71 protein-coding genes and 1 other annotated feature are annotated in these 42,243 nt (G+C 53.3%); of the genes, 63 read left to right on the top strand and 8 right to left on the bottom strand.

Features of this window, described 5'->3' with window-relative positions; genetic code table 11:
• The first annotated feature begins 186 nt into the window (after positions 1-186).
• From ISG32_RS26805 to ISG32_RS26785, 5 genes are all read left to right on the top strand, one after another.
• The gene (locus ISG32_RS26805) at positions 187-480 is read left to right on the top strand and encodes a hypothetical protein (protein ID WP_194774076.1); all 294 of its coding nucleotides are present in this window, start codon (positions 187-189) and stop codon (positions 478-480) included.
• Positions 443-1,674 (top strand): IS3 family transposase gene (locus tag ISG32_RS26800; RefSeq protein WP_404826422.1). Its coding sequence is split into 2 segments (ribosomal slippage): positions 443-734 and positions 734-1,674, totalling 1,233 coding nucleotides; the frame shifts between segments, so codons are not numbered across the junction. Before ISG32_RS26805 ends, ISG32_RS26800 begins: the two co-directional genes overlap by 38 nt.
• Positions 721-837: a sequence feature (AL1L pseudoknot), on the top strand. Its footprint overlaps the gene before it by 117 nt.
• 90 nt (positions 1,675-1,764) lie before the next feature.
• A complete protein-coding gene (locus ISG32_RS26795; RefSeq protein WP_194774075.1) occupies positions 1,765-2,178 on the top strand; it encodes a hypothetical protein in 414 nt (137 codons plus the stop codon).
• Positions 2,179-2,199: 21 nt separating this feature from the next.
• Positions 2,200-3,342, top strand: a complete 1,143-nt coding sequence (locus tag ISG32_RS26790; RefSeq protein ID WP_194774074.1) for a tyrosine-type recombinase/integrase — start codon at positions 2,200-2,202, stop codon at positions 3,340-3,342.
• Between the two features lie 13 nt (positions 3,343-3,355).
• On the top strand, positions 3,356-4,126 hold the full coding sequence (locus tag ISG32_RS26785; RefSeq protein WP_194774073.1) for a hypothetical protein: 771 nt from the start codon (positions 3,356-3,358) through the stop codon (positions 4,124-4,126).
• Positions 4,127-4,138: 12 nt separating this feature from the next.
• On the opposite strand, the gene ISG32_RS26780 is transcribed toward ISG32_RS26785, so the two are convergent.
• From ISG32_RS26780 to ISG32_RS26755, 6 genes are all read right to left on the bottom strand, one after another.
• On the bottom strand, positions 4,139-4,450 hold the full coding sequence (locus tag ISG32_RS26780) for a hypothetical protein (protein WP_194774072.1): 312 nt from the start codon (positions 4,448-4,450) through the stop codon (positions 4,139-4,141).
• A gap of 2 nt (positions 4,451-4,452) precedes the next feature.
• Positions 4,453-4,932: a hypothetical protein gene (locus ISG32_RS26775; protein ID WP_194774071.1), complete on the bottom strand. Its 480-nt coding sequence runs from the start codon at positions 4,930-4,932 to the stop codon at positions 4,453-4,455.
• Positions 4,925-5,611 carry a ParA family protein gene (locus ISG32_RS26770; protein ID WP_194774070.1) on the bottom strand — a complete coding sequence of 229 codons (687 nt, stop codon included), beginning with the start codon at positions 5,609-5,611 and terminating at the stop codon, positions 4,925-4,927. Before ISG32_RS26770 ends, ISG32_RS26775 begins: the two co-directional genes overlap by 8 nt.
• A gap of 297 nt (positions 5,612-5,908) precedes the next feature.
• On the bottom strand, positions 5,909-6,898 hold the full coding sequence (locus ISG32_RS26765) for a ParB/RepB/Spo0J family partition protein (protein WP_194774069.1): 990 nt from the start codon (positions 6,896-6,898) through the stop codon (positions 5,909-5,911).
• A gap of 41 nt (positions 6,899-6,939) precedes the next feature.
• Positions 6,940-7,416, bottom strand: a complete 477-nt coding sequence (locus ISG32_RS26760) for a hypothetical protein (RefSeq protein WP_194774068.1) — start codon at positions 7,414-7,416, stop codon at positions 6,940-6,942.
• 1 nt (position 7,417) lies between these two features.
• Positions 7,418-8,413 (bottom strand): ParM/StbA family protein, encoded by a 996-nt coding sequence (locus ISG32_RS26755; protein WP_194774067.1) that lies wholly within the window; start codon positions 8,411-8,413, stop codon positions 7,418-7,420.
• Positions 8,414-8,756: 343 nt separating this feature from the next.
• Here ISG32_RS26755 and ISG32_RS26750 point away from each other — a divergent pair, with 343 nt between their 5' ends.
• The 10 genes from ISG32_RS26750 to ISG32_RS26705 all read left to right on the top strand — a co-directional run bounded on the left by ISG32_RS26750 (position 8,757) and on the right by ISG32_RS26705 (position 16,394).
• Positions 8,757-9,455, top strand: a complete 699-nt coding sequence (locus ISG32_RS26750) for a hypothetical protein (protein WP_194774066.1) — start codon at positions 8,757-8,759, stop codon at positions 9,453-9,455.
• Positions 9,456-9,944: 489 nt separating this feature from the next.
• Entirely contained in the window at positions 9,945-10,349 is a 405-nt protein-coding gene (locus ISG32_RS26745) for a hypothetical protein (RefSeq protein WP_194774065.1), read from the top strand.
• Between the two features lie 2 nt (positions 10,350-10,351).
• Positions 10,352-10,705 carry a helix-turn-helix domain-containing protein gene (locus tag ISG32_RS26740; RefSeq protein ID WP_194774064.1) on the top strand — a complete coding sequence of 118 codons (354 nt, stop codon included), beginning with the start codon at positions 10,352-10,354 and terminating at the stop codon, positions 10,703-10,705.
• Positions 10,706-10,765: 60 nt separating this feature from the next.
• Positions 10,766-11,140, top strand: a complete 375-nt coding sequence (locus ISG32_RS26735; protein WP_194774063.1) for a hypothetical protein — start codon at positions 10,766-10,768, stop codon at positions 11,138-11,140.
• Positions 11,141-11,179: 39 nt separating this feature from the next.
• Positions 11,180-11,893: a hypothetical protein gene (locus ISG32_RS26730; protein WP_194774062.1), complete on the top strand. Its 714-nt coding sequence runs from the start codon at positions 11,180-11,182 to the stop codon at positions 11,891-11,893.
• A gap of 735 nt (positions 11,894-12,628) precedes the next feature.
• Positions 12,629-13,537 carry a DUF3150 domain-containing protein gene (locus ISG32_RS26725; protein ID WP_194774061.1) on the top strand — a complete coding sequence of 303 codons (909 nt, stop codon included), beginning with the start codon at positions 12,629-12,631 and terminating at the stop codon, positions 13,535-13,537.
• 226 nt (positions 13,538-13,763) lie between these two features.
• Positions 13,764-14,387 carry a hypothetical protein gene (locus ISG32_RS26720; protein ID WP_194774060.1) on the top strand — a complete coding sequence of 208 codons (624 nt, stop codon included), beginning with the start codon at positions 13,764-13,766 and terminating at the stop codon, positions 14,385-14,387.
• A 284-nt stretch (positions 14,388-14,671) separates the two neighbouring features.
• The gene (locus ISG32_RS26715; RefSeq protein WP_194774059.1) at positions 14,672-15,004 is read left to right on the top strand and encodes a hypothetical protein; all 333 of its coding nucleotides are present in this window, start codon (positions 14,672-14,674) and stop codon (positions 15,002-15,004) included.
• A gap of 3 nt (positions 15,005-15,007) precedes the next feature.
• Positions 15,008-15,271: a hypothetical protein gene (locus tag ISG32_RS26710; RefSeq protein WP_194774058.1), complete on the top strand. Its 264-nt coding sequence runs from the start codon at positions 15,008-15,010 to the stop codon at positions 15,269-15,271.
• A 181-nt stretch (positions 15,272-15,452) separates the two neighbouring features.
• Entirely contained in the window at positions 15,453-16,394 is a 942-nt protein-coding gene (locus tag ISG32_RS26705) for a hypothetical protein (protein ID WP_194774057.1), read from the top strand.
• An 85-nt stretch (positions 16,395-16,479) separates the two neighbouring features.
• Here the strand turns inward: ISG32_RS26705 and ISG32_RS26700 are convergent, their stop codons facing one another.
• Positions 16,480-16,749 (bottom strand): hypothetical protein, encoded by a 270-nt coding sequence (locus tag ISG32_RS26700; protein ID WP_194774056.1) that lies wholly within the window; start codon positions 16,747-16,749, stop codon positions 16,480-16,482.
• An 87-nt stretch (positions 16,750-16,836) separates the two neighbouring features.
• Between ISG32_RS26700 and ISG32_RS26695 the strand changes: the two genes are divergently transcribed.
• From ISG32_RS26695 to ISG32_RS26460, 48 genes are all read left to right on the top strand, one after another.
• Positions 16,837-17,496 (top strand): tyrosine-type recombinase/integrase, encoded by a 660-nt coding sequence (locus ISG32_RS26695; protein ID WP_194774055.1) that lies wholly within the window; start codon positions 16,837-16,839, stop codon positions 17,494-17,496.
• Entirely contained in the window at positions 17,496-18,263 is a 768-nt protein-coding gene (locus ISG32_RS26690; RefSeq protein WP_194774054.1) for a hypothetical protein, read from the top strand. The genes ISG32_RS26695 and ISG32_RS26690 overlap by 1 nt, the downstream gene beginning before the upstream one ends.
• A 46-nt stretch (positions 18,264-18,309) precedes the next feature.
• Entirely contained in the window at positions 18,310-18,546 is a 237-nt protein-coding gene (locus ISG32_RS26685) for a hypothetical protein (RefSeq protein WP_194774053.1), read from the top strand.
• Positions 18,547-18,604: 58 nt separating this feature from the next.
• A complete protein-coding gene (locus tag ISG32_RS26680; RefSeq protein WP_194774052.1) occupies positions 18,605-18,964 on the top strand; it encodes a hypothetical protein in 360 nt (119 codons plus the stop codon).
• Between the two features lie 12 nt (positions 18,965-18,976).
• Positions 18,977-19,336, top strand: coding sequence for a hypothetical protein (locus tag ISG32_RS26675; protein WP_194774051.1), 360 nt, complete (start codon positions 18,977-18,979; stop codon positions 19,334-19,336).
• 3 nt (positions 19,337-19,339) lie between these two features.
• Complete coding sequence (locus ISG32_RS26670) at positions 19,340-19,696, top strand: hypothetical protein (RefSeq protein ID WP_194774050.1); 357 nt, start codon at positions 19,340-19,342, stop codon at positions 19,694-19,696.
• 12 nt (positions 19,697-19,708) lie between these two features.
• Positions 19,709-19,885 (top strand): hypothetical protein, encoded by a 177-nt coding sequence (locus ISG32_RS26665; protein WP_194774049.1) that lies wholly within the window; start codon positions 19,709-19,711, stop codon positions 19,883-19,885.
• A gap of 226 nt (positions 19,886-20,111) precedes the next feature.
• Positions 20,112-20,486, top strand: a complete 375-nt coding sequence (locus ISG32_RS26660; protein WP_194774048.1) for a hypothetical protein — start codon at positions 20,112-20,114, stop codon at positions 20,484-20,486.
• A gap of 522 nt (positions 20,487-21,008) precedes the next feature.
• On the top strand, positions 21,009-21,287 hold the full coding sequence (locus tag ISG32_RS26655) for a hypothetical protein (protein ID WP_194774047.1): 279 nt from the start codon (positions 21,009-21,011) through the stop codon (positions 21,285-21,287).
• A gap of 12 nt (positions 21,288-21,299) precedes the next feature.
• Positions 21,300-21,575 (top strand): hypothetical protein, encoded by a 276-nt coding sequence (locus tag ISG32_RS26650; protein ID WP_194774046.1) that lies wholly within the window; start codon positions 21,300-21,302, stop codon positions 21,573-21,575.
• A 23-nt stretch (positions 21,576-21,598) separates the two neighbouring features.
• Positions 21,599-22,015 carry a hypothetical protein gene (locus ISG32_RS26645; protein WP_194774045.1) on the top strand — a complete coding sequence of 139 codons (417 nt, stop codon included), beginning with the start codon at positions 21,599-21,601 and terminating at the stop codon, positions 22,013-22,015.
• An 18-nt stretch (positions 22,016-22,033) separates the two neighbouring features.
• Positions 22,034-22,318: a hypothetical protein gene (locus ISG32_RS26640; protein WP_194774044.1), complete on the top strand. Its 285-nt coding sequence runs from the start codon at positions 22,034-22,036 to the stop codon at positions 22,316-22,318.
• A gap of 191 nt (positions 22,319-22,509) precedes the next feature.
• Positions 22,510-22,812 (top strand): hypothetical protein, encoded by a 303-nt coding sequence (locus ISG32_RS26635; RefSeq protein ID WP_194774043.1) that lies wholly within the window; start codon positions 22,510-22,512, stop codon positions 22,810-22,812.
• Between the two features lie 14 nt (positions 22,813-22,826).
• Entirely contained in the window at positions 22,827-23,033 is a 207-nt protein-coding gene (locus ISG32_RS26630; protein WP_194774042.1) for a hypothetical protein, read from the top strand.
• Entirely contained in the window at positions 23,026-23,328 is a 303-nt protein-coding gene (locus tag ISG32_RS26625; protein WP_194774041.1) for a hypothetical protein, read from the top strand. The genes ISG32_RS26630 and ISG32_RS26625 overlap by 8 nt, the downstream gene beginning before the upstream one ends.
• A gap of 202 nt (positions 23,329-23,530) precedes the next feature.
• Complete coding sequence (locus ISG32_RS26620; RefSeq protein ID WP_194774040.1) at positions 23,531-23,797, top strand: hypothetical protein; 267 nt, start codon at positions 23,531-23,533, stop codon at positions 23,795-23,797.
• Between the two features lie 46 nt (positions 23,798-23,843).
• Complete coding sequence (locus tag ISG32_RS26615) at positions 23,844-24,026, top strand: hypothetical protein (RefSeq protein WP_194774039.1); 183 nt, start codon at positions 23,844-23,846, stop codon at positions 24,024-24,026.
• Between the two features lie 75 nt (positions 24,027-24,101).
• Entirely contained in the window at positions 24,102-24,464 is a 363-nt protein-coding gene (locus ISG32_RS26610; RefSeq protein WP_228530145.1) for a hypothetical protein, read from the top strand.
• Between the two features lie 10 nt (positions 24,465-24,474).
• Complete coding sequence (locus ISG32_RS26605) at positions 24,475-24,771, top strand: hypothetical protein (protein WP_194774038.1); 297 nt, start codon at positions 24,475-24,477, stop codon at positions 24,769-24,771.
• A gap of 13 nt (positions 24,772-24,784) precedes the next feature.
• Complete coding sequence (locus tag ISG32_RS26600) at positions 24,785-24,979, top strand: hypothetical protein (protein ID WP_194774037.1); 195 nt, start codon at positions 24,785-24,787, stop codon at positions 24,977-24,979.
• Between the two features lie 144 nt (positions 24,980-25,123).
• Positions 25,124-25,342: a hypothetical protein gene (locus ISG32_RS26595; protein WP_194774036.1), complete on the top strand. Its 219-nt coding sequence runs from the start codon at positions 25,124-25,126 to the stop codon at positions 25,340-25,342.
• Between the two features lie 16 nt (positions 25,343-25,358).
• The gene (locus tag ISG32_RS26590; protein ID WP_194774035.1) at positions 25,359-25,613 is read left to right on the top strand and encodes a hypothetical protein; all 255 of its coding nucleotides are present in this window, start codon (positions 25,359-25,361) and stop codon (positions 25,611-25,613) included.
• A gap of 22 nt (positions 25,614-25,635) precedes the next feature.
• Positions 25,636-25,950, top strand: a complete 315-nt coding sequence (locus ISG32_RS26585) for a hypothetical protein (protein WP_228530144.1) — start codon at positions 25,636-25,638, stop codon at positions 25,948-25,950.
• Positions 25,951-25,965: 15 nt separating this feature from the next.
• Positions 25,966-26,145: a hypothetical protein gene (locus tag ISG32_RS26580; RefSeq protein WP_194774034.1), complete on the top strand. Its 180-nt coding sequence runs from the start codon at positions 25,966-25,968 to the stop codon at positions 26,143-26,145.
• Positions 26,146-26,372: 227 nt separating this feature from the next.
• Entirely contained in the window at positions 26,373-27,296 is a 924-nt protein-coding gene (locus ISG32_RS26575) for a hypothetical protein (RefSeq protein ID WP_194774033.1), read from the top strand.
• Positions 27,297-27,672: 376 nt separating this feature from the next.
• Positions 27,673-28,122, top strand: coding sequence for a virulence factor (locus ISG32_RS26570; RefSeq protein ID WP_194774032.1), 450 nt, complete (start codon positions 27,673-27,675; stop codon positions 28,120-28,122).
• A 9-nt stretch (positions 28,123-28,131) separates the two neighbouring features.
• A complete protein-coding gene (locus ISG32_RS26565; protein WP_194774031.1) occupies positions 28,132-28,320 on the top strand; it encodes a hypothetical protein in 189 nt (62 codons plus the stop codon).
• Positions 28,321-28,950: 630 nt separating this feature from the next.
• Positions 28,951-29,154 (top strand): hypothetical protein, encoded by a 204-nt coding sequence (locus tag ISG32_RS26560; RefSeq protein ID WP_194774030.1) that lies wholly within the window; start codon positions 28,951-28,953, stop codon positions 29,152-29,154.
• A 114-nt stretch (positions 29,155-29,268) separates the two neighbouring features.
• A complete protein-coding gene (locus ISG32_RS26555) occupies positions 29,269-29,514 on the top strand; it encodes a hypothetical protein (protein WP_194774029.1) in 246 nt (81 codons plus the stop codon).
• Positions 29,515-29,746: 232 nt separating this feature from the next.
• Positions 29,747-29,920, top strand: a complete 174-nt coding sequence (locus ISG32_RS26550; protein ID WP_194774028.1) for a hypothetical protein — start codon at positions 29,747-29,749, stop codon at positions 29,918-29,920.
• Positions 29,921-29,935: 15 nt separating this feature from the next.
• The gene (locus ISG32_RS26545; protein WP_194774027.1) at positions 29,936-30,148 is read left to right on the top strand and encodes a hypothetical protein; all 213 of its coding nucleotides are present in this window, start codon (positions 29,936-29,938) and stop codon (positions 30,146-30,148) included.
• Positions 30,149-30,367: 219 nt separating this feature from the next.
• Positions 30,368-30,679, top strand: a complete 312-nt coding sequence (locus ISG32_RS26540; protein ID WP_194774026.1) for a hypothetical protein — start codon at positions 30,368-30,370, stop codon at positions 30,677-30,679.
• Positions 30,680-30,748: 69 nt separating this feature from the next.
• The gene (locus ISG32_RS26535) at positions 30,749-31,003 is read left to right on the top strand and encodes a hypothetical protein (RefSeq protein WP_194774025.1); all 255 of its coding nucleotides are present in this window, start codon (positions 30,749-30,751) and stop codon (positions 31,001-31,003) included.
• Positions 31,004-31,175: 172 nt separating this feature from the next.
• Positions 31,176-31,577, top strand: coding sequence for a hypothetical protein (locus ISG32_RS26530; RefSeq protein WP_194774024.1), 402 nt, complete (start codon positions 31,176-31,178; stop codon positions 31,575-31,577).
• Between the two features lie 9 nt (positions 31,578-31,586).
• Positions 31,587-32,144, top strand: a complete 558-nt coding sequence (locus tag ISG32_RS26525; RefSeq protein ID WP_194774023.1) for a DUF1643 domain-containing protein — start codon at positions 31,587-31,589, stop codon at positions 32,142-32,144.
• Positions 32,145-32,488: 344 nt separating this feature from the next.
• Positions 32,489-34,153, top strand: a complete 1,665-nt coding sequence (locus ISG32_RS26520; RefSeq protein ID WP_194774022.1) for a hypothetical protein — start codon at positions 32,489-32,491, stop codon at positions 34,151-34,153.
• Between the two features lie 160 nt (positions 34,154-34,313).
• Positions 34,314-34,613, top strand: coding sequence for a hypothetical protein (locus ISG32_RS26515; RefSeq protein ID WP_194774021.1), 300 nt, complete (start codon positions 34,314-34,316; stop codon positions 34,611-34,613).
• A gap of 113 nt (positions 34,614-34,726) precedes the next feature.
• The gene (locus ISG32_RS26510; protein WP_194774020.1) at positions 34,727-35,101 is read left to right on the top strand and encodes a hypothetical protein; all 375 of its coding nucleotides are present in this window, start codon (positions 34,727-34,729) and stop codon (positions 35,099-35,101) included.
• 8 nt (positions 35,102-35,109) lie between these two features.
• On the top strand, positions 35,110-35,298 hold the full coding sequence (locus ISG32_RS26505; RefSeq protein ID WP_194774019.1) for a hypothetical protein: 189 nt from the start codon (positions 35,110-35,112) through the stop codon (positions 35,296-35,298).
• A 36-nt stretch (positions 35,299-35,334) separates the two neighbouring features.
• Entirely contained in the window at positions 35,335-35,571 is a 237-nt protein-coding gene (locus ISG32_RS26500) for a hypothetical protein (protein ID WP_228530143.1), read from the top strand.
• An 8-nt stretch (positions 35,572-35,579) separates the two neighbouring features.
• Positions 35,580-36,008 carry a hypothetical protein gene (locus ISG32_RS26495; RefSeq protein ID WP_194774018.1) on the top strand — a complete coding sequence of 143 codons (429 nt, stop codon included), beginning with the start codon at positions 35,580-35,582 and terminating at the stop codon, positions 36,006-36,008.
• Between the two features lie 79 nt (positions 36,009-36,087).
• Entirely contained in the window at positions 36,088-36,459 is a 372-nt protein-coding gene (locus ISG32_RS26490) for a hypothetical protein (RefSeq protein ID WP_194774017.1), read from the top strand.
• Between the two features lie 17 nt (positions 36,460-36,476).
• The gene (locus ISG32_RS26485; protein ID WP_194774016.1) at positions 36,477-36,980 is read left to right on the top strand and encodes a hypothetical protein; all 504 of its coding nucleotides are present in this window, start codon (positions 36,477-36,479) and stop codon (positions 36,978-36,980) included.
• Positions 36,981-37,073: 93 nt separating this feature from the next.
• Positions 37,074-38,096, top strand: coding sequence for a hypothetical protein (locus ISG32_RS26480; RefSeq protein ID WP_194774015.1), 1,023 nt, complete (start codon positions 37,074-37,076; stop codon positions 38,094-38,096).
• A 103-nt stretch (positions 38,097-38,199) separates the two neighbouring features.
• Positions 38,200-38,745, top strand: coding sequence for a hypothetical protein (locus tag ISG32_RS26475; protein WP_194774014.1), 546 nt, complete (start codon positions 38,200-38,202; stop codon positions 38,743-38,745).
• Positions 38,746-38,928: 183 nt separating this feature from the next.
• Positions 38,929-39,915 carry a hypothetical protein gene (locus tag ISG32_RS26470; RefSeq protein WP_194774013.1) on the top strand — a complete coding sequence of 329 codons (987 nt, stop codon included), beginning with the start codon at positions 38,929-38,931 and terminating at the stop codon, positions 39,913-39,915.
• A 221-nt stretch (positions 39,916-40,136) separates the two neighbouring features.
• Positions 40,137-40,472: a hypothetical protein gene (locus ISG32_RS26465; RefSeq protein WP_194774012.1), complete on the top strand. Its 336-nt coding sequence runs from the start codon at positions 40,137-40,139 to the stop codon at positions 40,470-40,472.
• A gap of 16 nt (positions 40,473-40,488) precedes the next feature.
• The gene (locus ISG32_RS26460) at positions 40,489-40,785 is read left to right on the top strand and encodes a hypothetical protein (RefSeq protein ID WP_194774011.1); all 297 of its coding nucleotides are present in this window, start codon (positions 40,489-40,491) and stop codon (positions 40,783-40,785) included.
• Here ISG32_RS26460 and ISG32_RS26455 read toward each other — a convergent pair whose 3' ends face one another.
• The gene (locus tag ISG32_RS26455; protein ID WP_194774010.1) at positions 40,786-42,078 is read right to left on the bottom strand and encodes a Y-family DNA polymerase; all 1,293 of its coding nucleotides are present in this window, start codon (positions 42,076-42,078) and stop codon (positions 40,786-40,788) included. It abuts the gene before it with no gap.
• Between the last annotated feature and the right edge of the window lie 165 nt (positions 42,079-42,243).

Genomic DNA, 42,243 nt, shown 5'->3' with positions numbered 1-42,243 from the left:
GAGGCCACCATACCCGTTTACAAAGCGAACAGGAAAGTCAATGAAATCAACGGTCTACCCAGACCACCCCCGCGCCAGTGCTAGCTTTGCGTACCGTCACTTATTGCACTGAAAACGAGGAGACCCCCTTTATCGTCAAAAAGCAGAAACTGGCGAATCTATCAGTGGCTGCTTGGCTGTACTTCTATGTCGGTCGGTCTTGTCCACCTGGCAGTGGTCGCTTTGACTCGATCGCTCGGTCCCCTTGAAGGAGCTCGGGCGCTGGGTATCGTCTACTTTCTGATGGCATTGCTGGTGTTGGCAGTGACCTTCCATCACGCCAAAAATGGCTTCGTCAGCACGAGGATGGGCCGCGTCTATGTGGGCCTCATCGCTGCATCTTTCACCTATGGTGAACCGCCCCGGCTTTTGAGGAGGCTCTTTTCTCTGAGAGGATTGAGCTATGAAGAAGTCGAACAAGTTCTCGCCCGAAGTCCGTGAGCGGGCTGTGAGGATGGTGCAGGAGCACCGGGGGGAGTACCCATCGCTGTGGGCAGCCATTGAATCTATCGCCCCCAAGATTGGCTGCGTGCCGCAGACGCTGCATGAATGGGTAAAGCGTGTCGAAGTCGATAAGGGTGTGCGCGAAGGCGTCACTACCAGCGAGGCACAGCGTGTGAAGGACCTGGAGCGCGAGGTCAAGGAACTGCGCCGGGCCAACGAGATTCTGAAGCTGGCCAGCGCGTTTTTCGCCCAGGCGGAGCTCGACCGCCGACTCAAGTCCTGAGGGACTTCATCGACAAGCACCGCAACACTTTCGGGGTCGAGCCGGTCTGCAAGGTATTGCAGATCGCCCCGTCGGGGTATCGAAGACACGCGGCGCTGCTGCGCGAGCCGCACAAACGCTGCGCCAGAGCGCGCCGCGATGATGTCCTCGTGCCGGAGATACAGCGCGTCTGGCAGGCCAACATGCAGGTCTACGGCGCCGACAAGGTCTGGCGGCAGTTGGCACGCGAGGGCACGGTCGTGGCGAGATGTACGGTCGAGCGCCTGATGCGCCGCATGGGACTGCGTGGCGTAATGCGCGGCAAGGTCGTGCGCACCACTATCAGTGACGCCAAGGCTGCTTGCCCGCTGGACCTCGTCAACCGGCAGTTTCGTGCCGAGCGCCCGAATCAACTATGGGTCTCGGACTTCACATACGTGTCGACCTGGCAGGGATGGCTCTATGTGGCCTTCGTCATCGACGTGTTTGCTCGTCGCATCGTGGGCTGGCGTGTGAGCAGTTCGATGCGAACGGACTTCGTGCTCGATGCACTGGAGCAGGCCCTGTATGCCCGGCAGCCTGAACGCGATGGGAGTCTGGTATGTCACTCGGATCGCGGCTCTCAGTACGTGAGCATTCGGTACACCGAGCGGCTGGCAGAAGCGGGTATTGAGCCGTCTGTGGGCAGCAAGGGCGACTCCTATGACAACGCCCTGGCCGAGACGATCAATGGCCTGTACAAGGCTGAGCTGATTCACCGCCGGGCACCGTGGAAAACCAAGGAGTCCGTTGAATTGGCGACGCTTGAATGGGTGGCCTGGTTCAACCACCACCGTCTGCTGGAGCCCATCGGGTACATCCCGCCTGCAGAAGCTGAGGCAAACTACTGGCGGCAACTCGCCTGTCAGGCCACCACGATGGCGGCCTGACTTAAACCAAACAGCCTCCACGAATCCCGGGGCGGTTCATGGTGGTATCTGGTACTACCTTCACTGACTTTTCAACCAAAGGGAGTAAACATGCAAAGCAATTCATCCAGCCTGCCTTCCGCTCAGACAAATGAAGTGTTCAGGGGACTTGGTTCTAGTCCTGATTCAACGATCGCATGGTTCAAAGTCCAAGGGCAATTAGTCCGAAACGCAGCATCAGAAATAGCTGTGCATGCGTTTGGGTTTTATGCCGCTGAACGGTCAAAGACGGAAGCTGATCGCCATCTAAGTACTGTTGAACGATTGGCGTTAGCAGAGAAGTACACGCGTATTGCTCTGCTTGAGCATGACTTGGCGAAGCGTGTTGTAGAGGCAAGAAATCTTCAAGGCGACACCTATGTCACTCAAGAGATGCGGATCATGGAAATGGCGCTTTCAGAGGCGCTTGGCCTGTATGCGACTCTAAAGGCGGCGTGCGAAAACGCAAATAAGTTCCCCCTCTAGTTCCCTTGCCGCATGACGTCCTTGAACAACCAGTCATTCTCCGACGACGATGCTGACTTCATTCGGTCAGCTTCGCTCGTGCATGCCGCATCTTTGGCCCACACGGCGGTTTCGCCTGTTGAGGATCCATCGGATGATGCCCGTTTGCTGAGAATTTGGCTTGGATCCTACGCTCAGCGTTCGCCGCACACACGGCGGCAGGCCGTGCGCGAATCGCGTCGACTGCTCGCCTTCCTCAATCACACCAAAGGGCTCAGTCGTCGGCAGTTGGCCGACTGCAGCCTGGACGACGCCAATCGCTTCGTCGCCTACCTTCGATCGCCCTTCCCTCTCGACCAGCATGTCTTGGATCTCATGCAGCTCAAAGAGCAGCCGATCGATGGACCGCTCGCGTGGTCAAGCGTTCGGCTGGCGGTGAGGGTATTGCATCGAATGTTCGAGGCTATGCGCAACGTGCTGGTGCAGGGTAATCCGATCATCAAAATCAACCCGCTGCGCCTTGTGAATCTGCCAAGCAAGAAGTCGTCACCGAATTACGAAGGAAAGGCGCTGACTGCTGCTGAAATGGATGAAGTACTCGCTGCGATCGAGGTGATGCCGCGTGACACCAAGCGCGAGCTTGCTCGGTACCACCGAATACGGTGGGTCATCGCAGTGCTTTACCGATCGTGGATCCGGCGTAGTGCATTTGCCGCACTGAGCATGCGTGATTTCGAGCGAATGTCGGGGCACTGGCGCGTGAAAATTCGCACAAAAGGCGGTGGTGATGAGTACATCGTTGTCACTGACCATCTGATCAACGAGCTGATCACTTACCGGCGATCGCTTGGCATGACGGATCTTCCCGCTGCAGACGACCGTAGGCCGGTTTTTCAGGCGCTTGGCGGCAGTGTCAAGCCCATGACAGACCAGACCGTCTACAACGTTGTGACAGAGTTCGCAGAGCTGGTTGCTGATGGTGTTGAGGATCCTGTCATGAGCGCCAGGATCCGTGCAGCCACACCCCACACCTTTCGCCACACAGCGATCACGCACGCCCTTGAGGCCGGAATTGATCCTCGGTACGTGCAAGCTCAAGCAACGCATTCAAGCCTGACTGTGACGGCAAACTACGACCACAAGGACAAGGCGAAAATGGCGGGTATCCTGAGTAAGGTTTTCTAGCCAACAACAATCAATGCATCCATCGACACAATCCATCATTACATTGCTTCGCCGCCTGAAGGGGCGAGATATTGGAGCTATGCAGCCCGCAACAGCGGATGCTTTTCGAGCTGCTGCTGCCGATGAGTTCACAGGTGCAACAGCAGGGTTTCACGAAGTGCTCTTGGGTGACTTGCATGAAGGCGATCGCTGGATGTGGGGTGTAGATCGGCTTTGGGAACAAGGCGGTTTTCCCAACAACATTGCGGAAATGCTTCTTGCGGATACCACGGAAATCGATGCGTCAACAGGTAGGCCGCAGATCATCCAACGTGCAATTGCAAGATGGCCTTCATTCCGGATGTCGCTCGCTATTTTTGGTGAATTCCACTATCCAGGCGGCGGTGGCTTTCAAGCTGAACCTTCCCTGCAACTATCTCTGACTGTCCATGGTGGGAATGAGCTGTATTGCATCCAGCGGTACCTAGAGGTGACCAGTGCTGATTTTCCGCAGTCAGGCGATGGACTGACTGTAGAGATTTGGCCTCTTGAAAACTGCTGTAGTGAAGCCATCAATCCAGAGAACCCTTTGGATGCTTTCACTGCGATTGCTGATGCAGCGATACAAGCCTCAATTGACGAGCATGGATCGAAGGACTTGGTGGAGAGTGTCGAGATTCAATTTCATTTTGATGGATCCGTTGATCCTCTGAAGTTCGAATCCGCAAGCGAGTATTTGGGCCACATGTTCACGACTGTCTCACGGGCACTCGCGAATGCAAAATTTGGATCGCCGATAAACTGATTGGTCAGCCACTCACGCCCCCGCTGCCTTCTGCAGCGTCCAAAACATCGTGTCGTAGGCCACGTACTCAGCAGCGCTCAGAGCTTCTTCACCGGAGATGATCTCGAACCCACGACGTGAGAGTGGCACGCTCTCCAGCAACCGGCCAGCGTCATCGTAGTGATCGAGCGTGAATTCCGCCTCGGTCTTGGATACGCAAAACATCTTTGCGCTTTCCAAGACCGCCAGCGTTTCATAGTCGCTGTCCCACTTGGCACCGACGCCGGTTTTCAGAGCTCGCGAGCCCTGAAGAAAGTGCATTTCAAGATAGGACATGTCCTGCATGATCAACGCTTGCCGTACTTCTCTTCCCAGAGCTCGTTTGCTTCTTGGAGGATTGCTGCTTCAATGACGTTCTTGCAGTACCTAGCTTTGACGTAGCTTTTCTTTGCCACAAGAAAGTTGAGTGCTTCTTTTGCGGCATCAGACAAGAGCAGGTTGAACGCCTTGCCCGCGTTCTCCGCATCAAGCTCTGCCCATGGTGGCTGCTTGGGCGTATAGCCTTCAATGATCGCACCGCCTGGCAAAACAACGGCGCTTCGCTGATCCGCCTCGTTCGCTTCATTGACAAATGACTCGAAGTCTTGAACGGGTGGCTTCGCGGCCATGTTGCGCATGGCCTGATCGACCGGCGTTGATTTGATGACGGATTGCGTTGTGGCAGCGACTGGCGCTGCAGGCGCAGGAGTTGGAATTGGCGCTGCTGCAGGCGCTGTTTGTTTGGCTGCACCAGCGGGCCGGAATGGCCCAGCGTTCTTTTTAACCATACAAGTACCCGTAAATGTTCAGCATGTCAGTAACGCCGGGATCCGTGCGTTTTGTCTCATCTGCTGTTCCGCCAATTTCTTCTGAGCTCCAGCCTTTGTCAGTAGCTCGGTAGTGAATCCGGCGTTCAGGAAAATGGACGTTCGCGATTGGAATGGAGGTCTTCTCCGCGATTTCATCGTAGGCACGCTGCAGCTCTTCGCGCCGTGGATTCGTTTGCGGGCGCAGGATGATCGACACGTTAGCGTCCGGATTGAACTCCTGCATGCGCAGATAGGTTTCATGCAGGTCTGCAATGTGCTCAAGATCAAAGAGCGACAAGCTCATTGGAATCAACACATCATCAGCCATGCCCCACGAGCGGCGCAGATCTGCCGAGTCGCGACCAGCGGTGTCGATGAAGATGTCGCTGTAAGTAGCCCTGAAGCCCTTGACGGTCGTTGCAACGAGCTCGTTGAACGCTTGAATACACTGCACCGTTCCTTCAAGTTCAGGGTGCCGGTTGCGGCGCTCAGCCCACTTGCTCGCAGTTCCCTGCTTGTCGGTATCGATGATGATGACGTTGCCACCACGCGCTTGACGCATGGCGGCCATGTTCACTAGCAGCGTTGTTTTGCCAACGCCGCCCTTCGGATTTGCCACTACAAATACGCGGCAGTTTTTGCTCTTTGCCTTGCTCACTTCAGTCCCTTTCTGATGCAAGAATGCTCGACGTCATTTGACGTCAAATAGCGTGAATCGACGTTTTTGCACGTTGCGTGACGTGTGCTAGCGTCACATAACGTCAATTCACGTTTCGCGCACTGGGCGCGAATTCCGCTATGTTAACGCGCAACAAGACGGACGGTGTGTGATTTCGTGAAAAACGTCGGTCAACGTTGCGTAGCGCCAACTGACGTCTATCGACGTTCGCTGATACCTATCGGCGTCATTGGACGTGCATCAGCGTTAGTTGACGTTACTTGACGTCAATCGACGTCATTCCGTTTCCTCGTTATCGTGCAGATCGAGCTCCAAGTTTTTGGAGTTGGGTTGCTCTTCCTCGACCGGCAGATCGGCACCACTCTCGCGGAGATCCAGAAGCAGGTCTTCGATCTTGGCCTGCAGTTGAGGCGATATCGACTTGAACTCTGGATCCTTGGTGATCTCGCCAAGCGTGTCATAGAGTTTCGGCGCAGCTTTGTGCAGTACCTTGCGGCGCTGTTGAGCTGGAGCTGCTTGGACATTCTTGGCTGTGGCCTTCGATGCGCCCTTCGCTTTGGCTTCTTCAAGGGCGTTCTTCAGCACGTCCAGCGCCTTGACACCGTGCTTGCGCAGTGTGTCGATCGCGAGCGTTGCGGAGATCTGGTCTTGCTGCACCATGGCGCGGATGTCGCGGTGGGCCGCAATGAGCATCAGCAGGCCTTCCACGTACACCAAGGAGCGCCCCATCACTTTCGCGATGTCCTCGGGCGTGCGTCCGAAGGTGATCAATCGCTTGTAGGTGACGGCAGTCTCGTACATCGTCAGTGGCTGGCCGCTGTTGGAGAGCGACAGAGCGATCGTCAGATCCTCCATGCTCGTGCCTTGCTCCACGTAGATGAGCGGGATGGATTCGATTTGAGCGCCCTCAGATCGAGCGATCTTCACAGCACGCAAACGCGTGTGCCCGTTCGTCACGAATGGCGAGCTGGATCCATCCTCATTGCGCACGGCCACCACAGACAGTGGAAAGTCGCGCTTGAACCCGTGGATCTTCATCTGGTCTGCGAGCCAGCGGATATAGGCCAAGTGAGTGGGTGTGTCCGTGCGTGGATTGAAGTGCTCGAAGACCTTGATGTCATCAGGATGTGCGAACCACAGATCCTGCGATTTGGCACCCAGTTCCTTCATCGCAGTGCGCGATGAGCCAGGAACGAATGGGATATCACCATCGAAGTCAGCCGGATCGACAAAAACATTCTGATCGGGCTTTGCTTTTTTGCTCATATCGTCCTCTTTTCAAGTTGGGCCGCTGCCACGGCTGTTGGTCAATCGACCATGTTGAAGTGACTCTGGGCTGTTTCGGAGAATGAAACTTCATGCCCACTCGACGCAGTTTCATTGCCCACCGAATCAGATTTATCGTGAGCTGCTTGCGTAGCTGAATCATCAATGGCTGCGGGAACTGTTTGTGCAGGCTCAGGAGCTTGTTGCACGCCACGAGATTCTGAAACTGTAGCGGAGCCGGGTTGATTAGTGCTCACTGACACTGATCGTTTTTCATAACTGGCTTTGGCTTGCGGTGCATGCCGTTGTCGTGGCGCGGATTTGCTGGATCCTGCCAACTCAGATGCCGCGTGATCGCGCAGCACCTGCACATAGGTTTGATTGGCCGAACGGTATGGGAGGGAGTCGTGGAACTGCATCAATTGCTCGTTCTCGGGATCATTGGGATCCACGAGTAAAACGATGCGTACCTTCGTCCCCGGTTCGCGTTCGGCCTTGGCGCGTACCCACTTGGACATTTCAAGCCGCCTTCACTGTCTGGTTTTGCTTGTGAAGCTGGAAACCTGCTCCAAAGCGGCTAAAGCCTTCAGCGACTGCAAATCGACTGTCGTCACACAATTTCGCATGAGGCCAGTGACTGCGGATGTGTTCGAAAATCAATGGAGCACCGCCACCAGCGAGCAAAATGCCATCCAAAGACCGCGCATGTTCACCCATCAGAGCATTTGCTTTCACGCGAATGTCTTCAGCGAGCGCAGGAATGGATTGATCGATTTCATCGCCGATGTCTTCCACTTGCCCGAAGTGTTTGATTTGACGATTCACGAAAGCGCGAGAAGCTTCTTCAAGTCCAATTGAGATTCCCCGTTTCGCGAGAAGCTTTTGCAGGTTTTCTGCAACCACTGTCATGCCATTTGAAGAGCCAAAGCAGCGTTCAACAATTCGGCCATTCAACACGACACAGAAATCAGTCGTGTATTGACCAATTTCGATAATGCCCCACGAATTACCACGGCGTTGCAATTCATCAGATTCTAGACCATTTGATTGAAACTGCATCAATTGAAATGGTCCGAGAGGCTGCGGCAAAACAATGATCTGGCCCTCGGGATAAATCTTGCTCAGATCATCTTTCAGAGCTCCACGCTGATTGCTGTAGTGCTTACCCGGCAGACCAACGACCACAATTGCATTTTCGGTGCGCTCGACGCCGCGATTTTTCAAACGCTTGATTGCGCCGAGAAAAAGAGCTCGGTGTTCGTCGGTAAAAACCCAGTCATCACGCATGCCTGAATCCAGATCGACGCGAGATTGAATGGCTGCTGTTTCGCCAAAAAAGTAGCTTTTACCGTTGACCACTACGGTATCAAGAGCGGCTTTACTGCGTTCTGAATCCGTCGATATTTCGATTGCCGGAGCAACGATGGATGGGAACATGACCTGAATAGCCGAATTGCCGTTCTTTGAACGGGTAACGGCTTTGACAGTGCTGCGCCCGATGTCCAGGCCAATCACGGTTCGCAATGAGTATGGGCTTTAATTCATGGTTTCCCTGCTGTGGTGTGTTGACTATGTGCTTTGTACAAAGGACATATGCAAATGAACTATGTGCAATGAACAATGTGCATTGTACATATACGATCACGCAACACAAGAGGAAATCCGCAAATAGAGGATTTTGCGCGATGCATTCACGCAACAACTCTATTTACCGCTAGGGCATACATGTTGGATGGCCATCTCTGAAACTGAGAGACGGAATCTGAGGCTCCCCCAAAATTCACTTTTGCTAAAAACTTCGGTGATGAGCTCGCATGTTAAGATGCCCTTCGGGCGAAACATAATAAGGCATCAAACTATGACGAAAGCAGCACCCGAAGCTGCAAACGACGGTGATCTCACATGGCCCGATAAATCAGGCTCAATGCGGTACCGCCCTACCCGCCAACAGGTAGAACAAGACCGCCTGATTCTCTCCACGCGTGCCATCTACCAGACCCTGTACGAGCTGGATTTGCTGATTGAGAAGTACGCCTACGCACTTGAGATCCTGCAGCCGTCCATCGACGGAAAAATCGCTGTGCGCTACCTGCAGCATCGCGGAATTACCTCGGATTCGCGCCACCCGACCTTCATCCAGTGGAAGCAAACCAAAAACGGCAAGCTGCTGTACGAGCGGATTCAGTCCAACGAAGTCATCCTTCGCATCCCCAGGAGCACGGTGTTCAATCTCATCCGTGACAGCCTGAAAGATCTGCTGCAAACGCAACGTGGCCTTATCGAGAAGCGCCAAGGCACACTGGACCTGATCGCCAATTTCCGCAGGACGGTGGGAATCCAAACGGCGTTGCACAACAAGAACATCGAATCGCACAACGCTGTGATCGATGAAAAGTTGAAGTCCATACTTCGCGAGCGAAACGCGAACCTTGATGAGTACGTCCAGACCCTCCGAGAAGTCGAAGAGATCATCGACAAGAACGCGCACATTGAACCGGAGAAAAGGCCTCGCGCCGACCTGTATGGAAACATCAATGCCACATCCAAAAAGGCGTAAGCCGACGTGGATTAACGTCAATCGACGTTGGTCAGCGTTCTCTGCCCAAAACGTGAGTTGACGTCACTGAACGTCATTCGAAGTTGCCCGACGCTCCCTAACGCGAAACGGAGTCACGGCACGCTGAGCGACGTGAATCAATATGCAGTAGCGTTGCCCAACGCCAAAATGCGTCAGTGCAAGGTGTTGGGCGTCATTGCACGCCGCTCAACGTTGCCCGGTGTGAATTGACGTCATTCAACGTCATTCAACATGTCCCAGCCACAAACCACCGGCCACACTGCACCCGCCACGGTGCGTTGGCCCCGCGAGTGCGCCCCAGCTCCCCTGTCCCACGCCATGCGCTGCCACCACAGCCGCGCAATCGATGACCTAGTGCACATGACCGCCTTAACCGAGGCATTCTCAAGGAGTACAAATCATGACAAAAGGGGGTATCGAAACCTATACACAAAGAGGTTCACGATGGTAAGATATCGCGAACTAATTATGTTGGGATCTTCGCTGGCAACGTTGAGGTCTTATCCGGAGCATGTTCGCTATTCATTTGGGACGATCGCAAGATATGTCTGTGAGAGTGAACGGACACAGCTTTATGAAGCAATTCAAGAAGCGATTCCGATGCAGCAAGAGATGAAGTTTGTAAAGAATTGGCCTCCAGTGAAATTTTCTGAAAAGAATTTTCCGCTGGATACTGTTCTTGCAATACATCAGTTATCTGTGGATGACCCTGAACATTTCTATCGTTTTTTATTGGCTCCCTACGCGAGAAATCCAGAGTCGAAAGCACCTGAGTTTGTCTTGATGCACACATACATCAAGAAATCCAACAAGATGCCGACGACAGAGCTGGATACTCTCAAAAGGAACATCAAAACTTATTTGAAGAGGTGACTATGCTCCAAGACAAGTTCCAACCTGCGACACCGTGGGATGAATTCGGTCCTGAACATGATCAAGTAATTGCCGACATGAAGAAAAGCCATGCTGCAAAGCATGCGCTGGATCCCAAAGCTGCGCTGATGAGTAAAATCGTCGGTGAGCTCGGGAGTCGAAATCTGAATCAGACACAAATCGGGCAATTGCTCGGTGTGACGCGTACACGCGCCAATAATCTGATGACGGGTAAGCTATCCATGTTCTCACTGGATGCACTGGTTGTCTTCGCTCAACGCCTCAATTGGCGTGTGACATTGACAACGGAGACAAGCACGCAAGATCAGCATGAAGCCGAACTTGCCACCGCTTGAACCAAATCTCTCAGCAAACACTTCGGTGTTTCTGGGAGATTTTTTTATGGGCAAACGTGAATGAAAAAGCAGTATGAGTTGGACGGCCACAAGTATCTGGCGGCTGACTGTGTAGACGGAATATTGATTGATCCAGTGCTGCCGGTGGATTTTGATTCGACGCCAAACGATGATCGTTCGCCCGAGGATTTGATGCGCTGGGAGTTGCGCCCGTTTATCAAGACGTCCGGCGATGGTGAAGAGAGAAGGTACGTGATTCGGTGCCTTGATTTCGGTGCGTGGGATCGCTCAACCAACTGGGGATATGTTGCATCACTGGATGAGGCCGTCGAGCTGGTGAGGAACACGCAGATCCGCGACTATCGTTTGCCGCCGCCAGGAATGGAGATGATCCAGCTCGGCGGACAGCCGGTCTATGTGATGAAGAAGAACTAACGTCAATCGACGTCATTGAACGTCATTCGAGAGAAGGCCATGAATCCGAGGTTGTTGGCTGTGGTGAGTGTGGAGAAGGTTCAACGGGTCCGCTGCCAAAAGGACGGCTGTGGGCATGGTGTATACGCAGCCATCCATGTCGTTGAGCACGATGGCCGGGTGAAGGTGTTGGGATCGACGTGCTTTGCTGAGATCTACGGCGGCGAGCACGCGCTTGGCCGTCCGCAGTACATGGGGGGTGGCCGGAAGATCAGCGCAGAGGATGCGGCGCTACTGGACAGCAATACGGCTGCATTGCTCGCCAAATGGGAGTTGGCCAAGATCGAAACTGAGGCACGGAATAGGGAGAGGCTGCGCAGCATGAATGCCATGCAGGCGTCCAGACTTGAACCGGCAGCGCCCCGCCCTACCCCACAGTCGATGTATGCCTTCCCCGCCCCAGAAGTCACGCGCCGAGTGGCCTCGTCGCCCTGGCCGTGGCAACACCCAAGGAACTACTCGATCGCGTTGTTGCGTTCTCCACACGGACAGGCTTGGTTTCGAGTCCAGCATCAGGACCAGTCGCAGAAGCTCGCGCCGTGGCCGCTGTTCGACGGCTGGGAGAGCGCCCTGCCCGCCCACGTAGGCACGGCGGATCTTGCGTTGGGAGCATTCGGAGTTCCAGACATTGGCCGTGCGATCAAGGAACTGGCCGCACTGGGTTTTACTTCGCCCCAAGTGGGCGTTTGGAATGACTTTCGAAGGGCGTTTTGACGTGAACAGGAGTGCGCTGACGTTCGGAGGTGTTGATGAACGTCGTAGGGCGTCGTTTGACGTGAATTGACGTCAAAAAACGTTAAGGCCTCACTGAGGCGCAACAGATGACAAAGGGCACATGACCAATGAGCGCTTCCAGGAACTGACCGGCTGGCAACTTCCCGAGACTGTTGCCGCGTAGAAGCATCAAGCTTCCACCCCAAAACCCGCACATGCTTCGGTATGTCGCGGGTTTTTTCATGCCTGACGTGGCCTGACGCTCTGTGACGTTAAAGAACGTTGAATGACGTCAGTTAACGTCAATGGCTTCGACGAACATCCAAACATTTCCCAGCCACAAACTACCGGCCCCACGCACCGGCCACACAGCACACGCCACGGTGCGCAGGCCACGCTGCAGTTGCCCCACTCCCCTGCCCCACGCCCCTGCCCCACTCATCGGCCCCACACATCGGCCACATGTCGCAGGCTGCTGGCACCGCTGCCCTGCCGGTGCGGATCCTGCATGCACGCCGCGAGACGTGATCTGAAGTTTCCCGGCGTGTATTGACGTGCAGTCACGCTGCATGACGTGTGTCTACGTCGAAAGATACCCTATGACGCTAAGTGACGTTAATCAACGTCGAATAACGTCAATGAACGTGATGCGATGACGGATATCACCCAGCGCAACAGATGACCCCTTGCACATCAACCGCCTCGATTGAGGCATCTTTAAAAGGGAAACGCATCATGACAACCGTCAGCGCAGAACAATTGCTGCAAAACTGCAGCCTCGTGACTTTCCAGACTCGCACTTTCTCCGCCGTCCGAGACACAGGCCTCGGCAGCAGTGAAAGCGAAGGTCGTATGGAAAAGGTGCTGCAACGCTGTGTGGATGCTGCGACACTGCGACCATTCAATCGCATCAAGATTGACTGCAGCCGTGTATGCCGCAACTACGGAACCCGCATCGACTCTCTGGGCGCTTGGGCCATCTCGCCCGAGAAAGTCGCAGAAGTCAGTGCCATCTTGGAAAAGAATCGCGAAGACTGGTATGCCTACACGACCGAGCTGGCTGACAAGATCGGCAACGTCGTGAGGGAATTTGCCGACAGGAATCCAAGCAATCGTCAGGCCATCTATGACCTGGCACCCACAAGTGAAAGCATCCTTCGTTCAACGAAGTTCTTGTTCGCTGTGTATCGCTTGAATGCCGATGATCTTGAGCAGACCACCTCTATCGAAGATGAAATCACGGACATGCCTATGCAGGTACTTCGTGAAATCAAGGCAACCTTGATGGATGCCGGTATGGATGGTGCTGCTGAAAAGTACACCAAACGTGGCCTGCAGGTCTTGGCTCGTATTGCTGACAAGGCGAGCTCGTTTGCGTTTCTGTCTCCGAAGATTCAGAACGTGCACGAGGTTATCTCCGATGTTTGCAAAACACTGGACCAGTCGCCATCGATCGGTCCATCGCAAGTGCTGCTGCTGAATGCTCTCTGTGAGCAGTTGATGAATCCCTTTGCTCTCTATAGCAAAGGCTTTCAGCTCCCGAGCCCAGATCCTCAGGCACAACCTGTGGTCAAAGCTCCTGCAGCTCCGGCACCGAAGCAATCGCCTGTCGCCTCTATGGCCGATCAGTTGATTGCGTTCTAACCAAAAACCCAGCTCACATCCTCGGATGCGACTGGGTTTTTTCATGCTTGCATGAAACGTGCATCGACGTGCATTAACTCTAAAGAACGTCATTTGACGTTACATGACGTCATTCAGTGTCGAAGAACGTTCGGGTGACCTCCTGTGACGCAACAGATACCACCTTGCACATGTTGTCCCGAAGCCAATCCCGGCACGGGTTTTTAACTTTCAAGGAGTATTCGAAATGAATCAACAGTCAAAGGAGCAGGGCGCTAACACAGGGTTCAATGTGGTTCGCATTCCTGAAGCTGAGTTTCTGGAGTTGATGGCGTCACATCAACTTCAAGCTGAGCCATTTCAGGTACGAGACGGCATCCATTCGGTCCACTTCAGTCGTGATGAGCCCGATGGCTTCAGCTTCGGCTGCATCGTGACTCGCTTGCCGGATGGGTTGTACAGGGTGAACTGTGCTCACTTCAAGAGTCAGATCATTGTGTCGTCGACTCAAACAACAGACAGCGATCTGAAGAACATCGTTGATGAGGTCGTCAAAGACTTTGAGCAGTACGTTCTTGGGATGCGTCATCTCAAGTCTATTGCCGATGGCATCAACGCACAGGCTCAAGCGGTTCGCTGCAAGGCGTTAGCCGATCTTCAGCATGCACGAAGTCTTGATCACAAGAATCCGTACTCGATCACTCATCGACACAACTACGGCCAAACGACGTACATCCTTTGGTCCGTTGATGAACCCACTGAAGAAGAAGCCATCAAGCTTCTGCACTCCGAGTATGAACCCGATAAGGATGAATCACTCACGATCGAAATGCTGACGCTCGAAGAGCTGCTTGGCGTTCCCGCAAACTGAGCTTCCCAGCTCAATCAAAGCCCATGCTTCAACTTCGGTTGAGCTGGGCTTTTTTCATGAGCGATCGCATCACAACGAGCGGATGGCCTCAACGTCAATACACGTCACATGAGCTCATCTGACGTTCAATGACGTCCATTTACACGAGCCGGTATCGATTGACGTCAATCAACGTCATATAACGTCAAAGAACGTTTTCCACTCAGACGGCGCAACAGATGACATAGCGCACATGCACGCCTACCCGCCAATTTCGGCGAGGGCAAATTCAAGGAGAAACCCAAATGTCATCAGTGACCACCATCTCTATCGAAGAGTTCGAAGCCACGTTCAAGCCTGAAGCCAATCACTTGGTTGAAAGCGACAAAGCATCATTCTGCGGCTGGATGTATGAAACCTACGGTGTTGAGGATGAGTACATTCGCAAGGTTCTCAACGAAACTCCAGCACGGATTTGGACGATTGAAGAAGAGGACGGCGGATTTGTGGTCTTCCGAAATCACTACTCGGAAGACGCAATCGGGTACATCGTGACCGAAGTGAGTGTGAGATCCGGCCAAGAGTTTGTTGTGCGTGATGAAGCACACGATGAACTCGTTCGGCAAGCAAAGGAGTAATCAATGCCAATCGACTTCAACAAATTGAACGACCCTGTGTTCCGCGAGCAAGTTCGGAGAGAACGCGAAGAGGCCGAAGAGAAGCAAGCGAAGAAAGACGCGGAGTTACAAGGACACCTCAACAAGTGCCTTGATGCCTACGAAAGGCTTCCTGAGCGTGAACGTAGCTTCATTCTGTCGTGTAGAACCTGCATCTCAACGCACAGGCAGCTCTCAGAAGCTCAAGAAAAATGGTTACGTGACATCTCAGCTCGTTTAGGCGGCTGAGTCGTCATCGCGCAAGCCTGACCATCCGGCCAGACCACCCCCAAAACCCAGTTTCATCCTCGGATGCGACTGGGTTTTTTCATGGCCGGTCGCTGGTAGAGCAGGGCGCAACCGATGACTTTCTTGCACATGACCGCCTACCCGCCAATTCCGGTGAGGGCACATTCAAGGAGTGATCAAAATGGAAATTCAACAACGGAACGTACAAGGAAAGGTGGAGAACTACAAGTCAACGGAACACCGCATCGCGCAGGAGAATCCGGGCTTCACTCGTGATGATGTTCAGGCTGTTGCAGGTCTCCGAAACTCATTGCTTCAGCAAGGAAACGTGGGATCTTCATTGAGCGTCGGGACGAAGATTTTTGAGGTCACGGCATTCGGGTACGACGGTTCTTTGGACGAAACTGACGATAGAGTGTTTTGGTTGAAGGCTCAGAATCTGCAAGAGGTGCGTGCAGCACTGGCAGGAACCAAGGCTAACGTTCACGGCATGATTGAAGACGAGGTAGAGATCGATTTTGTTCTGCCTGGTCAAGCAGAACTTTTTGCCGAGAAACTGAAGGAGTTTGAAGGGCGTTTTCTGGCGCACCAAGGAAACGTGGAAAGTGCAACGATGACTCCATCGCTGCAGGGCACTGAAACCGAGCTGAAGGCATCGTTGCTGGCGTTGACGCAATACATCGAGCGTGATCTGGAAAACAACTCACCAGAGTGGAAGCCAGAGGACATTCCAGAGTATGCCAATGCCAAAGCCTTGCTTGAGCAGTTGAACGGAAACGTGGAAGCTGCAACGTTGGAAACTCCCCTCGACCTTTCCAAGCTCGATGAGCATGTGTTGATCGCTGAACTTCAGCGCCGTGGAATGTCAGTGCAGGCGTGGTCGGCTGATGACTTCGAATTCATCGTCAATGAAGACGAAGATGTGATTGAACTCGATCTGACGGATGAAGCGCTTGAGAAAGTGCAGCAGCAAGCGTTTGAGCAAGCGAGACGTGATCTTGACAACATCGTGACGGCACGCGGCACTGAACATCTTGCGGACTGGTGGGCGATGAACAAAGCACCCTTACTGGAGCAATTCCAGCAGAAGACTGCCGATGACGGTCCAAGTCCAGGCATGTAAAGCCTGACACCCCCAAAACCCAGTTTCAATCTTCGGATTGGCTGGGCTATTTTTTTATTTTGGTGGTCTTGAACCAAATATCCGATCAGTGCCCGGTGTCGATGAATGTATTCACCTCGGCGCTTGTGTCCATGCGTTTAGCGATGCTTGAGTCATCGCTCATCAGCACCATCACTGCGCCGCCGTTGTTGACAACAGCAAGGCAAATAACACGCATTGTCTCCTTCGAGATGGGCGAAGAGATCGCCGTCTTCCATTCGCTATCTGTTAAAAAAATATTCTTGCCTTGGACTTGCATTTGTTCTCCTGTGAAAAGAGAAATTCTGACAGCTTTTGGAATCCAACTTTCCTTCATCTGGCACTGTGCTGAGCAGCGCGGCCTCTTTGTCCGGGGAATTGGCGGTAGTATCTCTGTAATTCAATGTCGTGGAGGAATTGCAAGATGGCAAAACCGCAGGTGGTGGAGGACAAGCAGCTTGAACACATGCTGAAGGCGACGGCGGCATGTAGCCGCGTACCGGAGCGCGACACAGCGCTGCTGCTCACGCTGTACGGCACGGCGCTTGGGATCACCGAGCTTGCCTCAATCACCATCTCAAACTACTTGAACGCTGATGGTTCGGTGAAGCGAGAAAGTGCCGTGCGCGTGGATGTAGCTCACAACGGCGAAGAGCGCCCCCTGTACTGGTCAAACAAGCGCGTGGTGGCTGCGCTTGATGTCTACCTCGAATGGCGGTTGCAGCAGAAGCACGGAGCCACAGTCAAGAAGGGAGCGTATCGTGGCCTAGACCCCGCTGGAGCGATTTTCTTGACCGAAGCAGGGCAACCCTATGCGCTGACCAGAAGATCGCTACCATCGGGCGTGCTGAGCTATTCCTGCAACACGCTTGGTGCATACATCACAAAACTCCACTCAAACGCGGGCATCGAGGGTGGCAGTGCCCAGTCTGCGAGACGGACCTTTGCTGTCAAGCAGCATCGCCAGGGGCGTGACTTGGTGCATATCGCTGCGATCTTGGGCCACAAGAGCGTCAGCACCACCAAACGACTGGTGGAGGGTGATCCGGTTCGGCTTGCTGACATTGTTGCGAGGGCCGTGTGATGGCGGATCAATCCAGTGGGGATGCGTATCTCTACGCTGTTCTGAGCCTGCAGGAAAGCCAAAAAATAAGGTGCCAGAGGGAAGGGTGCGGGCACTCGGCCTACGCGGCGATTTTCGTCGTTCGCAGTGCTGGTCAATTCACTCTGTTAGGGCGTGAATGCTTCAAGTCGCTTTACGGCCATGAGTGGAGCTTGGGCCGACCGAAGTACATGCCCAACTATTCCCCATCAGCCGGTGGCCGACGCCTGACGGAACAGGAGCGAAAGCAGCTTTTGGAGAACACTGAAGCGTTCATTGAACTGCTTAAACACGAATTCAATGAAGAGCAGGAACGTGAGCGGTTGCGGCAGGAGAGTCTTGCCAAACAGCGCGAGGAGCACGCGAAAGTTGCTGAAAACATGAGACACCGCCTCGCGATGATGCAGGCAAAAATCGCAGCCCAAGGCGGGATGCGTAGGCCAGCAGTGCCTCAACTCTGGGCTGACGACCGCGACCCTGGCAGCACCTTCTTTTGCCACGAGCTGCAGGACGGCTCCAAGTGGGTTCTGTACCTGTCCTATCTACAGCAGTACAGGTACAGGCCCTGGCCGAATCTGTTCGAAGGTTGGGATGAAACTTGGCCGAGAAGTGTTGGATACGTTGTTGCCGGTGAGCCCTTTTACCGAGTTCCTGACCTTGCAGGGTTTCTCAGGTATCTGAAGCCTCAGATTGTCAGAAGTAGAGATGCATGGACTGAAAGCGATATCGGTCGCATTTTGGGTCTGTGAATTCAATTTCCGCGAATTCACGCTGAGCCTCATTAGAATGGTGTACATGAACACGAAAAATAACGTAAACAATGAGCGCTTGCGCGAGCTTGTGACAGGCGCTGGCCTGACGCAGCCCGCAGCGCTCGCGCTTTTCAATCGCGGTATCAAGGTCCGTCCTTTGTCTGAATCAGCATGGAAAAGCTATTTCTGCACTCCTGGAACTGCTCGTCATCGCCGGTTTACGGACGAACTTTTGATCCATGCTGAGAAAGTTTTCAGTTCCTTGCGAAAAGATGCTTGACATGGTGTACAAGTACACTAAATAATTCAGCCATCGAATCACTCTTTGAGCTGAAATCATGAATACCACCGCACAGGAATCCCAGCCAGCCATCTTCACGGTCTATGCGTGGCAGAAGCTGGAAGATGACCGCCGTGAGCTGAAGACGCATCTGGTAGCTGCGCACAGCAGCGAGAAGGCTGAGGCGTTCATGCGCAAGCACCAGCCAAGTCTGATCGAAGGTGCTGAGTGCTTCATCACCACGGATTTTGTGCTCGATCATCTTGAAGGCTTTGGTTCCTGCCACTGGTACTCCAACACCATCACGAAGGATGATCCGCTGAGTGAGTATGAGTTCAAGCGCTGGGTACGTGCCCACATCCGACTGAGCGAAGAGGATGCTGAACCGTTGGTTCCAACGATTCGCGCAATGCACTGAAGGGTGGACACCATGACAACATTCAACACTCCCCACAAAAAGTGGCAAATCTGCGATTGCTGTCGTGGAGAGGGCAGGGTGGATCACCCAGCGTTCGCAAATGGCATCACGTCTTCTGAATGGCAGGAAATGGCCCATGACTGGGACAACGAAGGCGAGATGAATGCGCAGCAGCGCTACATGCGCGGCGACTACGACGTGCCATGCGTGGAGTGCGGCGGTCGGGGCAGCGTGAAGGTGCCCGACTGGTCGGCCATGCCGCGTGCGGAGCGCCGCGCCTACGTTGCGTTCCTGCGCGAGCAGCGCGAGGAAACTGAGTTTCGGCGAATCTCTGCTGCTGAGCGCCAAGCTGAGATGCGGATGGGGTGCTGATCAATGACTACACCAACAACGATTCCACGCACCAAGACTGATCGTTTTCTTGCGAGCTTTCAAGCGGTGGCTATCCAGCCAGAGCATCGAAAACATGGCAGCGAGACGCCGTGCTTGAAGGATTGCGTGATCGCCCCTGCGATTGCAACCAAGTTGATTCGCTGGGCTGAGCACGAAGTGGGTCAAGAATCGCTCGTTTGCACGCTGCAGACGAACGCAGGCCGCGTTGTGAAGATGTGGCACTGGATGGAGCCGTTACTTCAAGCCGCTTTCAAAATGCACACCGAAATGTTCGGTGAAAAAGACCTGCCTGAGGCGGCACGCCGTATGCGCGATACGGGTTCTTGCTGGGCCAACTGAAGGAGCATTGGTATGTCTCAAACACCAAAACAACTTGCTGGTGCGCAGCGCCGTAGCCTGAAATCGCTGCAGAAGAAAATCGAAGTCATGTCTGCCGAATGGGCTGATGTGGATGAGTTCAATTTGAATGAGTTGAAGAGACTCGCGGATCAATGCAAAGAGGTTGCTGGCAACCTCGTCGCTGAATAACGATGGAAAGCTACGCAATGAAGCTCAGTGCCCCTCAGGAACTGCTTGTCGCGAAGCTGCGTGCTGGCGCGAAGCTTCGACACCACCTTGACACTGGGCTGTTCCGCTTACAGGACAACTTCACCACCCGATCTGTCCACCCTGCAACGGTGGAGTCTCTCCTGCGATTAGGCGTCATCAGCAAGTCTCTTGATGGCGAGTGTCGTTTGGGTTGAAAGGAAAGACGATGAAATTTACAGATGCGAGAATTCTGGAGACTCACGCAAGGATTGCAAGTGAGATGGCAGAGGACCCATTCTTGGCGGTTTGCAATGACATACTCGGATATACCCCGATGGGTCCCATCCTCCACGACGACTCAGAATTCAGGGCTTTCGAAGCTCGCTACCAGCAGCTGATCACTCCCGCCGTAACCGCCGCAGTGGGAATTCCGCGCGCTTTGAAGGCTGCACGTACCGCGCTGGAAAACGAAGGGATTGCGACGGAGGCGGACAAGGATCGACCACTCGACCAGTGGTTCCGGCTTCAAGACATCGTGAACGTGCTGCAGGGCTTGACGATGCTCACAGAGAAGCCTGACTGGGCTGCATTCAAAAGATAGAGGAAAGAATTCATGCAACGTGCAAAGTCCAAGCCTTTAATCAAAGCTGCGTCTTTCAGATCTGTGCTGGCATTTTTCCTTACCTTACTCATGCTAAGCCTCCTTCGTGCGGTAGGCGTTGTAGAGGCGTTATCTACATTATTTCCTAACACGGAAGGCGGGGGTGACCTATTCGTCCTTGTTTGGTGTTTCGCTTTCTTGGCATTTCGATTGGCTATGGCGTGGTGGCCTGTGTGGAAGTCTGTCAAGGATGAGGCCAAATGAGAAAGCATATATGTAAAGCACTTCGCAAAAGATCAACTCAGTGGGATGCAAAAGAGGCTCTAGCCTCGATAGTCTTTTTGCTTGTCTTTACATCCCCTGCATTGCTGATGGTGACTCTTCTCGATATCACAACTGATTACAAGCACGGATCGCTTGGTAACGCAACGGCATCGATGGCCGTGCAGGCAATTTGGTGTTGCGTTTTATTGAAGGTGATTGCTGGGACTAAATCGAAGAATTGAAGGAATGTAGCTGAGCATGACAGACCGACTGACCATTGCAGAGGGGTTAAAGCAGACCATGCTCGATGAAGGCGCAAAGCGTGCATGGGCAGGTGATCCAGATTTGTTGCTTGCAGCCTATCGAAAATCTGGAGGCCGGCTTGTGCATCCGTTGAACAAGATTGCAGCAGTTCTTGCTGCTGCGCGGGGATCGAAACTCTTTGAGCAGAAGGGCTACATCAAAGCATGCGATAGCGCTGGCAGGCGAGAAATTTTGCATCCCGTTTTTACGCTGAAAACTACGCATGAAAAGTGAAAGGAAAGCAGCATGGCAGCGAAGCAGCTCACAAAAGAAGAATTGGCGTGGCTACAGGCGCTGCAAGCGCATCTGGACAAATGCCCATCTACAAGAATTGGCGCATTCACAACCGGGGATAGATCACTGTTCGTCTATGACAAGGTTGCTCGCAACAAGTGGGCAGAGAGAAATGGTGGATCATTCAAAGTTGAAGATCGATATGCCGAAGTGGAGATTATTGAAAAGGCGGAAGCTCATCGCTTTACGTTGAGATTCCCGTTTCAAGTGGATGGACTTGTAGGCTGAAAAGATAGGAAGACAGGAATGTCATGAGTGCAACGACCTTTAAATGGATGGTGACAGCACCCAATCCGCGTCATCCAGGTACAGGTTATGACGCTGGGCAGCGTGGCTGGAAGCTGCACGCGATAGCACTCAAAAGAGGTGAGAACTACGATGGGTGGAAACGTCGCACCGCGCTCTGTGGAACGTGGCCCCGTCACGGGTGGGGCAGTGACCTCTTCATTGAAGATGAGTGCGTGCGCTGTCAGAACGCAATGACAAAACGCGAGGCTGCTGGGGAAGTGTTCATTGACTTGGCGGATCTATATCGAGCAGAGCGTGAGCAGGTAGAACTGCAGCTTGCCTTACACATTCGTGAGAGTAAGAGGAATGGCAGCGATCTGTCTGATGACGACATTGAAGAGCTGCGGCAAAAATTTAGGGCGGCTCTTGAGCCGACATGAGATCAAGGAAAGCAGACCATGCAAGCTAACGCAGCATTTTGGGAGGTGGCATACAAGGCAGATCGTCGTGGTCATCACCACCGCTGCAGATGCTGCAACCGGGTACTCAAGGATGGAGAGGCTGCGCTGATGGTGCGTGTCGGCTGGAAGAAAACTTTCGCTATCCATCAAGAGTGCGGCAATACGACTCATGGCACTGCGGCCTGGACTTGGCGCGATGCGTTTGCGCATTGGGGCGCGGAGTATCAGCAGGGTAAGTCGTTGCCGATGCAGGCCAGAAATCAGCAACAGGCCGTGGCCTGAAAGGAAAGCAGCTATGCGATGCAAGGTAGGTGATCGGGCTGTGATTGTGCGAGCCGACAACGATCCCGAATGTCTTGGCCGGATCGTGACTGTGCTGGCTTTGCGCATCACGAATTGGGGACTGGCGTGGCAGGTTGATCCGCCACATTTCTGGCGAGCTGAGACGGGGCAAGATATTGAGGTCATGTGGGATGACCATGACCTCCGACCGCTGCGCGATGGCGATGGCCAGGATGAGATGTTGCGGTTGGTCGGGTTGCCATCCGTTTGCACAACGTAATCAAGGAAAGCAGATGCCCGAAGCTCCAAAAAAACCACCAAAGCCGAAGGCGGGCGATATCGTCTATGCATACGAGTGCGCAGCCGATTTTTTGGAGAATGAAGAATGGCCGGAGCCCGATGGTGGTGCGCAAGTCGCGGCATACCGCGAGGTGGCAAAGCGCTTGCGTCGTGCAGCGGCCAAAGTCAGCAAGCAAGCATTGAAGACGAGGTAAAGGAAACCAGAAAAGTGAGCCAGATAATTACAAGGCAAGCTGCACACATCGAAATCAACGGTGAAGTGCTGGTGCTCAAACTGTCGCCGGAAGCCTGGGCGCAGGTGCTGCAGATTGCGGTGAAAGAGGGGGCGGGCCAACTGATTGTGGCACCAGCTCCGAATCAAGCAGTGCTTGATTTGCTGTCCATTCCAACGGTGCAAGGGAAACAGTATGTCTAAGAACAAACCGCGAGGCCGCATTGCGAAGCGCATAGAGTTCTACACACGCAATAGACGCAAGGCGCAGGGGCGCTCTGTACTCAAGCAGCTCCGTGCCGTTCTGCCAGCGGTCACCGAGAAAGGGGTCATTGTTGATGCGATGCCCTTTGGGCGCGATGAATGGGAGAGTCCGAATTTCCATGCTTTCCATTACGGTGACAACATCATGTTGTCGATAAATCATGCTGATATTGAATCTGCTCGCTCTCTTCCGATCAGCGAGCAGAGGCCTCCGTTGCTCAGTAACGAAGGGTGAGCAAGATGCCCGCGAAAAAGCAAGTTTTTGACCCTCCATTGGCTTCGCTGAATCCACTTCACTACAACGAAGAACGGGAGATGATCGGCCATCAGTTGATCCCCATGGATCAACCCTTAGAGGGCGTGTTTTGGTGTGGCGCTTGTGGTGGGCATCCAGACGATCCGATTCATAAACCGGGATATACCCCTTAAAGGAAAGTATGAAAGTAGATATTTACCAAGACCGCAATTTCCAGTTCGTTGTGCCAACTGGGACTAACTTGAAAGCTTTGAAGGGCGATGCTGAGAAGGTGGCTGAAAAGCTTACGCCAGAAATGCTCCGTGCAACAAATGTTGAGATTACTTCGTTCTACAAAGGTGATCTGTTAGGGAGCATTGAGAGTCAGATCGCAACTGCAGGCATGGGCCTCGCAAAGACGTCGATTTCCTTCAGCGAGTCCGTCGTATCTGATCCGACGAAGTTTTAGCGTCAAGTCGAACACTGACTACAGCTTAGAAATCATAGGAAATCAAATGGTTTTCGAGAACATTCAGCAGGAACTGAGCGAGCTGGTCGGGCTGGTGCGCCAGAGCGAGCGATATTGCGCTTCCGTCGCCACGCGCCCTGAGCTGGCTACGTCTGAATCCCATGCACTGGAAGTGCAGCGCGAGCACCGCATTGCCGAGCTGTCGGAGCGGTACGGTATCACGACCTGATCAATGAGAGAGACGCAATGACAGTTCAATCAGCGAAGCGTATTTCGGTGGCGCGGGCCATCTGCACAGCATGCCATGAGAACCCTGACCACATTGGCGACGCTGGCGGAAACGAGTACCGCTGGCAAGACTACCTGGTTGCAGCCGACGCGGCGATTGCAGCGATTGCCGATTCGGAGAGAGACCAACCCGATGACTGAAATGACCTTGGACAAGGCTAAGCGGGTTTACCGCGCCGCTATCGACTCCACGACGACTGATGCAGAGGGTGCCGACTGGTGGATTGAAGTCGCCAGCGAAGTGCGCCGAGTATGTGCAGCTACTTCTGTGAAAGCGGCGGCAGAAGTGATTGAATGGTGGCACCACGACTGGTCAGCTGTTGGCGATTCAGCAAAGGCTGCTGCACAGCGCATCCGCCAGGCAGCGAAAAACCTCTGAGAGGAAAGACATGCAGGACATAGACAAGCAAGTGCAGCATGGCATTGAACATTTGAACAAGCTGCTTGCCCTGCAGTCCGCGCAAGACTGTGTGGAGCGCTCGCCAGTGGACACTTTTGGGCCATCTGACGAGTTTGCTTCAAAAGTGCGGGAAACCGCAATGCTGCTCATGACAGCAAAGCACGCGATCCCTTTGTCTAACAAGCTGGCGGACATTGGCCGCGAGCTTGAAGGCAAGGGCTTGTTGAAAGTCGAGTACGGTGATTCGCTGGCTGATGCTGCGCTTGCGTACTTGCTCAATAAATGATCGGAAACCAGCTATGCACTACGACTTGAAATCGGCGGGCGTTGACCAAGTTCTACGGGCTCTCAGTGCCGGTGGTTCAGTGGAGGAAATACCCACCTCGTTTTACAGCGGTGGGTACACCTACACCCATGTGCTGACGACGAAAAGCGGAACGCAATATCGTGTCAGCAAGCAAGTCATGCGGGCCGTGCCACCGTCCACCAAATGATGCAAAGCAGATGAAGACACACAAAGTGGTAGGGCGCTATAGCGGAGACACGTATTTTTTGGGCACGCTGGATGAGTGCGAATCATACGTTGCTTATGAGATGGCAGATTCCTTCGACATCGTGCCTGTTTGAGAGGAAAGCAGATGAAGAAGCTTCATATTGTCGCCACTAGCATCGGCGTTGGTGCGCGTGTAATTGGCGCGTACACAAACGCTGACGTTGCGGAGTGTGTGAGAAAGGTTGCCTGGGATGATGGGACTGGTGATGGTGCACTCGTTACCTCAGTCACGATTGATGAGATTGATCCTGACTTGCTATCAGCAATGCGTTCACTGGGCATTGAAATGCCGAAGCAGGCCTAAATCACCAAGGAAAGTCATGAGCGAAGCAACAACCGGACGCCCAGCTTGGGCCGCTGCCATCAAGCGTGGCGACATGCTGACAGTTCGCGCTGAATACTTGGGAAGGGGAGGCCAACAAGGCGAGGTTCTCGCAGTTGATGATGAGGGCGCGGGCCTGGACTTCTTCTGTGACAGAGATGGCAATCCCGGTGGTGTGCCATCTCAGGAGTTTTGGCAGTGGAGTGAGATCGACCCTGACATCCTGCCAGTGCATCTCCAGCAAGCCAATTAACCAATCAAGGAATGCACTGACCATGAATCAGAAGTCCACCCCATTCCGCAAAGTCGATACGGAGCTTATGCGAGAACAGTTTGCCGAAATTGAGGCTCGCCAAACAGCGCTTATGCAAGACGGCCAGCGACTGCTGGGGCGCATTCGGAAGTCGTCGAAGTACTACGGTCAAGGCGAAAACGACGCACTATTTCCCATCAGCATTGGGTTTGCAGGGGATTACTGCGTGCATGGTGGCCCAGGTGGGCAGTACCGTTTGAAGGATGTTGACTTGTTTGCAGTGTTCGACGACCAAAGACCGCCGACACAAATTACGTATGAGCCTTCGGACTCTTGATAGGGAATCACAAAGATGGCGAAGCCGAAGAAGCTCACGAAGGCCGCTCGCAAGCTGCTTGAAGAAGCTGGTTGCAGCGAGATCGACGACACCTATGTGCTGATCGGGAATACCGACCTGCGCATCCTGTTATCGGATGACGCCATTGCAGACCTGAACGTTCAGGCCCGCGAGCAGGCCGAGTACGGCAAGTGAAGGAAAGCACTGACATGCTTGAGGCTGGGTACTTTCCTTACAGGGCACATAAAAATAGGCCATACATAGCGGAGTTTTTGCGCCTGCCTGATAGAGCTCGTAACTGGAGTTCCCTCGTTCAACTGACCCTAGCTAGAACGCGACAGGCATTTGGTGATCGAGAGATGATCAAGGCGGACCCAAAACTTGACCAACTTGTACACTCCTGTTGCATGAATGAGTCTTGGTTGTCAACGGCACTCGCAGACTTCTTTAGGGGCGGTCAGGTCGTTTTCCATATTGCTCCAGCCTTGAAAGAGGCGTTCCTTCACTCTGAGCTTGGTGACGCCACAGCACGTGACCTGCAGTTTCCATTTGAGGACTCCTACATCCATATCGGAACAGATGTTGGTTTGGTTTTTAACGGTGGACGTACTCGGCTTGAAGGGGTTTTACTATCCGAGAAGAGTCACAAGGACGGAAAGTCTGTGAGTCTTACCTTGGTTGGCAGTCTTGTGCAGTCGCCTTCACATTGGGGTGAGCGTGGCATGGAGACATTCACCTTTCACTTTGGCTCCCGCCAAATGGATATGCCGCTTCTAGAGGGCGCAAAACAACATCTTGAGGCACAGGGGCGCGACCCACTCAATGACGAAAAATTCTCAGACCTATCGAAATTTGATGAGGCTGAGAGAGTAAGAATTCTGGAGTCCTGGGCAACTCGGGACGAAGATCGTCGCCTTCATCTGGAGAACATTCCGGTGGTCCTTGAGTGCGTTCGCATGGTCGCCAACGCGCTGCTTTATGTCAGCCGGTACCCGGATGACATTGAAGATGATTATCAGGATGGATTCCCTCCTGGGTTTCGCGAGAGGATTGAACGATCACAAGGTAAGGCTCTTGAGCGCAACCTATCCAAGGCGCGAAGTAGTGGATTCACCCTCATCAAACGGGTCGGTAGTGTGTTTGAACGTGCAATGCAAGTGGAGGCGAGTGTCGGAGGTATCAGCGATAGTCCATCGCCACATATGCGCAGGGCGCACTGGCGTCGGCAAGCCTTTGGGGCAGGACTGACCCAGCGCAAGCTGATCTGGATTCGCGCTGCAAGGGTGCTTGGTGGAGCGGTGCGTGAACGGCCTTACCTGATCTCGGATGGTGTCGTTTCTGGTTGATTTGAGGTTGATCCACCTGTCATCATGAAGAAAATCCAGTGTCTGTCCGACATTGTTGCGAGGGCCATATAGGCTCACTAAAATGGTGTGCATGAACACTGTATCGTCCTCGAATAACGAACGTCTGCGCGTGCTGGTCATGGGCGCAGGCCTCACGCAGCCAGCAGCGCTTGCGCTTTTCAATCATGCCATCAAGGTTAGACCCCTTTCAGAATCGACTTGGAAGGGGTACTTCTGCACTCCTGGAACCGCTCGGTATCGCGGTTTCGGCCCTGAGCTTCTCGCTCACGCGGAAAAAGTATTTGGGCCTCTGCAAAAAACCTCTTGACGTGGTGTGCGTGCACACTAAAATTCAATCAACGAATCGAGGAATTTCATGGACCGCTGTCTTATTGTTTTCGACCTGGACACCAAGTCGCTGGAAGCAAATTATCACAACTCAAGTTGGCGAAACGCTTACGCCGACATTCAGCGAGTGCTCTACAAACATCGTTTTCAGAACATTCAGGGAACCGTTTATCTGAGTGAGCGTGGCGTGCGTCAGGCGCATGGGACGATTGCACTGCAGGAAGTGGCAATCCGGTATGCATGGTTCGATAAGTGCGTAGCAAACGTCCAGTTTTATGACTTGGCAGATGACTTCAATGCCCAGTTCATCATCGACGGAGTGACGCAAGCGCGTGCCGCGTTTGAGCGTCGCGTAGCGGGTCTGCGCCAACAACTGATTGATGCAGGCCTTGCTTTGGAAAAGGTGGACGAGGTCATTGGAAAGCAAGAGTTTTCGCTTGAAAATCTGAGTCAATCTGAAGTGCCAAAACTCAATTAGAAAAAAGTCATGCCATCCGCTGAACTGAAGAAGGCGTTGAGCAATTTGAGAAAGTGTTCGCGACTGGATGCTCAAATCGATGAAGCGCAGCGAAAAGTAGCCGATCTCCATTCCGACCAATTTTTCTTTGACGAAGCAGTCTTCGCGGAAGCTTTAGCAATTCATCAAGCCGAGCAGGCGAGCTTGGCTAAGAAGTAGAGGAAAGGATCGTGCTCGTTGACCTTTTCCCAGAAACGCGTCCAAAGCGTGCAAAACCACGCATTCTCATGCATGTGAGTGATGCGGGGCAGGTGTCATTTGGAGATCCGAAGGACTTTGGAAAGCCGCTCTGCAAGATGACGTGCAGCCGCTGCGGAGTTGAGAGTGACTTCCTCATTTTCGAGAACGTCACTGAGGCCAAACGTGGCATCCCGTGCGACGTATGCAACCCCGAACTATGAGAATAGGTATGGCTATCTTTGTCAAGTATTGCGCCGACTGCAAGGGTAATCGGCTGCATCAATTCAGCGAATGGCGCTGCAAGTATGTGTGCTGCCAGTGTCATCGCTCTCTGCTTGATGCAGAGGGTGCTTAACGAAGGTAAGTAGCTACATGCAGCCGGTGTATCCCATCTCGAAGTGTCCCCACTGTGGTGGGATTTCAGGCTATACCACGAGAGTCGTGCTCACTGCCAAGCAGACCTATACATGGGACGGAGTGGGCCAGGATATGGGCTTGTATTTAGTAGCTGCTGAGAGCGATCCGCGCTGTGCAGATTGCGACAAACCCGTTCGAGCGCTGATCAAGAAGGTGCTCGAAATCAATACTCGCGAATGAGAGGAAAGCGGCATGCTTGAGCTATGGACCATCTACGACAGCCCGATTGATCTTCCGGGGCGATTCGTTGCTCGCAAGTGGCTGATGGATCAGCCGACTAACGAACTTCTGCTGGACAAGACGCTGGACGGTCTTCGGGCAAAGTTGCCGCAGGGACTGACCTGTCTGCAACGCTCGCCGCAGGATGATCCCAGAATCGTTGAAACGTGGATTTGAGAGGAATGACCATGGAGCATCCGAAAGTCCAATCCCCAACCGCTGTGTTCATTGAATCTGCGAATGCATCGAATGCGTTTGACAACCCGTCAAAAAGTGCGCTGAGACCATCCCATGTTGCTTGCAACGATACGTGAGTTGGACGTAATTGCCGGGTCATCACAAACGGCAGATGAGGGCATTGAAATTGCTTGGTGGAAAGGGTTGAATGATGAGCAGCGCAAAGACTGGATGGCCCGAGCTGGCAATACAGGTGTGGCGGCTGACGCATGGACAGCCTACAAAAAATTAACAATCAAACAACTAGGAAAGAAATCATGCATAGGCCAAACACGACGGGGTCGGTCACTGAAGACCTGAAGGTGTTCCGAAACACCAAAAGGAAACGGAGTTTCGACTTTTCAAGCGTCTTCGCGGCATTGATTCTCGTTACTTGTCTCGGATTCCTTTTTTACTTTGAGTACCAGATGCTCGGGCACCTGCCAGATGGGTTGGATGCTCCATGGATTCGGGTTGGCATCATCGCTTTTGCATCCGCATTTTCTGGATGGGCCATTTATCGTGCCATTACACGCGACAGATAGGAAAGAAAATGAAGCGAGGCCAACGAACAATTGATGTACGTGTGTACAGCCTTGGCGGTCGGGTCACTGGTGTAAATGCAAAGTCGGTGGCCCAGTCTGAGGCTACAGCGAAGCGTGTCAATGACATGCTGGTGCGGATCGTCAAGCTCTCCGAGACGGACTACCTGATCTACGAAATTTGAATCGAAGGAAAGACCATGAATCAAGTAGCGAATGCAGCAGGCGATCTGTTGAATGAAGCGGTAAAGCAGTTATTGGTTGAGTATCCAACTGATCCAGTAGAGCGGGTTTATAGCGGTGTGAAGTACGCCTTTAAAGAACTAACTTCGAGTGGTAAACCACTCACCTTGGACGCACTGAAAGAGCTATATCCTAGAGTGAAGATGCGCCCGCTTCTTCCGTATATGTGAAGAGTGGATCACCATGATGGTGCAGCCGACTTTGATTTTGGTCTAGATAGGCTGGCTTTTCGCGGGTGAATATGAACGGGATCTTGCTAGGGATGCGACTCCTGGCCGATCTTAAGGCTGGCCTAAATTCTGTACTGCGAATCCAAGATTAAATGTGAGTGACGGGGCTAAAGAGCTAGCAAGATCGCTAAAAGGTTAATTCAAAAATATAGGAATATTATGAGTGAAGCTATTAAAACTGCCCAAGAAGCATTGAACAATGCAAATGCAATGTATTTGGACGAGCTTCGTCAGGATAGTGAACGTTCTGAAGGTAGCGGCGCTCAAGAGCGTCGCCGCGAGGAAAACCAACAGCGTATGCGCGAAGAGATCACCCGATCTGAGAATGCCCTGGAAGTAGCGAAGCAGGCTGATGCACACGCTATGCAAGCTGCGTTCGAACAAACGTATCAGCGAGATTGGAATGATCCTGCTGGGAATGAAATGAAAGCGGTCTGGGTGGCTGCTTGGGCTGCAGCCAGGCAATGTTAGGAAAGTAGCGAGTTTTGAGCGCTCTGAACCAGTGTTGCCAAAGGGACTTCAAGCTAATCGAGGAAATTCATGGCATTTGATACCGGCCCAATGTCTATTGTTGATGTGCTCACGGGCGCATCATCCAAAGCGAGGATTCAGTCCAAAATATCCGGTGATTCAAGGTTCCCAGTAGTGGTATCTGGTGAGACACGCGTATATTTGGATGCACAGTGCGATGCATTGGGTGTCTCACTAGCAGGGCTTTGCGGAACCATTCTTGATGAGGTGGTCGCAGAGTCGATGCGTCGTGCGCTTTTGATCAAAAATCCGAAGCAAAGTTGATTTAAAGGCCGCGAAATCGCTCACGCTTGAAAACACCGATCTGCGCATGCTGCTATCGGATGACGCCATCATTGATCTGAATCTAAATGAATTTGATCCTATCGCACACGCGATAATCACATGAGTGCTTGTCGGTTTGTCGCAATGCCCACTATCGAGAAAACTTGAAGACATGATCCGAATTATCCTTGCATTGTTAATCTGGTACTTTTCCATTGGCGCAGCGATCACATACGGCGACATTTGGCAAAGCCAAAACAATCCGACAACCAATGTGCAAGTTCAACACGACAACGGGCTAACAGAAGTTGGATCACTGCAACGCGCATGGTCGCGTGACTGGATTCTCTTGAAGGAGGGTGGCGCTACGTCGAATTTGAAAGACCTCTCGAAAGTGAGTTTGACCATCAAGCCGCCAGCCGAGCCGCCAAGTTATTGGACGTTATGGCGGTCGTGGTTGCCCATGACGTTGGTGTCGTTGGCAACGATCATTTTCGTCATCTACGGCAGCGTGATACCACTGTTTCTTCGTGGCCGATCACGCGGACCCGTTGCGAAACATTGCGATATCTGATAGGAAAGCATGCCCAAATACGCTACTGCTGAAATTGGATCAGCGGCACCGCCACCCAGTCTTTTCGTTGATCCCATCGTGGCCGAGCGCACGATCTTCAACTCCGACCGTACCCATCGCCTCACCCTGTTCCGCTATTGGGGCGACATTGATGACTATGCTTGCGGTATTAGTATGAACCCATCCGGTGCTGCAGAAGACGTTAGCGACAACACCGTAGACGGTATGTGCAAAAGAGCCCGCGATCACTGGGGTGTTGGGGCGTACTATCAACTGAACGTCATGTCGATTCGCGGCACGTACTCGAATGATCTGACCAAGGAAGGCATGGTGAACCTGCCCGAGAACGATGATTGGATTCGACGCATTGCATCGCAAGCCCGCATTGTCGTGGTGAGCTGGGGAAATCCAGGCCACAAGTCAGGCCGTGGTCCCGATGTCGCAAAGATCCTGCGCGAGGTCTGTGACCCGTCGAAAGTTGTCTGCTTTGGAAAGAACAAGAACGGCTCTCCAGTTCATCCTCTCTACCAGCGGCTGAATGCGCCACTAGTCCCGTACTTTGACTGACAAAGGAACAAAATGCTCCACCGGGACGACATAGAGTCTGGCAACGTCTATCAATCTGAACAAGGTGAGGCGCGGATTGTTATCAGCGTTAGCGCAATATCGGGCAAGCAGCCTATCGTCATCTGGAGAACCACAAGTGTGAGCCTCCGGGCGGCACAAAAAGCACACGGCAGTTGCACAGTGAGCAGCTTTCTGAAGTGGGCCGTATCTTTCACTCCAGCAGCGAAAGAAGACTGGGAGGTTTTTGCATCAGCTACTCGAATGCGTGAACAGCGTAACGCCGACAAAAGGGCTATAGCCCGCTATCGTCGCGCCGCATCCAAATGAACATATGAATACTCAAAATGGAAAGTGTAAAAACCCTCTTTGGCAGACGGTACAACCCTGACTTGAAGGCGTACACCCGTCTGATCCAGACTAGCCCGCAAAAGGTGGCTGCACTCGGAAAGGCATACGCTGCCCTCTTTGAGATAGACCCATCGTTGGATATTCACGGTGGTGACGATCAGCGTCAAGGGCAATTTAATTGGGACGCTACCGAAGAGCAAGATGCTTTGTTCCTCAAGGTGGTGGAGTCGTTGGAAAACCTTCATACGTTTTTGAAGGGGATGAACGACTATCTAGACTATCTGAAGGTCACCAACCACGGTCCGGAGGTAACCATGGAACTAGGTTGGCAAGATCGGCGGGCCGGACGCGTCGTGTGGGATCGATGGACCCAATCCGTCGAAGATCCTGTGATGGCCTACGTTCTTGTGGCCGATCAGTTTGACCTGGCCTTCTACGAATGTGCGCCGATATCAAATGAACGAGCCGAACCACCGATGTACCGCTACCACCCTGAGCGCTACAAGGCCAACCGAACCTATGCAGAGACGATTGGCAAGATGTTCCGGCAAAGAGTAGATCCTCGGACAGGATTCATGACCATTGATCAACTCAACGAATCCATGGGGCATGTCGTGCGGGAACTCAATGCCAAAGCAATGAACCACCCCCGGCGCCTGACGCTTGATGGTCCAGGACCGTCGCTCATCGTCGACGCCGAGCAGACTCTGTGCACTGCGTATGGCCGATTTGTGCAGGCCGGAAGGCAAATCATGGACTTTCCGCCAAGTCTCACGGAGATGCTGTCGAAGACCGACATTGACGACATTCCGTTAAACACGATCCGAATGCCATACGCCTCACAATATGTTCACTTCGGCCCGCAGCCTGAACTGGAGCTTGAGCCAGGATGGCTGGTGGACGGTGCCTACGTCGAACAACGGGGTGAGGTGGGAGACCTGCGCATCACCGTAACCGCCATGCCAAAGGACCACGCGGATTCTGAAAAATGGTTCGTCCGGCCCGAACCGGAGTTCAGTCAGGACTTCGTGGGCGAGTTCCGAACCATGGACCTGGCCACGGCCATAGACACCGTACTGGCGGAGCGACTGGCCGCAATCGGGAAGGCCAAGGAAAGGGCGGGAGGAAATATCACCAAGGAGGTTCAAGCCGAGGCGGCGGCTACAGGGCACGAGATTCCGAAGGATCTGGATCTGGTAGATATTGGCCCCCAAATGGCTGGTGTCCGCGAGGACGTAACGCGTCTCCGTTTTCCGGTCTACAAGGCCGCTATCCAGTTGGTCGTCAATGCGCTGTGCTACGTCGCCGCCTACCCAGACGACATTGATACTGCTTGGCCTGCTGGCACGCCTGATGCTTTGCTGAAGAAGGCGGTCTCCGGCGTGGGGAAGGAACAAGCTCGTGCACGTTCCAAGCTATCTGCCTTGGGCTATGTTCCTGTCCACATTTGTGGAAAGCGCATTGCAGAACAGCGAGATCGCTTGAACTTGGCCGGGACGACTGTTGGCGGCATGGCGGCACACTGGCGCAGGGGTCACTGGCGCAACCAGGTGCACGGGCAGGGGCGCTCCTTGCGTAAGCTGATCTGGATGATGCCTATGCTGGTTGGAGCAAAGGAGAAAGATGATGCTGAGTTTGGGCATCTCTACCTCGTGACCTAATTCAGAATGACTTGACAACGAATCATCGGTTGTGAAACTGGCCTTGTCGGAATCATCCAGAGATTCCGGTCACCCTTACGCTGTTTGGATGAGGCAAGATCATGGCTCAGAATTAGTTGCAATCGCGTATCAAGGTCAATATTGCAGGTAGAGGAATGACATGGAGATTTTGAAGTTTGTATTGACTGTGGTGGTTGTTTTGTCTGCTGTAACGTCAGCATTTCTTTGGGTCAAATCAGCTAGAGCCAAGGTGCTTGCTGACAGCAGAACATCCGGTGTTGGCGCTTTATTGGATGGCGACATCATTATTCAAGGTAAGAACGGTGAACGCATAGACCTCCATGACACGTTTAATGAGCAGTCACGTTGGAACTCATATGCCGCTTACAGCGCTGCTGTATGCGCCCTTGCGCAAGCTCTGCTTTTTCTCGTGCCAACAGCATCTTGTGTAGCGAAATAAGGGGAAAGTAGCTAGGTCGAAACTAAATATCGACGTTGCACACGTCATTTGCCTTGCACCTTGCGAACTCGCAAAATTCAATGTATCGAATCATTGATTGAGGTGCAGAGGCCATGAGCCTATACAAACGACTTGCTGAGCTTCCCCCAGGTGACTATGAGGTGCGGCCAAATCATGCATGGTGGCAGTTTTGGCGCAATCCTGAAAGGCGAGGGTGGGTGAACGTCGCCAAAGATTCATCGGGAAACTCGGACATCATGTTGACCTCGGATCGTGCGTTCCATCGGCCATTCGACGGCCCTGCTCGTTCAATTACCGTGACCCCCACTGGCAATCTCGTTTGCTACATGGAATCCGTGTTGCGCTTTCATATCCGTTGGGGTTATGGCAAAGGTGGAGACATCGAATTGCACAGTGCGAACGAGTATGCCCGCTGGCTTCACGAGAAGCTGTGCTGCGATGGCGTACCAACATCAACACTTGCATGAGGATGACCATGACCGATAGATCCGGGAGCCTCACCCTTGCTGACGCACTGCGCCTTGCGATCAACGTGTTGAACGACTGTGCGGAGAGTCGAAAAATGCCTTCTGGCCTCCAGATCGATCAGAAAGAGGCCGACCTGAATGCGGAGGCGGCTGAAGTGCTGAACGCATCGCTAACGGCCTTGCGTGAGCACGAATAGTCGGCACTTGCCAACCCCCAATAATGAGATTCTGAAATGGGACATGCGATGTTGAACGCTCTTGAGTGGAGTGGATGCGGTCTGGGTTTGCTCGGAGCGTTTCTGCTGGCGACAAACACTCGTGCATCGAAATTCGGCTGGGTCGCTTTCCTTCTGGCCAACTTTGCGATGATCGGCCTAGCGCTGGGGTTGGAGCGCAATGGATTGCTGCTGCAGCAAGTCGGCTTCACAGCAACCAGCATCCTCGGGATCTATCGCTCGCGCTGGGCGTGAGAATCATCATGTATCTTGGTTCTGCCCTCAAGCGCTCCATTCCCTACGCCATTTCGGATCGTAAGGATATGGTGCAAGCCTACGATGGCGAAGGCCCGGATGCTGATGAAGCACGACAAGCGTGCATTGAGCTCAATGCTCTGAAGGGGATCAAGCCTTCGAAGTTCACGCCAGAGCAGCGTAAAACGGCACGCATGGCCTTGCTGTGGGCAGAGCAGTACCTGTATGGCTACATGAGTGCCATCGTGGGCATTGATGCGGCTGAATATGCCAAGTCGCGCAAGGAGTGGAAACAGATTCGAGCGGTTCGCCTCACCCACTTCGGATTGACCCAACTGGAGGTCATGCTTCCTCGGGCTGAACTTGTGGACGTCGAACAGATTTGCCAACTTGCGGCCCAAGGTCGCATTCACAATTTGAGACTCAGCAAGGAATAGCTCATACCAATGCCGTCACGCTGTGTCGAAGCTGCACACGCAGTTTGCTGAAATCTGATGTCAGCGACAGAATTCAGTCATGATGCAAACGACACATCTTGACCCGCGAATTGGGGCGCTTGGAAACGGGAAGTTTTACGCCTTCACGCAGGGCTATGACAAGCCTGAAATCGTGGGCACCCTTCATGAGGTTGAGCAGGCATTGGGAATCGCATTCATGCCACTCTGCAAGCCCCTGAAGGTATTCGATGTTGTGATGCATTTTGAGTACCCGGCATGGGATGAAATGGACGGAATCCGTTATCCCAGCATTCACGCGGCAAGCAAAGCGCAGGCAAATAAGTTTGCACGCCGAGAGGCCGAACGTGATGGACATGCCGTTGGCGGTCGTGGCCGCTATTGGTTCATCGCAACTGAGTCCCTTGTTGGGAACGATGATTTCGCAAGATAGCTGTCAGAAAGGTCGTTATGCAAGCTATTGTGACTGTCGGTACTGTGATTACTGGTGCTTTCGTGCTCGCGATGTTTTTCGCTGGCTTAGCACCGCAAGAGGCCAGCAATATAGCTTCATGGAGCTCGCGAATCGTGCTGGGCTTGGGGATGCTGTTGGCTTTCTCCACGAGCCTTTCGATGATTTCAAGCCAGTTTCGCAAGGATGATCCAAAGCAGGGCCGCAATCTATTCTTCTTGAAGCTTGCTCTGGCATTCGGTGGGTTCATTGGTGGTGCGACCCTTCTTGCCAAGTTCATTCCTGACTACGTGGAAGAGACGGCGAAGGTTGCCAGGGACACCGTATCGGAGGCCCGTGCGCGAGAGGATGCCACGCGTGTTGAATGGGACAAGTTCGTGGCAGACCATCAATGCAAAGTGGTGGAGAAACGTGACCCAGTGAAAACGGGCTTGTTCACCTCTTCAGATCCTCAAACGGGATGGCGTTGCAATGATGGTGTCCTGTACTGGAAGAACGATTGACGTGCGGGGTAACTCCATGACGTGCGATCACACCGAATGACGTTAGATGACGTCAAACAACGTCATTCAATTTCATGATCCGCGGTGCGTCTGATGCACGCAACCGATCACTTTTTGCACATGCACACCTACCCGCCAATTCCGGCGAAGGCGCATTTTCAAGGAGTGATCAAAATGGAAACGCAACAACAGAATACGGCTGCGACTGTTCCCAGTGACGAAGCCAAGCTGACACGCACCCAAGCCATCGCGCAGATGATCTGGGTGGATCTGGGGCAGACCAACAATATCCAGACGCATGCTCTGAAGTTTTACGAGTCTGTCTCCTGTATGGAGAGCAAGACTGGCGAAATGCGCTACGGGACTGTCTGGCGCTATGCCGGAGAAAAGATCTGGCGAGTTGAAACGCTCGATGGTGTTTCTTTGCGTTGCGAAGGCCTTGCATCGGCAAAGGTCAGTGCACTCGATCTTGCGATCGCTCGACTGGAGCGTGATGGGTATGTGCAATGCATACCTGATGAGGCTGAGAAGGTGGATGAGGGTGAGGTTATCCGCTGTTTCGTTCGCGTCATTGGTGAAGCGACGGATCCGGACGATGTTGGAATTGAGGGCATCTATCTTGTTGAAGTGCACACAACCCGGCATCTGGATCTTGAGCTGGTGACTGAGCTGGAGCGAGAAGAGATAGCCAACGCGGTTCTCAATGAGTTCCACGAGCGCCAGGGCATTGAAGTGCTGGATGACTTCAATATTTCAGTGCACCTGAGTGATGGATCGGCCATTGAGAATGACCGTGACGAGGTTGATCGCCAACTGGTTCGCAAGGCGGACTACTGCGGCATGATCAGTGAATCGGAATCACCAGTTCTGATGCGCTTTCGTTGTCCCAACTGCGGTGAGACAAGCCCACATGAAGATGATGCTTGCATTCTGAATGCCTTCATCGGCCTCCTTCGAGATCGCGGCATCCACAAGGAACATCAGCTTGAAAAGCTGCATGCATACTGTGATGTGTCGCGTCTCTGGGATACCTTGAACGGCGTCCTCGACGATCTTGGAAATGGGCATTACATGGACAGGCAAGTCGTCGAAGACTCTTCGAGTTCAGGCGATTGAAGCTCTGACACCCCCCCCATAACCCAGTTTCATCCTCGGATGAACTGGGTTTTTTCTTGCCTGATCGCCGGTAGAGCAGGGCGCAACCGATGACATACCGCACATGCACGCCTACCCGCCAATTCCGGCGATGGCGCATTTTCAAGGAGTCTTCAACATGACGAAACGCAATTCCGACATCCGCTTGTCTGTGTTCAGCAAGGACATCTGTGATTTCGAGGATCACCTTCGCGAAGTGCTGATTCAGTCTGGATGGAACGAAGAGCATCAGGGGAAAGTCGCTCGCGGCAATTTTTACGCGGGGATTATTGGATATCCGCATGGTGAGTACGTTGCCTTGTGGATGAAAGGCACGCATTTCCGTGCGTATCGACCGATTCTGCAATTCCCCAGAAAGGCTGAAAAACCGTTGACTGCTCAAGAAATTGTGCAGGCCTTCGAGAAACGAGCTGCTGCAGGGGAAAGGCTTCGCGAGGTTCTGGATACTTTCGAGCAGTCTTTGCCGGGAAGTGACCCCTATGACATGGGCTACAAGGATGCTCTTGAATCGATCAGCATGGCGCTTTTGACCAAGCTGGATGATGACGGATCCATTCTGTTCGAATCGATCGTGACGGCCTTGGATGCATACCGAAGCAAGGTGTTCTAGTCCACAGGCATTTCACTGTTGTCGGCATTCATGGCCGATCACCAAAACCCAGTTTCATCTTCGGATGATTCTGGGTTTTTTCTTGGCCGCTCCCTCATAGAGCGGGGCGCAACAGATCACTTCACTGCACATGACCGCCTACCCGCCAATTCCGGCGATGGCACATTTTCAAGGAGTGTAAAAATGGAAACTCAAGCACGAAACCTCAAGCAGATCCCCGCGCACGCAGTCACTGAGGGCGATGTGATCGCATTTGCGGATGCTCGGCAGGACGTGACCATCGAACGCGTCACTTGGCGACAAGATGGACGCGTAGGCTTTCACGCCAACGACGACACCTGGAGCGCTTTCTACGATGGCACGGACACCGTTCAGATCATCGATCGCGGCTTCGCAGGAAGGCGCATCAAAGATGATCTCGTTCTGGCGCACGTTCCGGGTGAGATTGGATCGCTCTGGCAGAAGTTGTGTGAAGCCGAAAACGAGCTCGCCCGAAAGCTGCTCGACAAGGGTCCCGGAATCATTGTTGTCCAAGACGATGATGGCTGGTATCTCGAAATCGACGGCCAGCAACTGATGCTGATGCGCGTTGAAGCTGCATCTGCTGATGGCCCCTTCACTGACCAGTCCTCACGATTCGATTTCGATCTGTCGTGGGTTGATCTTGGCGAAGAGGATCTGCGGGTCTACACGGACACCGTTTTGAGAGCTGTTGCATCGTTCGAGACGCTGCACTTTCATGACAGGTATCTGAATCGCACTTTCGTGGTCGGTGCTCATGCCACGAGCGACAGTGGAGATAGTCCGACATACTGCTCAATGAAAGTCAATCCGGCATTCGTCAATCGCCTGCAGCAAATGCACGCTCTGTGTGTTGCCAATCAGCTCTCGGAAGTTCGATCCAGCGATGGACCGCTTTTGTGGGGTCCAGCGGGCTTTGAAGAAGAGGCTCGCTTGAGGGATCCTGAACTGGTAGTTACCTTCAGCGGTGAATTTTGGTTCACGGATCGACCCAAGTATGCCAACTACTGCATCGAGAGTTCGCCGATCGGTATCTCTGAGATGCTGTGTCTGCTGCGCGGAAATACCTCTGACGTAGTTGCCTACGATGAAGATCTTCTTGAGCACTATGAATGTGATCACGAAGAAGATGATGAGCTCGTCGATTGATGGGCTTCTCTGTTCGGGCACTTGATGCCTGAAACCCAAAACCCAGTTTCATCCTCGGATGTGACTGGGTTTTTTCTCGGGCGATCGTGCGCGAAAGTCCGCGAAGATGTAGCGATTGATGGTGGCTTGCAATTCATCAACTCGCGATGTCATATCTCGTCACGGAATTTTGCAGTGGCGCACAATGCTTCGGATAGATAGGGGCCGATGACAGTGTGGCATTGGCCCGTGATTACTGGACGATGGTGGCTTGCGTGGAAAAATTCGATCTCATTTTTTGGGCGATCAACTGGGTGTTGGTGGTGTTTGTGGTCTTCATGGTTTATGCCGGTTGGAGCCAAATGACTACATGGAGAAAATACGGCGAGGCCATTGGCAGCGGCTTGATGGTTCTTGGTCTGTTGTTCCCATACTTCGAGTCAGCGGTCTTTCGGAATTTCTTTGTTCTGATGTCCATGTTGGGTTGTGTTGTTTTCTTCTCCGTTGGGCTTCGCGAGCGTGTGAAACGTCGAAATGCAACATGGTCGACTCGTGATCCTCAAATCAAAGGTAAATAGCTATTCGGGAGTAGTGATGCCGAATGAACAGGGCCCTCCGCCAATCGAGTCGATCATTGCTGACGCCATCGGTAGAACGGATACCGGCTATGCGCTGGGTGTTCACATGATTGGGCTAAATGGCGCTTGGCATCGGCTTTGGGGAATGCTCTATCTGCACGCCACTATTGGGGATGCGGAAGAGGGAATTCAGGTTGTTAGGGAACACGTTGACCAATTGCTTGGGAGGCAAATTACCGACGCCGAATTTGCTCGATTAGAAGAGCACGCGAAAGCCTACGCAGCCGAAATGAACGGTAGTGCAGGTACATAGTCAGCACTTGACCTCAGGGATTTCAGCGAGAACCGTTGAGTAACGTGGACTGCGCTGATCCTGGCGCTGTTGCCACGGCGCACGGTTTGTCTGTAGGCCGGTGGATCCGATGTGAACGGTGCCACGGCCATATCGTTGGTTGAGCTTGTCGACGGCTGCAAACAAGCTGCCGCGATCGCAGATCTCGTCGCCAAGGTCCAGCTCGTGCTGCAGATCTGCCTTGTCATTCAGATCCATGAGGATGACACCAGCTTTCTTGAGCTCAAAGCCTTCCCGGTAGATTCGCTTGATGCCATGGACTGCACTGGCAACGATCAGGCCTGTATCTGCCGTGGGCCGTATCAGAGGTACGACGATCGAGCGGTGAAAGTGCGGCGGGGGCCGAAACCGGCTCGTGTGCGCAAAGACCTGAATCTGACCGGCGACACTGCCCTGAAGGCGCAGCTTCTGCGCTGCGCGACTGGCGAAGTCGCTGACCGCCTCAATGAGCGGATCGAGCTCGCTCACCGGGCTTCCAAATGAGCGCGTGCAGGCAATCATCTGCTTGGGCTCTGGCTGACTCTCAAGAGTCAAGCAGGGCTCGCCGTTGAGCTCGCGTACCGTCCTCTCCATCACGACGGACCAGTGCCTGCGTACAGTTCCGAGATCGAGTTTCGAAAGCTGCAGGGCGTTGAGGATCCCGGCATCGTAGAGCTGAGCGCTGATGCGGGGGCCAACACCCCAGATCTCGCCCACTGGGGTCGCCTCAAGCGCTGCTGCGAGCTCCTGAGGCGACAGCTCAGCGAGATTGCAGACACGCTGCAAGCGTGCCGGGTAGCTACCGGGGCGGCGCTCTGAGGCTTTGGCGATGTGGTTGGCGAACTTGGCCAGGGTTTTTGTGGGGCCGATGCCCACGCCGCATGCAATCCCCAGACCGCGATGGATCCGATCGCGGATGACCCACGCGCGGCGGGTGATCTCACGCACGCCTGACAGATCGATGAATTGCTCATCAATGGAGTACTGCTCGACGTCGCAACCCATGCCTGAGGCGATTGACATGAGTCGGCTCGACAAGTCCGCGTAGAGGGGGAAGCAAGCCGACCGGGTGACAAGTCCGTGGGTCAGCTCCAAGTGCTTGAACTTGAAATACGGCTCACCCATTTTGATGCCGAGTGCCTTGGCTTCTTCGGATCGAGCGATGGCACAACCATCGTTTGCTGAGAGCACAACGACAGGCTTGTCTCTCAGCGCTGGCTGAAAGCATTTCTCACACGAGACGTAGAAGTTGTTCGCATCCAGCAGCGCAAACATGGCATCACCACTTGCGGAATCGCTTGATGCAAGAAGTCGGGGTCTCCTCGTTTTCAGTGCAATAAGTGACGGTACGAAAAGCTAGCACTGGCGCGGAGGTGGTGTTGGTAGATCGTTGATTTCATTGACTTTCCTGTTCACTTTCAAATCTGCGATTCGTGGCGT

Origin of the sequence: Diaphorobacter caeni, from assembly GCF_015354245.1 — a bacterium.
Taxonomy (GTDB): Bacteria; Pseudomonadota; Gammaproteobacteria; order Burkholderiales; family Burkholderiaceae_C; genus Diaphorobacter_A; species Diaphorobacter_A caeni.
This window is presented reverse-complemented; position numbering and strand designations above follow the sequence as displayed.

Bases quoted from the DNA above. Each gene is read 5' to 3' on its own strand.
- ISG32_RS26805 (WP_194774076.1), top strand. From the start codon at position 187: ATGTCGGTCGGTCTTGTCCACCTGGCAGTGGTCGCTTTGACTCGATCG.
- ISG32_RS26795 (WP_194774075.1), top strand. From the start codon at position 1,765: ATGCAAAGCAATTCATCCAGCCTGCCTTCCGCTCAGACAAATGAAGTG.
- ISG32_RS26785 (WP_194774073.1), top strand. From the start codon at position 3,356: ATGCATCCATCGACACAATCCATCATTACATTGCTTCGCCGCCTGAAG.
- ISG32_RS26780 (WP_194774072.1), bottom strand. From the start codon at position 4,450: ATGCAGGACATGTCCTATCTTGAAATGCACTTTCTTCAGGGCTCGCGA.
- ISG32_RS26775 (WP_194774071.1), bottom strand. From the start codon at position 4,932: ATGGTTAAAAAGAACGCTGGGCCATTCCGGCCCGCTGGTGCAGCCAAA.
- ISG32_RS26765 (WP_194774069.1), bottom strand. From the start codon at position 6,898: ATGAGCAAAAAAGCAAAGCCCGATCAGAATGTTTTTGTCGATCCGGCT.
- ISG32_RS26760 (WP_194774068.1), bottom strand. From the start codon at position 7,416: ATGTCCAAGTGGGTACGCGCCAAGGCCGAACGCGAACCGGGGACGAAG.
- ISG32_RS26750 (WP_194774066.1), top strand. From the start codon at position 8,757: ATGACGAAAGCAGCACCCGAAGCTGCAAACGACGGTGATCTCACATGG.
- ISG32_RS26745 (WP_194774065.1), top strand. From the start codon at position 9,945: ATGTTGGGATCTTCGCTGGCAACGTTGAGGTCTTATCCGGAGCATGTT.
- ISG32_RS26740 (WP_194774064.1), top strand. From the start codon at position 10,352: ATGCTCCAAGACAAGTTCCAACCTGCGACACCGTGGGATGAATTCGGT.
- ISG32_RS26735 (WP_194774063.1), top strand. From the start codon at position 10,766: ATGAAAAAGCAGTATGAGTTGGACGGCCACAAGTATCTGGCGGCTGAC.
- ISG32_RS26730 (WP_194774062.1), top strand. From the start codon at position 11,180: ATGAATCCGAGGTTGTTGGCTGTGGTGAGTGTGGAGAAGGTTCAACGG.
- ISG32_RS26725 (WP_194774061.1), top strand. From the start codon at position 12,629: ATGACAACCGTCAGCGCAGAACAATTGCTGCAAAACTGCAGCCTCGTG.
- ISG32_RS26720 (WP_194774060.1), top strand. From the start codon at position 13,764: ATGAATCAACAGTCAAAGGAGCAGGGCGCTAACACAGGGTTCAATGTG.
- ISG32_RS26715 (WP_194774059.1), top strand. From the start codon at position 14,672: ATGTCATCAGTGACCACCATCTCTATCGAAGAGTTCGAAGCCACGTTC.
- ISG32_RS26710 (WP_194774058.1), top strand. From the start codon at position 15,008: ATGCCAATCGACTTCAACAAATTGAACGACCCTGTGTTCCGCGAGCAA.
- ISG32_RS26705 (WP_194774057.1), top strand. From the start codon at position 15,453: ATGGAAATTCAACAACGGAACGTACAAGGAAAGGTGGAGAACTACAAG.
- ISG32_RS26700 (WP_194774056.1), bottom strand. From the start codon at position 16,749: ATGAAGGAAAGTTGGATTCCAAAAGCTGTCAGAATTTCTCTTTTCACA.
- ISG32_RS26695 (WP_194774055.1), top strand. From the start codon at position 16,837: ATGGCAAAACCGCAGGTGGTGGAGGACAAGCAGCTTGAACACATGCTG.
- ISG32_RS26690 (WP_194774054.1), top strand. From the start codon at position 17,496: ATGGCGGATCAATCCAGTGGGGATGCGTATCTCTACGCTGTTCTGAGC.
- ISG32_RS26685 (WP_194774053.1), top strand. From the start codon at position 18,310: ATGAACACGAAAAATAACGTAAACAATGAGCGCTTGCGCGAGCTTGTG.
- ISG32_RS26680 (WP_194774052.1), top strand. From the start codon at position 18,605: ATGAATACCACCGCACAGGAATCCCAGCCAGCCATCTTCACGGTCTAT.
- ISG32_RS26675 (WP_194774051.1), top strand. From the start codon at position 18,977: ATGACAACATTCAACACTCCCCACAAAAAGTGGCAAATCTGCGATTGC.
- ISG32_RS26670 (WP_194774050.1), top strand. From the start codon at position 19,340: ATGACTACACCAACAACGATTCCACGCACCAAGACTGATCGTTTTCTT.
- ISG32_RS26665 (WP_194774049.1), top strand. From the start codon at position 19,709: ATGTCTCAAACACCAAAACAACTTGCTGGTGCGCAGCGCCGTAGCCTG.
- ISG32_RS26660 (WP_194774048.1), top strand. From the start codon at position 20,112: ATGAAATTTACAGATGCGAGAATTCTGGAGACTCACGCAAGGATTGCA.
- ISG32_RS26655 (WP_194774047.1), top strand. From the start codon at position 21,009: ATGACAGACCGACTGACCATTGCAGAGGGGTTAAAGCAGACCATGCTC.
- ISG32_RS26650 (WP_194774046.1), top strand. From the start codon at position 21,300: ATGGCAGCGAAGCAGCTCACAAAAGAAGAATTGGCGTGGCTACAGGCG.
- ISG32_RS26645 (WP_194774045.1), top strand. From the start codon at position 21,599: ATGAGTGCAACGACCTTTAAATGGATGGTGACAGCACCCAATCCGCGT.
- ISG32_RS26640 (WP_194774044.1), top strand. From the start codon at position 22,034: ATGCAAGCTAACGCAGCATTTTGGGAGGTGGCATACAAGGCAGATCGT.
- ISG32_RS26635 (WP_194774043.1), top strand. From the start codon at position 22,510: ATGACCATGACCTCCGACCGCTGCGCGATGGCGATGGCCAGGATGAGA.
- ISG32_RS26625 (WP_194774041.1), top strand. From the start codon at position 23,026: ATGTCTAAGAACAAACCGCGAGGCCGCATTGCGAAGCGCATAGAGTTC.
- ISG32_RS26620 (WP_194774040.1), top strand. From the start codon at position 23,531: ATGAAAGTAGATATTTACCAAGACCGCAATTTCCAGTTCGTTGTGCCA.
- ISG32_RS26615 (WP_194774039.1), top strand. From the start codon at position 23,844: ATGGTTTTCGAGAACATTCAGCAGGAACTGAGCGAGCTGGTCGGGCTG.
- ISG32_RS26610 (WP_228530145.1), top strand. From the start codon at position 24,102: ATGAGAACCCTGACCACATTGGCGACGCTGGCGGAAACGAGTACCGCT.
- ISG32_RS26605 (WP_194774038.1), top strand. From the start codon at position 24,475: ATGCAGGACATAGACAAGCAAGTGCAGCATGGCATTGAACATTTGAAC.
- ISG32_RS26600 (WP_194774037.1), top strand. From the start codon at position 24,785: ATGCACTACGACTTGAAATCGGCGGGCGTTGACCAAGTTCTACGGGCT.
- ISG32_RS26595 (WP_194774036.1), top strand. From the start codon at position 25,124: ATGAAGAAGCTTCATATTGTCGCCACTAGCATCGGCGTTGGTGCGCGT.
- ISG32_RS26590 (WP_194774035.1), top strand. From the start codon at position 25,359: ATGAGCGAAGCAACAACCGGACGCCCAGCTTGGGCCGCTGCCATCAAG.
- ISG32_RS26585 (WP_228530144.1), top strand. From the start codon at position 25,636: ATGAATCAGAAGTCCACCCCATTCCGCAAAGTCGATACGGAGCTTATG.
- ISG32_RS26580 (WP_194774034.1), top strand. From the start codon at position 25,966: ATGGCGAAGCCGAAGAAGCTCACGAAGGCCGCTCGCAAGCTGCTTGAA.
- ISG32_RS26570 (WP_194774032.1), top strand. From the start codon at position 27,673: ATGGACCGCTGTCTTATTGTTTTCGACCTGGACACCAAGTCGCTGGAA.
- ISG32_RS26565 (WP_194774031.1), top strand. From the start codon at position 28,132: ATGCCATCCGCTGAACTGAAGAAGGCGTTGAGCAATTTGAGAAAGTGT.
- ISG32_RS26560 (WP_194774030.1), top strand. From the start codon at position 28,951: ATGCTTGAGCTATGGACCATCTACGACAGCCCGATTGATCTTCCGGGG.
- ISG32_RS26555 (WP_194774029.1), top strand. From the start codon at position 29,269: ATGTTGCTTGCAACGATACGTGAGTTGGACGTAATTGCCGGGTCATCA.
- ISG32_RS26550 (WP_194774028.1), top strand. From the start codon at position 29,747: ATGAAGCGAGGCCAACGAACAATTGATGTACGTGTGTACAGCCTTGGC.
- ISG32_RS26545 (WP_194774027.1), top strand. From the start codon at position 29,936: ATGAATCAAGTAGCGAATGCAGCAGGCGATCTGTTGAATGAAGCGGTA.
- ISG32_RS26540 (WP_194774026.1), top strand. From the start codon at position 30,368: ATGAGTGAAGCTATTAAAACTGCCCAAGAAGCATTGAACAATGCAAAT.
- ISG32_RS26535 (WP_194774025.1), top strand. From the start codon at position 30,749: ATGGCATTTGATACCGGCCCAATGTCTATTGTTGATGTGCTCACGGGC.
- ISG32_RS26530 (WP_194774024.1), top strand. From the start codon at position 31,176: ATGATCCGAATTATCCTTGCATTGTTAATCTGGTACTTTTCCATTGGC.
- ISG32_RS26525 (WP_194774023.1), top strand. From the start codon at position 31,587: ATGCCCAAATACGCTACTGCTGAAATTGGATCAGCGGCACCGCCACCC.
- ISG32_RS26520 (WP_194774022.1), top strand. From the start codon at position 32,489: ATGGAAAGTGTAAAAACCCTCTTTGGCAGACGGTACAACCCTGACTTG.
- ISG32_RS26515 (WP_194774021.1), top strand. From the start codon at position 34,314: ATGGAGATTTTGAAGTTTGTATTGACTGTGGTGGTTGTTTTGTCTGCT.
- ISG32_RS26510 (WP_194774020.1), top strand. From the start codon at position 34,727: ATGAGCCTATACAAACGACTTGCTGAGCTTCCCCCAGGTGACTATGAG.
- ISG32_RS26505 (WP_194774019.1), top strand. From the start codon at position 35,110: ATGACCGATAGATCCGGGAGCCTCACCCTTGCTGACGCACTGCGCCTT.
- ISG32_RS26500 (WP_228530143.1), top strand. From the start codon at position 35,335: ATGGGACATGCGATGTTGAACGCTCTTGAGTGGAGTGGATGCGGTCTG.
- ISG32_RS26495 (WP_194774018.1), top strand. From the start codon at position 35,580: ATGTATCTTGGTTCTGCCCTCAAGCGCTCCATTCCCTACGCCATTTCG.
- ISG32_RS26490 (WP_194774017.1), top strand. From the start codon at position 36,088: ATGATGCAAACGACACATCTTGACCCGCGAATTGGGGCGCTTGGAAAC.
- ISG32_RS26485 (WP_194774016.1), top strand. From the start codon at position 36,477: ATGCAAGCTATTGTGACTGTCGGTACTGTGATTACTGGTGCTTTCGTG.
- ISG32_RS26480 (WP_194774015.1), top strand. From the start codon at position 37,074: ATGCACGCAACCGATCACTTTTTGCACATGCACACCTACCCGCCAATT.
- ISG32_RS26475 (WP_194774014.1), top strand. From the start codon at position 38,200: ATGCACGCCTACCCGCCAATTCCGGCGATGGCGCATTTTCAAGGAGTC.
- ISG32_RS26470 (WP_194774013.1), top strand. From the start codon at position 38,929: ATGGAAACTCAAGCACGAAACCTCAAGCAGATCCCCGCGCACGCAGTC.
- ISG32_RS26460 (WP_194774011.1), top strand. From the start codon at position 40,489: ATGCCGAATGAACAGGGCCCTCCGCCAATCGAGTCGATCATTGCTGAC.
- ISG32_RS26455 (WP_194774010.1), bottom strand. From the start codon at position 42,078: ATGTTTGCGCTGCTGGATGCGAACAACTTCTACGTCTCGTGTGAGAAA.